49 protein-coding genes, 1 tRNA gene, 2 pseudogenes and 1 CRISPR repeat array (2 of these 53 only partly in view) are annotated in these 56664 nt (G+C 69.2%); of the genes and pseudogenes, 17 read left to right on the top strand and 35 right to left on the bottom strand.

Going from position 1 to position 56664, the window contains the following annotated elements:
- The 3 genes in view from AL346_RS14890 to dapA are tightly spaced (at most 49 nt apart) and all read right to left on the bottom strand, a layout consistent with a single transcriptional unit that may run on beyond the window.
- Positions 1-82: the beginning of a VOC family protein gene (locus AL346_RS14890; RefSeq protein WP_019401524.1), read on the bottom strand. 302 nt of this gene lie to the left of the window's left edge; the window shows 82 of its 384 coding nt (coding positions 1-82); it begins with the start codon at positions 80-82; its stop codon lies beyond the left edge, outside the window.
- 28 nt (positions 83-110) lie between these two features.
- Positions 111-599: an SsrA-binding protein SmpB gene (gene smpB, locus AL346_RS14885; RefSeq protein ID WP_019401525.1), complete on the bottom strand. Its 489-nt coding sequence runs from the start codon at positions 597-599 to the stop codon at positions 111-113.
- A 49-nt stretch (positions 600-648) separates the two neighbouring features.
- On the bottom strand, positions 649-1542 hold the full coding sequence (dapA, locus tag AL346_RS14880; protein WP_019401526.1) for a 4-hydroxy-tetrahydrodipicolinate synthase: 894 nt from the start codon (positions 1540-1542) through the stop codon (positions 649-651).
- 218 nt (positions 1543-1760) lie between these two features.
- On the opposite strand from dapA, the gene AL346_RS14875 reads away from it, so the two are divergent.
- Both AL346_RS14875 and AL346_RS14870 read left to right on the top strand, forming a co-directional pair.
- Positions 1761-3857 (top strand): lytic transglycosylase domain-containing protein, encoded by a 2097-nt coding sequence (locus AL346_RS14875; RefSeq protein ID WP_019401527.1) that lies wholly within the window; start codon positions 1761-1763, stop codon positions 3855-3857.
- Between the two features lie 66 nt (positions 3858-3923).
- Positions 3924-4814, top strand: coding sequence for an alpha/beta fold hydrolase (locus AL346_RS14870; RefSeq protein ID WP_053194070.1), 891 nt, complete (start codon positions 3924-3926; stop codon positions 4812-4814).
- A 486-nt stretch (positions 4815-5300) separates the two neighbouring features.
- Here AL346_RS14870 and AL346_RS14865 read toward each other — a convergent pair whose 3' ends face one another.
- Together AL346_RS14865 and AL346_RS14860 are read right to left on the bottom strand one after the other, a co-directional pair.
- Entirely contained in the window at positions 5301-6701 is a 1401-nt protein-coding gene (locus AL346_RS14865) for a porin (protein ID WP_019401529.1), read from the bottom strand.
- Between the two features lie 971 nt (positions 6702-7672).
- Positions 7673-8431 carry an SDR family NAD(P)-dependent oxidoreductase gene (locus tag AL346_RS14860; protein ID WP_026015021.1) on the bottom strand — a complete coding sequence of 253 codons (759 nt, stop codon included), beginning with the start codon at positions 8429-8431 and terminating at the stop codon, positions 7673-7675.
- Positions 8432-8697: 266 nt separating this feature from the next.
- Here AL346_RS14860 and AL346_RS14855 point away from each other — a divergent pair, with 266 nt between their 5' ends.
- From AL346_RS14855 to AL346_RS14830, 6 genes are all read left to right on the top strand, one after another.
- Complete coding sequence (locus tag AL346_RS14855; protein WP_026015022.1) at positions 8698-9438, top strand: ATP-binding cassette domain-containing protein; 741 nt, start codon at positions 8698-8700, stop codon at positions 9436-9438.
- Positions 9438-10493, top strand: coding sequence for an ABC transporter permease (locus tag AL346_RS14850; protein ID WP_019401532.1), 1056 nt, complete (start codon positions 9438-9440; stop codon positions 10491-10493). Before AL346_RS14855 ends, AL346_RS14850 begins: the two co-directional genes overlap by 1 nt.
- Before the next feature lie 172 nt (positions 10494-10665).
- Positions 10666-11601: a sugar-binding protein gene (locus tag AL346_RS14845; RefSeq protein ID WP_019401533.1), complete on the top strand. Its 936-nt coding sequence runs from the start codon at positions 10666-10668 to the stop codon at positions 11599-11601.
- 72 nt (positions 11602-11673) lie between these two features.
- Positions 11674-12756, top strand: coding sequence for a substrate-binding domain-containing protein (locus AL346_RS14840; protein ID WP_019404658.1), 1083 nt, complete (start codon positions 11674-11676; stop codon positions 12754-12756).
- A gap of 156 nt (positions 12757-12912) precedes the next feature.
- Positions 12913-15156, top strand: coding sequence for an ABC transporter permease (locus AL346_RS14835; RefSeq protein ID WP_245258974.1), 2244 nt, complete (start codon positions 12913-12915; stop codon positions 15154-15156).
- Complete coding sequence (locus AL346_RS14830; RefSeq protein WP_019404660.1) at positions 15153-15929, top strand: ATP-binding cassette domain-containing protein; 777 nt, start codon at positions 15153-15155, stop codon at positions 15927-15929. Before AL346_RS14835 ends, AL346_RS14830 begins: the two co-directional genes overlap by 4 nt.
- A gap of 341 nt (positions 15930-16270) precedes the next feature.
- On the opposite strand, the gene AL346_RS14825 is transcribed toward AL346_RS14830, so the two are convergent.
- Together AL346_RS14825 and AL346_RS14820 are read right to left on the bottom strand one after the other, a co-directional pair.
- Positions 16271-17308: a substrate-binding domain-containing protein gene (locus tag AL346_RS14825; protein ID WP_019404661.1), complete on the bottom strand. Its 1038-nt coding sequence runs from the start codon at positions 17306-17308 to the stop codon at positions 16271-16273.
- A gap of 79 nt (positions 17309-17387) precedes the next feature.
- Positions 17388-18278 (bottom strand): PfkB family carbohydrate kinase, encoded by an 891-nt coding sequence (locus AL346_RS14820; RefSeq protein ID WP_019404662.1) that lies wholly within the window; start codon positions 18276-18278, stop codon positions 17388-17390.
- 235 nt (positions 18279-18513) lie between these two features.
- On the opposite strand from AL346_RS14820, the gene phnF reads away from it, so the two are divergent.
- On the top strand, positions 18514-19239 hold the full coding sequence (gene phnF / locus AL346_RS14815) for a phosphonate metabolism transcriptional regulator PhnF (RefSeq protein ID WP_157672288.1): 726 nt from the start codon (positions 18514-18516) through the stop codon (positions 19237-19239).
- A gap of 4 nt (positions 19240-19243) precedes the next feature.
- On the opposite strand, the gene AL346_RS14810 is transcribed toward phnF, so the two are convergent.
- The 4 genes from AL346_RS14810 to pyc all read right to left on the bottom strand — a co-directional run bounded on the left by AL346_RS14810 (position 19244) and on the right by pyc (position 25820).
- On the bottom strand, positions 19244-19981 hold the full coding sequence (locus AL346_RS14810; protein ID WP_019404664.1) for an acetoacetate decarboxylase: 738 nt from the start codon (positions 19979-19981) through the stop codon (positions 19244-19246).
- An 80-nt stretch (positions 19982-20061) separates the two neighbouring features.
- A complete protein-coding gene (locus tag AL346_RS14805; protein WP_019404665.1) occupies positions 20062-21231 on the bottom strand; it encodes a patatin-like phospholipase family protein in 1170 nt (389 codons plus the stop codon).
- Positions 21232-21479: 248 nt separating this feature from the next.
- Positions 21480-21968, bottom strand: coding sequence for a cold shock domain-containing protein (locus AL346_RS25905; protein ID WP_019404666.1), 489 nt, complete (start codon positions 21966-21968; stop codon positions 21480-21482).
- Positions 21969-22376: 408 nt separating this feature from the next.
- On the bottom strand, positions 22377-25820 hold the full coding sequence (gene pyc, locus AL346_RS14795) for a pyruvate carboxylase (protein WP_053193820.1): 3444 nt from the start codon (positions 25818-25820) through the stop codon (positions 22377-22379).
- A gap of 250 nt (positions 25821-26070) precedes the next feature.
- Between pyc and AL346_RS14790 the strand changes: the two genes are divergently transcribed.
- Positions 26071-26159, top strand: a tRNA-Ser gene (locus tag AL346_RS14790).
- A gap of 350 nt (positions 26160-26509) precedes the next feature.
- Positions 26510-27967: direct repeats of the CRISPR family, unit length 33 nt; unit sequence GTTTCAACCCACGCCCCCCGCATGGGGAGCGAC.
- Between the two features lie 394 nt (positions 27968-28361).
- Here AL346_RS14790 and AL346_RS14785 read toward each other — a convergent pair.
- The 5 genes from AL346_RS14785 to AL346_RS14765 all read right to left on the bottom strand — a co-directional run bounded on the left by AL346_RS14785 (position 28362) and on the right by AL346_RS14765 (position 31823).
- Entirely contained in the window at positions 28362-28694 is a 333-nt protein-coding gene (locus AL346_RS14785) for a hypothetical protein (RefSeq protein ID WP_026015575.1), read from the bottom strand.
- A 163-nt stretch (positions 28695-28857) separates the two neighbouring features.
- On the bottom strand, positions 28858-29880 hold the full coding sequence (locus tag AL346_RS14780; protein ID WP_019404670.1) for an amino acid ABC transporter substrate-binding protein: 1023 nt from the start codon (positions 29878-29880) through the stop codon (positions 28858-28860).
- A 24-nt stretch (positions 29881-29904) separates the two neighbouring features.
- Positions 29905-30525, bottom strand: a complete 621-nt coding sequence (locus AL346_RS14775; protein ID WP_026015576.1) for a L,D-transpeptidase — start codon at positions 30523-30525, stop codon at positions 29905-29907.
- A gap of 50 nt (positions 30526-30575) precedes the next feature.
- Entirely contained in the window at positions 30576-31082 is a 507-nt protein-coding gene (locus tag AL346_RS14770; protein WP_019404672.1) for a hypothetical protein, read from the bottom strand.
- 108 nt (positions 31083-31190) lie between these two features.
- Entirely contained in the window at positions 31191-31823 is a 633-nt protein-coding gene (locus AL346_RS14765; protein WP_019404673.1) for an exopolysaccharide biosynthesis protein, read from the bottom strand.
- Positions 31824-32091: 268 nt separating this feature from the next.
- Here AL346_RS14765 and AL346_RS14760 point away from each other — a divergent pair, with 268 nt between their 5' ends.
- From AL346_RS14760 to AL346_RS14745, 4 genes and pseudogenes are all read left to right on the top strand, one after another.
- Positions 32092-33012, top strand: coding sequence for an ABC transporter substrate-binding protein (locus tag AL346_RS14760; RefSeq protein ID WP_019404674.1), 921 nt, complete (start codon positions 32092-32094; stop codon positions 33010-33012).
- Between the two features lie 15 nt (positions 33013-33027).
- On the top strand, positions 33028-34218 hold the full coding sequence (locus tag AL346_RS14755; protein ID WP_019404675.1) for an ABC transporter permease: 1191 nt from the start codon (positions 33028-33030) through the stop codon (positions 34216-34218).
- Positions 34215-34643: pseudogene (locus AL346_RS25610) on the top strand (ATP-binding cassette domain-containing protein); the annotation flags it as partial. The gene AL346_RS14755 and the pseudogene AL346_RS25610, both read left to right, overlap by 4 nt.
- Positions 34644-35196: 553 nt before the next feature.
- The gene (locus AL346_RS14745; protein WP_019404677.1) at positions 35197-35949 is read left to right on the top strand and encodes an ABC transporter permease; all 753 of its coding nucleotides are present in this window, start codon (positions 35197-35199) and stop codon (positions 35947-35949) included.
- Here AL346_RS14745 and glp read toward each other — a convergent pair.
- The 12 genes from glp to AL346_RS14685 form a co-directional block, all read right to left on the bottom strand.
- The gene (gene glp, locus AL346_RS14740; RefSeq protein ID WP_019404678.1) at positions 35931-37181 is read right to left on the bottom strand and encodes a gephyrin-like molybdotransferase Glp; all 1251 of its coding nucleotides are present in this window, start codon (positions 37179-37181) and stop codon (positions 35931-35933) included. The two genes, AL346_RS14745 and glp, sit on opposite strands and share 19 nt — an antisense overlap.
- Entirely contained in the window at positions 37165-37704 is a 540-nt protein-coding gene (mobB, locus tag AL346_RS14735) for a molybdopterin-guanine dinucleotide biosynthesis protein B (RefSeq protein ID WP_019404679.1), read from the bottom strand. The genes glp and mobB overlap by 17 nt, the downstream gene beginning before the upstream one ends.
- Positions 37705-38003: 299 nt before the next feature.
- Positions 38004-39035 (bottom strand): formate dehydrogenase subunit gamma, encoded by a 1032-nt coding sequence (locus AL346_RS14730; RefSeq protein ID WP_053193815.1) that lies wholly within the window; start codon positions 39033-39035, stop codon positions 38004-38006.
- 37 nt (positions 39036-39072) lie between these two features.
- Entirely contained in the window at positions 39073-39669 is a 597-nt protein-coding gene (fdh3B, locus tag AL346_RS14725; protein WP_019400967.1) for a formate dehydrogenase FDH3 subunit beta, read from the bottom strand.
- Between the two features lie 11 nt (positions 39670-39680).
- The gene (locus tag AL346_RS14720) at positions 39681-42587 is read right to left on the bottom strand and encodes a formate dehydrogenase subunit alpha (protein ID WP_053193812.1); all 2907 of its coding nucleotides are present in this window, start codon (positions 42585-42587) and stop codon (positions 39681-39683) included.
- A 13-nt stretch (positions 42588-42600) separates the two neighbouring features.
- Positions 42601-42798 (bottom strand): twin-arginine translocation signal domain-containing protein, encoded by a 198-nt coding sequence (locus AL346_RS14715; protein ID WP_019400969.1) that lies wholly within the window; start codon positions 42796-42798, stop codon positions 42601-42603.
- Positions 42799-42824: 26 nt separating this feature from the next.
- Positions 42825-43607, bottom strand: coding sequence for a molecular chaperone TorD family protein (locus AL346_RS14710; RefSeq protein ID WP_019400970.1), 783 nt, complete (start codon positions 43605-43607; stop codon positions 42825-42827).
- A gap of 179 nt (positions 43608-43786) precedes the next feature.
- A complete protein-coding gene (locus AL346_RS14705) occupies positions 43787-44470 on the bottom strand; it encodes a DUF3306 domain-containing protein (RefSeq protein ID WP_019400971.1) in 684 nt (227 codons plus the stop codon).
- Positions 44467-44976, bottom strand: a complete 510-nt coding sequence (locus AL346_RS14700) for a DUF3305 domain-containing protein (protein ID WP_019400972.1) — start codon at positions 44974-44976, stop codon at positions 44467-44469. Before AL346_RS14700 ends, AL346_RS14705 begins: the two co-directional genes overlap by 4 nt.
- A 12-nt stretch (positions 44977-44988) precedes the next feature.
- The gene (locus tag AL346_RS14695) at positions 44989-46011 is read right to left on the bottom strand and encodes a DUF6352 family protein (RefSeq protein WP_019400973.1); all 1023 of its coding nucleotides are present in this window, start codon (positions 46009-46011) and stop codon (positions 44989-44991) included.
- Positions 46008-46538 carry a DUF6505 family protein gene (locus AL346_RS14690; RefSeq protein WP_019400974.1) on the bottom strand — a complete coding sequence of 177 codons (531 nt, stop codon included), beginning with the start codon at positions 46536-46538 and terminating at the stop codon, positions 46008-46010. The genes AL346_RS14695 and AL346_RS14690 overlap by 4 nt, the downstream gene beginning before the upstream one ends.
- Positions 46535-47314: a biotin/lipoate--protein ligase family protein gene (locus AL346_RS14685; RefSeq protein ID WP_245258849.1), complete on the bottom strand. Its 780-nt coding sequence runs from the start codon at positions 47312-47314 to the stop codon at positions 46535-46537. The genes AL346_RS14690 and AL346_RS14685 overlap by 4 nt, the downstream gene beginning before the upstream one ends.
- 71 nt (positions 47315-47385) lie before the next feature.
- Here AL346_RS14685 and AL346_RS14680 point away from each other — a divergent pair, with 71 nt between their 5' ends.
- The gene (locus AL346_RS14680) at positions 47386-49464 is read left to right on the top strand and encodes a 4Fe-4S dicluster domain-containing protein (RefSeq protein WP_019400976.1); all 2079 of its coding nucleotides are present in this window, start codon (positions 47386-47388) and stop codon (positions 49462-49464) included.
- 6 nt (positions 49465-49470) lie between these two features.
- On the opposite strand, the gene AL346_RS14675 is transcribed toward AL346_RS14680, so the two are convergent.
- Both AL346_RS14675 and AL346_RS14670 read right to left on the bottom strand, forming a co-directional pair.
- Positions 49471-50460, bottom strand: coding sequence for an LLM class flavin-dependent oxidoreductase (locus AL346_RS14675; RefSeq protein ID WP_019400977.1), 990 nt, complete (start codon positions 50458-50460; stop codon positions 49471-49473).
- A 198-nt stretch (positions 50461-50658) separates the two neighbouring features.
- Complete coding sequence (locus tag AL346_RS14670) at positions 50659-51978, bottom strand: c-type cytochrome (protein ID WP_245258850.1); 1320 nt, start codon at positions 51976-51978, stop codon at positions 50659-50661.
- A gap of 17 nt (positions 51979-51995) precedes the next feature.
- Between AL346_RS14670 and AL346_RS14665 the strand changes: the two genes are divergently transcribed.
- Positions 51996-52247: a sulfurtransferase TusA family protein gene (locus AL346_RS14665; RefSeq protein ID WP_019400979.1), complete on the top strand. Its 252-nt coding sequence runs from the start codon at positions 51996-51998 to the stop codon at positions 52245-52247.
- A 14-nt stretch (positions 52248-52261) separates the two neighbouring features.
- Here the strand turns inward: AL346_RS14665 and AL346_RS25830 are convergent, their stop codons facing one another.
- The 4 genes and pseudogenes from AL346_RS25830 to AL346_RS14650 form a co-directional block, all read right to left on the bottom strand.
- The gene (locus AL346_RS25830) at positions 52262-52396 is read right to left on the bottom strand and encodes a hypothetical protein (RefSeq protein ID WP_019400980.1); all 135 of its coding nucleotides are present in this window, start codon (positions 52394-52396) and stop codon (positions 52262-52264) included.
- An 80-nt stretch (positions 52397-52476) separates the two neighbouring features.
- Positions 52477-53108, bottom strand: a pseudogene (gene mobA, locus AL346_RS14660) (molybdenum cofactor guanylyltransferase MobA).
- Positions 53101-54030: a formate dehydrogenase accessory sulfurtransferase FdhD gene (locus AL346_RS14655; RefSeq protein WP_050996485.1), complete on the bottom strand. Its 930-nt coding sequence runs from the start codon at positions 54028-54030 to the stop codon at positions 53101-53103. Before AL346_RS14655 ends, mobA begins: the two are co-directional and overlap by 8 nt.
- Positions 54031-54047: 17 nt before the next feature.
- Positions 54048-54605, bottom strand: coding sequence for a DUF2478 domain-containing protein (locus tag AL346_RS14650; RefSeq protein ID WP_019400983.1), 558 nt, complete (start codon positions 54603-54605; stop codon positions 54048-54050).
- A gap of 166 nt (positions 54606-54771) precedes the next feature.
- Between AL346_RS14650 and AL346_RS14645 the strand changes: the two genes are divergently transcribed.
- Positions 54772-55506: an SIMPL domain-containing protein gene (locus tag AL346_RS14645; protein ID WP_019400984.1), complete on the top strand. Its 735-nt coding sequence runs from the start codon at positions 54772-54774 to the stop codon at positions 55504-55506.
- 246 nt (positions 55507-55752) lie between these two features.
- On the opposite strand, the gene AL346_RS14640 is transcribed toward AL346_RS14645, so the two are convergent.
- A protein-coding gene (locus AL346_RS14640) for an MATE family efflux transporter (RefSeq protein WP_019400985.1) crosses the window boundary here: on the bottom strand, positions 55753-56664 show its 3' portion. Its footprint extends 534 nt past the window's final position; 912 of the gene's 1446 nt are visible here — the last part of the coding sequence; the start codon falls outside the window, past its right edge; it ends in the stop codon at positions 55753-55755.

The following is a 56664-nucleotide window of genomic DNA, read 5'->3' as shown; positions in this document are numbered from 1 at the left end:
GCACGTCGCAATAGAACTTGCGCGACACCGACCAGTCGGACACGTGGATCACGCAATGGTCGAACGAGATATGCTTCGTCAAAGGCTCCTCCCCAGCCGCTGACCGGACCTCAGCCGCGCTCGCGCAGCACGCGCGCCTTCTCGCGCTCCCAGGTGCGCTGCTTCTCGGTCTCGCGCTTGTCGTGCAGCTTCTTGCCACGGGCGAGGCCGAGCTCCACCTTGGCGCGGCCGCGCTCGTTGAAATAGACGCGCAGCGGAATGACCGTGAAGCCCTCGCGTTGGGTGGCACCGAGCAGCTTGTTGATCTGCCGGCGGTGCAGCAGCAGCCGGCGCGGGCGCCGCGTCTCGTGGTTGAAGCGGTTGGCCTGCAGATATTCCGGGATATAGGCGTTGAACAGGAAGAACTCGTTGCCCGACGGCCCGGCATAGGCCTCGCCGATCGTGGCCTTGCCCTCGCGCAGCGACTTCACTTCCGTGCCCGTCAGCGCGATGCCGGCCTCGATGTTCTCGAGGATCTCGTAGTTGAACCGCGCCTTGCGGTTGTCCGCCACCACGCGCGGCCCGGGCGTCTTGTTGTTCTTCGCTGACACGTCACCCATCCCCGTTCGCCGCAGCGGCTCTCGCCGCCGCGGCGGACATGGTCATTTCTCAAGCGTTGATCAAGCCCGCGTGCACCATGGCGGCACGCATCTGGCGCTTGGTCGCCTCCGTCACCGGCACGAGCGGCAGGCGCGTCTCCTCGCTCATGCGGCCGAGGATGGACAGGCCGTACTTCGCCGGCGACGGATTGGTCTCGACGAAGAGCGCCGTGTGCAGCGGCATCAGCCGATCCTGGATGGCGAGGGCGGCCTTGTAGTCGCCCCTGAGGCACGCCTCCTGGAACTCCGAGCACAGCTTCGGGGCAACGTTCGCCGTCACCGAGATGCAGCCGTGGCCGCCGTGGGCCATGAAGCCGAGCGCCGTCGCATCCTCACCCGAGAGCTGGTTGAACTCCGGCCCCATCGCCTCGCGCTGCAGGCTGACGCGCGCCACATTGGCCGTCGCGTCCTTGACGCCGGTGATGTTCTTCAGCTCCGACAGGCGCTTCATGGTGTCGACGCTCATGTCGATCACCGACCGTCCGGGGATGTTGTAGATGAGGATCGGGATGCCGACGGCATCGTTGATGGCCTTGAAGTGCTGGTAGAGCCCTTCCTGGGTCGGCTTGTTGTAGTAGGGCGTGACGACGAGCAGCCCGTCGGCGCCCGCCTTCTCGGCATGGCGCGCGAGGTCGATGGCCTCGGCCGTGTTGTTCGAGCCGGCCCCGGCGACGACCGGCACCTTGCCCCTCGCCTCCGCGATGCACCAGGCCACCACCTGCTTGTGCTCGTCGTGGGTCAGTGTCGGGCTCTCGCCCGTCGTGCCCACGGGCACGAGGCCGTGCGTGCCGTTCTCGATCTGCCACGCGACATGCCCGCGAAAGGCCGCCTCGTCCAGTTTCCCGTCCCTGAACGGCGTCACGAGCGCTGTCAGTGAACCGGTGAAGAGGCGATGCGTCGTCATTACTGTCGCTCCAAAACGCAGCTGCGTTCGTTGTCCTTGCGGGAATGGCGCATGGTCGGACGGCCATACGTCTGCCGCAGTCATACCGCTCATTGAGGTGGAGGCAAAGGGGCGCCATTCCGTTTCAGCGTCCGAACAACGTTAGCATTTCCTCAACGGAGGGCTGGGACAATCCATACCTGCGTGATCGAGGCCGTCATCTTCGCGACGAGGGCGCGATGAAGCCGTTCACACGTTTTCTCGCCGCGAGCACGGCGCTCGGGCTCGTCGGCGCCGTCGTCCTGACCGTGGCCGTGCAGCGGCCGAGCCGCGCGGCCGTGCTGCCGCCGCCGCGCCCGGAGAGCACGGCCACCCGCGTCTCGCTGCCCGATCCCCCTGCCCGGCCCGAGAACGAGGCGGCGCAAAACCCCGCCCCCTCGCCGCTCCTGACGCTCGACGAGACCATCAAGCTCTATCGCGCCGGCCGCGTCAGTGACGGCGATGCGCTGGCCCGCTCCCTCGAGACGCCGGCCGCGCGCACGCTCGCCGAATGGGTGGCGCTGCGCCACAACGCCCGTGCGCTCGCCTTCGAGCGGATCAACACCTTCCTCAACCGGCACCCCGGCTGGCCGGGCGAGGACGGCCTGCAGAAGAGGGCCGAACAGGCCCTGCTCGAAGAGGCCAAGCCGGCCCGCGTCGTGCGCGGCTTCTTCGCGACCCGCGAGCCCGTGAGCCCCGAAGGGCAGATCGCCCTCGCCGAGATGCTGGCCGCCGAGGGCCACGACAGCGACGCCGCCGAGATCGCCCGGCGGGTCTGGCGCCGCGAGGCGATGAGCGATGCCCTGGAGAAGCGGATCAATGCCCGCTTCGGCTCTGAATTGCTGCGCTCCGACCACGAGCGGCGGCTCGAGCGCCTTTTGTTCGCCGAGCGGCTCGTCGAGGCCCTGCCCGAGGCCAAGGCGCTGGGGCCCGGCCACGAGGCGCTCCTCAAGGCCTTCGGCTCCGCCATGAAGAACCCGACCGGCGCCGGCAAGCTGCTCGACGCCGTGCCCGCCGAACTGCGCAGCACGCCGGCCTACGTCTTCGCGCGCGCCCGCATGCTGCGCCGGCAGGAGAAGCTCCTCGAGGCGGCCAAGGCGCTCGAGGACGCTCCGCGCGTCGTCGCCGCGCTCGCCGACGGCGACAGTTGGGCGCTGGAGCGGCGGATCCTCGCCCGCAACCTCCTCGACGCCGGCGATGCACGCGCCGCCTATGCGGTGGCGCGGGTCAACGAAGCCCAGAGCGAGACGGCGAGAATCGAAAATGCCTTCTTCGCCGGTTTCATCGCCCTGCGCTTCCTCAACGAGCCGGAGCGCGCGGCAGCGCATTTCGCCGAGGCCGCCCCCTCTGCCACCCTGCCCATCTCCGTCTCCCGCGTCGCCTATTGGCGCGCCCGTGCCGCCGAGGCGGCCGGACGGAGCGAAGAGGCGCGGGTCTTCTACCAGGAGGCCGCACGGCACGGCACGGCCTATTACGGCCAGTTGGCGCGGCACAGGCTCGGCGAGGCCGAAGTGCCCGTGCAGGCCGCGGCCCTGCCCGACCCGGCCGCGCGTGCCGGCGCGGAGGCGGCCCCGCTCATCGGTGCACTGCGCCTCGCCTACCGCCTCGGCGATGCGAACCTGAGCGTGCCGCTCCTGGCCCAGGCGGCGCGCACGGCAAACGATGCCGAAACCTTCGCCCTTCTCGCCGAGATCGCGGCGGAAGCGAACGACGCACGCGGACGTCTCCTCATCGGCAAGCGGGCTCTCTATGCGGGTCACCTCCTCCATGCCGAGGCCTTCCCGACCGACGGGGTGCCACCCGTCGACGCCGCCGGGGCGGCCGTGGAGCGTGCCATGGTGCTCGCCATCGCCCGGCAGGAGAGCGCATTCGATCCCGGCGCCATCTCGCCCGCCGGCGCGCGCGGCCTGATGCAGCTCATGCCGGCGACGGCACGCGAGACGGCGAAGCGCGCGGGTCTTGCCTATGACCTCAACCGGCTGACGGCGGATCCGGCCTACAACGCGACGCTCGGCGCCGCCCATCTCGGCGAGCTCGTCGGTTACTGGCGCGGCTCCTACATCCTGACCTTCGCCGCCTATAACGCCGGCCCCGGCAACGTGCGCCGCTGGATCGCGGCCTATGGCGACCCGCGCAGTCCGGGCGTCGACCCGGTGGACTGGGTGGAGCGCATCCCCTTCAACGAGACGCGCAACTATGTGCAGCGGGTGATGGAGAACCTGCAGGTCTACCGCGAGCGCGTGGACGGCCGCACGGCGCTCCTGATCGACGAGGACTTGCGCCGCGGCGCCAACTAGACCAGCTTGCGGCGGCCGGCCTCCGCGCCGGCCCGATCGCCCGCCGATTTTCACGGACTGCCGCCCTTGCCCGCCGGAACCGACACCTACGAGAGCCGCTTCGTCACCGCGCGCGACGGCCTGCGCCTGCACGTTCGCGACTATGTGCCCGAGGCGCCCGCCCGATCCCTGCCGGTGGTCTGCCTTCCGGGGCTTGCCCGCACCGCGGCGGATTTCCATGCGCTTGCGCTCGATCTCGTCGCCGACGAAAAGCGCCCGCGCCGGGTGCTCGCGGTGGACTATCGCGGGCGTGGCGCCTCCGAGCGCGACCGCGACTGGCGCAACTACGACGTGCGCGTCGAGCTCGACGATCTCATGCAGGCGCTCGCCGCCCTCGGCGTGGAGCGCGCGATCTTCATCGGCACCTCGCGCGGCGGCCTCATCACCATGGCCCTGTCCGCCGCCCGCCCGGCGGCGATCGCCGCCGCCGTGCTCAACGACATCGGCCCGATCATCGAGGCGCGCGGCCTCATGCGCATCCGCGGCTATGTCGGCAAGCTGCCGAGCCCGCGCACCATCGAGGAGGCCGTCGACATCCTGCGGCGCCTGCAGGACGCGCAGTTCCCGGCCCTGAGCGATGCCGAATGGCGGGAGATGGCGGCGACGACCTGGCGCCAGGACGCAGACGGGCACCTTCTTCCGGACTACGACCCCGCGCTGCTCAAGACACTCGAGATGCTCGACCTCGAATCCAAGCTGCCGGAGCTGTGGCCCCTGTTCGGCGGCCTCGCCGACGTGCCCGTGCTCGCACTGCGCGGCGCCAATTCGGATATCCTGTCGCCCGACACGCTGGCACGCATGCGTGCTGCCCACGAGCGGCTGGAGGCCGTGGAAATCCCGGCCCAGGGCCACGCACCGCTGACGAGCCACAAGGACGTCAGGCGCCCCATCCTCTCCTTCATCCGCCATCTCGGCTGAGGCTGCCGGCGGGATCGGAAGAACGAAAGCCCTCGCGAATGTCCTGCGTGGACTTCGCCTTATCCCGGTGGTGAGGATCAGGGCCAGCGCTGCAGCCGCAGGCGCGTTTCGCGAATTCTTCCAAGCCGTTGAGAAAGACCAACGCCAGGTCGCCGTCGACGGCGCGCAGCTGGCAGACGATCAAGGCCGAGGTCGAAATTGAGACCGGCCACCACGTCTCTGCCGCCGCTACAGACCTCGAAATCCTGCTGCAGCGTCACTGCCGATTCGTCGAGCGACCTGTCGCGCCCAACAGGGATGGCTAGCGAGGGCGTCCAGTACTGGAGGGAGGCGGCGTCACGGCCCCACCTTTCGTCTTCAGTTGCCGCCGTTGACGATACCGCTTTGCCGACGACGCCCGCGCCGATGTCCGCGCCGCCCTCGGCACAAAAGAAAAACCCCGGCGCTGACGCGCCGGGGTCTCGATATCACCCTTGCGGGATGAGATCAGAAGTCGCGCTGGAAGCGAAGGCGAGCTTCCCACACGTCCACGTCGGCCTTGGACGAGCCGTTCGGGAAGATGAAGCGGCCCTTCGGGTCGAGCTTCTGGTAGAGCACCTCGACGCCGATGTCGAAGGCCTTGACCGGCGACCAGATCACGTTCGTGCCGACCGTCCAGATCTTGAAGTCGTTGATGGTCGCGAAACCACCAGGCGTCGAGTAGGCAGCGATGGCCGACCCGGAGTAGTCGACAGCCGTGTAGTTACCGAACACGGCCTGACGGATCGACGGCGTCCAGTAGTGCAGGAACGCAGCCGTCACACCCCAGCCCTTCGTGCGCTTGATGCTGCCGTTGAGCTCAACACCATCGACGGCCACACCATAAAGGGTGCCGAAGGTGGTCAGGTTGCCGAGGCCGAGGCGGCCGAGGGCGCCGTCAGCGTAAGCAGCCTGCAGCCACAGGGCGTCGCCGGCGGCGAGCATGGGCACGTTGAACTTCACGCCAGCCTGGATCGCGTAGCCGTATTCGGTGTCGATACGGCCGCCGAGCCGATCAAGCGCAGACGAGTTGAGCTGCTGCACGACACCCGACAGCTGAGCCGAACCCCAGCCCTGGTCGACGCGGAGGTTACCGACGATGCTCGGCATGCGCTGGCCGCCGAGAATGTTGTTGGTCCCACCGAGAACGTTGGCCGTGCTCGCAACGTTACGGACGACCGCGCTACGATCCTCAAGGGCGAGGGTCGCGGAGAAGCCGTTGCCGAAGGTCGCCGTGTAGGCAAGGGTGTTGACCGAGCCGTTATCCGAGCCCAGCGACGCCATGTAGCCCGAGCCGAAGTTGATGGCCGAGGCGTAGAAGTCGAAGAACGAGCTGATACGACCAGCCGTGATGCCAGCCCACTGGATGTAGGCCTTGTCGAGGGCGACGCTCGTCGTATCGGTACCCGGACCGAAGCCGTTGCGGCCGGCGCTCAGGTAGTTGCCGGTGTCGGCGGTCACGTCGACCTGAATAAAGGTGCGCAGCGTGCCCCACTCGGTGGCGGTACGGGCATCGACGTTGATACGGCCGCGAGCGCGGAAGCCGGTGGCGTCGGAACGACGGCCCGGGTTGTAGACAGGAGTGGTAACCGAAGTCACCGCACCACCGCCGACAGGCGCCACGAGCGTGCTCGTCGTGCCCCAGCTGCCGGTCGGCTCGAGGTAGCGGTACTCAGCGCGGACACGACCACCGATCTTGATGCAGGTGTCCGAGCCCGGGATGTAGAAGAAGCCGGCGCCGTGCACCGAGCAAACACGAACGTACTCGACAGGCGCAGCCTTCCGCATGGGAAGATCGGCGGCCTGAGCCCCAGCGGCCGCGGCGAGGCCGGCAACCGATCCGAGGAGAAGGCTCTTGGCGAGCTTCATAGTGACCTCCAAAGTTTCGAGACCCTTCGGGAGCGGTTCTTTTTCCTCAGCCGGCGGAGCCGCCCCTCGGAAAGTCCCCTTTTCCCCCAACCTGTCGAGCCTGCCGTCATCCTCGGCATTGCGGCTGAGCATAGCGCCAGGCTCGAATCTGCGGCCGGGTCGCCCCCGAACGCAGAGCCAACATGTCCGACAGCCTCTTTTGGATCAACCTAAACGAGGGCCGGTTGTGGCGTTTTCGAGGCGCTGTTGCAGAAACGCCACTTTCCCGGGTGTCGCCGCGCAAGTCGTTCTGTTTACACATTTTTAACGATTGTCGCGACGCGCTCCAGGGCCCGACGGAGCCCTCCGATGCGCGCCGACGGCGGCCACGCACCTCCATTGCACTCGCCAATGCGGGCCCTGCCGCGCGCCCGACGGAGAGAAATGGCATCGGGAATCACTTGATTGGGCCGATCCGGACTGGGTCGAATCCGTTCGCCTGCTGCGATGCCGGCTCGTATACGGCCCCAGCGCACTCGATCGTCCGTCGACCAGGAAAGGCTACAGCCGATCATCGGCCGGGAGAGCCCCGACAGCGCCGGCTCCAGGTTGCCCGCCTCCAGCGCCCCGACGGGCTCGCATGACACGTTGGACCCGTCCGCCTGCGAGGCTTTGAAGAGACGCACCGCGCGAGCGCGTGCATCCACGTCTTGAACGCACCGAGCCTTCAGGAGGTGGATGTCGCGACGGCCGCGGGCCTGACGGGACGGCAGGGAACAGGCGCAGGGCCGATGCGCACGCGCTCGTTCCATCCAAACGACGCCTTCGGAAGTTCTGTGCTCGAATCCCCGGAGGCGCACGCCGCTTCGCCCGGTGCGACGGGGATCGACGTTGCGCCTCAAGGCGCATGGCCGGGGTCCAATTGCCCGCAACAGCCAAGGGCGGGATTGCCGGCCGTCAGCCGGCAACCCTTGCTGTGGACGACCCTCGCCTCACACCCAGCCGCCGTCGACGACGTAATGCTGGTTGGTGCAGGCGGAAGCCTCCTCCGAGGCGAAGAAGACGGCGACGCGGGCGACGTCGTCGGGCACCAGCTTGCGCTTCAGACACTGGCGCTGCATCAGCTCCGCCTCGCCCTCGGGCGTCAGCCATTTTTCGATCTGCCGCTGCGTCATGATCCAGCCCGGAGCGATGGCGTTCGCGCGGATGTTGTCCGGTCCATAGTCGCGCGCGAGCGAGCGCGTAAGGCCGAGAACGGCGGATTTGGCCGCGGTATAGGCTGCCATGCCGCCCTGCCCGACCATCCAGGACACCGAGCCGAAGTTGATGATGGCGCCGCCGCCGGCCGCCTTCATGTCCGGCAGCACGGCCTGGGCGGCGAAGAACTGGTGCTTGAGGTTCACCGCGATTCGGTCGTCCCAGTATTCCGGCGTCACCTCCTCCGTCGGGTGACGCTCGTCGTGCGCCGCGTTGTTGACGAGCACGCCGACGGGACCGAGCGCCGAGCGGATGCGCGCGACGGCGGCACGCAATGCGGCGATGTCGGTCAGGTCCGCCTCCTCGAAATGCACGGTCGCGCCGGAGCGCGCGAGCTCGGCGGCAAGGGCGCGCGATTCATCGCCCTTGATGTCGATGAAGCCGACCTTCGATTTCTGCTCCGCGAAGCGCCGCACGATCGCCTCGCCGATGCCCGAGCCGCCGCCGGTGACCAGCACCACCTTGCCGGCAAGATCCGGATAGATCGCCCCCATGACCATGTCTCCTCAAGCTTCGCGCCTGGAAGCGGCCTCGTGCGCCTTTGGCAGCGGCCGCCACTCCTCCGATGCCCGCACACTAGCGCCCTGCGACGAATGTTCAACGATATTGACATGCGCACCTCAGCATTTTTGAGGTGCACCGCAAAAATGAGTTGCGCGCCGTCATGCGATTGGGCATCGTCACCTCCACGGGAGCCACCATGAAGAGCGGCCCCGCCGGTCGGCGCGTGTGCCGGCCGCGACCAGGGGAGGAAGAACATTTGGCGCTTCTCGAACTGAGGGGAGTGGGCAAGGAGTTCGGCGCCATCCGGGCGCTGGGCGACGTCGATCTTTCCATCGAGCCCGGCGAAGCCGTCGGCCTGATGGGGGACAACGGCGCGGGCAAGTCCACCCTCGTCAAGATCATCGCCGGCAATTTCGCGCCGACACACGGCAGCATCGCCTTCGACGGGCAGCCGGTGCACTTCACGCGGCCGGTCGATGCGCGCGACGTCGGCATCGAGGTCGTCTACCAGGACCTCGCGCTCGCCGACAACCTGACCGCCGCCGCCAACGTTTTCCTCGGCCGGGAGCTCCGGCGCCGCGTCGGCCCCTTCAGCTTCCTCGACCACGGGGCGATGAACCGGCGGGCGGGCGAGCTCTTTGCCGAACTCAAGTCCGAGACCCGCGCCAGCGACGTGGTGCGCGCCATGTCCGGCGGCCAGCGCCAGGCGGTGGCCATCGCCCGCACGCGCCTCTCCGACGCCAAGCTCGTGCTGATGGACGAGCCGACGGCTGCGATTTCCGTGCGCCAGGTGGCCGAGGTGCTGGACCTCATCCGCCGCCTCAAGGACCATGGCGTCGCCGTCATCCTCATCTCCCACCGCATGCCGGACGTCTTCAGCGTCTGCGACCGGGTCGTCGTGCTGCGCCGCGGCCGCAAGGTGGCCGACAAGGCCATCGCCCAGTCGAGCCCCGAGGAAGTCACGGCCCTGATCACCGGCGCCAAGGAGGCCGCATGATGGCGAGCGAGACCTCATCGGCGCCGGCGGGCGCCCTCGAGACGGGCGACTTCGCGAATGTGGGGCGCGCGGCCTGGTGGCAGCGCGGCTTCTTCGCGAGCCAGACCGCCTATGTGGCGGCGGCCCTCATCGCCATCGTCATCGTCATGGCCCTGATGAGCCCGGCCTTTCTCTCGGCCGGCAACGTCGCCAATGTCGCCAAGAACTTCTCCTTCATCGGCATCGTGACGCTCGGCATGACGCTCGTCATCGTCACCGGCGGCATCGACCTGTCGGTCGGCTCCGTCATGGCGCTGTCGGCGATCGCCTGCGCCATGGCGATGCAGGCCCTCGCGGGCACCGGCCTCGCCAGCGTGCCGTTCGCCACCATGACGCTCGCGATCGCCGCCGGGCTCGGCGTCGCCGTCCTCGTCGGGCTCGCCAACGGGCTCCTGGTGGCGCGCGTCGGGCTGTCGCCCTTCGTGACGACGCTCGGCATGCTGTCGATCGCGCGCGGCCTCGCCTATGCGGTGACGGAGGGGCGCGGCCAGACGCCGGCAGGGCCGGACCTCGACGCCTTCTACGCCTTCACGGACGGGACTATCCTCGGCGTGCCGATGGCCGTCATCTATCTTCTCGGCCTCGCCGCGATCCTCGGTGTCGTGCTGCACCACACGGCCTTCGGCCGGCACATCTTCGCGATCGGGGGCAACGAGAAGGCGGCGGCGCTCACCGGCATCTCGGTCGAGCGGGTCAAGGTCTCGGTCTACGTGCTGTGCTCGCTGTCGGCCGGCTTCGCCGGCATCCTGATGACGGGCTGGCTCGGTTCGGCCCCCGCCAATCTCGCGACGGGCTACGAGCTCACCATCATCGCGGCGGCGGTCATCGGCGGGGCGAACCTCGCCGGCGGCATCGGCGGGCCGGCGGGCGCCGTCATCGGCGCGCTGCTCATCGAGGTCATCCGCAACGGCCTCGTGCTCGCGGGCATCAATGCCTACTGGCAGATCGTGCTCGTCGGCATGATCATCATCCTCGCCGTGCTGGTGGACCGCCTGCGCAGCGGCCGCACGGCCTGAGGACCGCCCCGGAGAACATCCGGGGCGATCTGTCATTCGGCGCGGGGGCTTTTCCCCCGCTCCCCGTACTGCCCGGCTGCCGGGCCAAGAAGCACAAGCTGAAGCTCGAACAGACACGACAGGCATCACCCTTCGTGAACGAGGGGCGCCCATCACCGAGGAGGAGGAACCCATGCGAAAGATGCTTCTGGCGGCTGTGGCACTCGCCGCGCTCACCCTGCCCGCCATGGCCGAGAACTACCGCTTCGCGGTCGTGCCGAAGGCCATGAACAACCCGTTCTTCGACCTCGCCCGCGACGGCTGCGTCAAGCGCGCCAAGGAGCTCGGCAACGTCGAGTGCATCTACAAGGGCCCGGTGGAGCACGAGCCGGCGAGCCAGGCGCAGATCATCCAGGATCTCATCGCCCAGAAGGTCGACGGCCTCGCCATCTCGGTGTCGGACGTCGCCGCCGCCACGCGCTCCATCAAGGCCGCGGTCGATGCGGGCATCCCCGTCATCACCTTCGACGCCGACGCGCCGGGCTCGGCCCGCACGGCCTATATCGGCACCAACAACAAGGAGTTCGGCCTGGCCCTCGGCACCAAGCTGAAGGAGCTGCGCCCCGAAGGCGGCAAGTTCGCCATGGTTTCCGGCGGCCCGGCGGCCAAGAACCTGCAGGAGCGCGTGGAGGGCGTGCGCGAGGCGCTGAAGGGCTCGAAGTGGGAGGAGATCTCCGGCTCGCCGACCTTCTGCAACGACGACATCGCGCTCGCCGTGCAGCAGATGCAGGATCTCAAGACCGGCAATCCCGACCTTGCCGCCATCGTGCCGGTCGGCGGCTGGCCGATGTTCGCGCGCGAGGGCTTCCGGAGCTTCGCCTCGAAATTCAAGAAGGACATCGACGCCGGCCAGTTCTCGCTGGTGGTCGCCGACACGCTTCCGGTGCAGCTCGAGCTCCTGAAGGAGGGCTATGCCAACGCGCTGATCGGCCAGCGGCCCTTCGAGATGGGCGAGAAGTCGATGGACGCGCTGCTGGCGCTCAAGAAGGGCGAGAAGGTCGAGGAGATCATCTACACCGGGCTCGACACCGTCACGCCGGACAACGTCGACGCGATGCTGAAGAAGTGAACCGATCGGGCGGCGCCGGCGGGTGAATGCCGCCGGCGCCGACACCGTCAAGAACCGAGCTGGGAGGTTTCCATGAAGCGTTATCTCACCGTCGCCGCCCTTGCCGCGGGCGTATCGCTGCTGTCGGTCGCCGCGCATGCCCAGTCGGGCGCGCTCGAACGGGCGGTGGGCGGCTATTCCTTCGACGATGCCGCCAAGGAGGCGCCGGAAACGAAGGACTTCAACTCCAAGGACGGCAAGCTCACCTTCGCCATCGTCACCCACACGGCGGGCAACGGCTTCTTCGACCCGACCTATGTCGGCGCCAAGGTGGCGGCCAATGCCTTCGGCATCAACCTGCTGATGCTCGGCTCGGAAGCGCCGGTCGACGACATCCCGCGCGAGATCCAGATCCTCAACCAGATCATCAACGACCCGACCATCGACGGCGTCATCATGACGACGCCGCAGTCGGGCGCCTATGACGACATCGTCAAGAAGCTCATGGAGCGCGGCATCCCCGTCGCGACGACCAACTCGCACGACCCCAACCTCCTCAACCGCTCGCAGATCTCGCACACGGGGCAGGACGCCTCGGCGGCCGCCATCGGCGGCGAGGCCCTCGTCAAGTGCCTCGTCGACAAGGGCGTGACGGGCGGCTCCATCATCTTCCCCTCCACCACGACGCTCGGCAACGTGGAGGTGAACAACCGCATCAAGTCCGCCTTCGAGGCCACCGTCAAAGCCCTCAACGATGCCGGCAAGCTGAAGGACTTCAAGGTCGACGCCGGGCCCGAGAACATCGGCATCGACGTCGACGCCAACAACATCGTCGGCTCGGTGGTGACGCTCATCGAGAGCCGCAAGGACGTGGTGGGCGCCTTCGCCGCCAACGGCTTCGTGACCCCGGCGCTGGGCGACGCCATCAGCCAGCTGAAGCTCAACGACAAGGTCTGCGCCTTCGGCTTCGACCTCGGCCCCAAGCAGCAGGAGCAGATCCGCACCGGCGCGCTCACCGGCTCGCTCGGCCAGCAGCCGTTCCTGCAGGGCTTCTGGCCCGTGGCGCAGCTCTATCTGCAGATCGACCGCGGCATCGCGGGGGCCAACCTCGACACGCGCGCCCAGCTCGTGACGAAGGACAGCATCGACACGGTCGGCAAGCGCTTCGAGAACTGAACCGTTTGCCCGCCGGCGCCGCCAAGGGGCGCCGGCGGGCAGGCCAAAGCGACGCGGCGCGAAGCCGCGCAGAGGGACGACATAAGGAACATCGGGATGGCAATTGCGGCGACAGCCGGCCGGCCGGACACCCCTCGCTCGCCCCAGCACCTTCCGATGCAGCTCGTCGGCGGCTGGGAAGCGGGCCTCCTTGCCTTCATGGCCCTGCTCTATCTCGTCGGGGTCCTTCTCAACCCGACCTTCTTCGGCTCGACCGACGCCATTTCAGCCGTGCTGCGGGATACGGCCCGCTATGGCGTGATGGCGGTCGGCATGACCTTCGTCATCGTCAACCGCGATCTCGACCTGTCCGTGGGCTCGACGCTCGGGCTGACCGCCGTCGCCTTCTCGATCTTCTTCTCGCCGACGCATTACGGCATGGACGCGGTGCCCGCCGCCCTCCTCTGCCTCGGGCTCGGCCTCGCCATCGGCCTCGTCAACGGCGTGCTCGTCGCCATCCTGCGCGTGCCGCCGTTCATCGCCACGCTGACGATGCTCTTCATCGGCCGCGGCCTCGTGCTCGGCCTCACCGGCGGCAAGACCATCGGCTTCGACCTCAAGGCGCAGGGCTACTGGCTCTTCGCCATGGGCGAGACCAATGCGCTCGGCTTCAACAACCAGATCCTCATCTTCCTGGTCTTCGCCGTCGTCGGCGCCTTCGTCCTCGCCAAGACGCGCATCGGCTACGAGACCTATGCGGTGGGCGGCAACGAGCAGGCGGCGCAATATGCCGGCATCGCGACGAAGGCCGTGCGCATCCGCGGCTTCATGATCTCGTCCTTCTGCGCCGCGGTCGCCGGGCTGATGAACGCCACGCAGGACAAGGGCGTCACCTCGCAATACGGCCAGGGGGCGGAACTCATCGTCATCGCCGCCGTCATCGTCGGCGGGGCCGCGATCGCCGGCGGGCGCGGGCGCGTCATCGGCGCATGCCTCGGCGCGGCTCTCGTCGTGCTCATCGACAAGGTGCTGCGCGAGGGCATTCCCGTCACCCGCACCATCACGGTGGGCGGCGTCGAGATGGAGGTGCAGGCGCTGGCCCAGCTGCCGCCCGGCGCCGTGCCGGCCTTCCTCGGCTTCATCCTGCTCGCGGCCGTGCTGATCGAGCCCTGGGTGGTGCGCGGCAATGTCTTCGGCCGCCTCAAGGCCTGGCTTACCGGCTCCGAGCCGCCGCCGAGCCTCGATCCCGGCGGTGCGGCCATCGTCGGCGTCAAGACCTTCGGCACGGCGAGCGATGCGCGCGGCGTCGGCGCCCGCGGGCTCAGGGCCTTCCTCTACCGGCGCGACGCGGCGGCCATCATCCTCGTCGTCGTGCTGTGGCTCGTCGGCATGTGGCTGCGGCCGGACTTCTGGGGCTCGCTCAACAATTCCTTCAACCTGCTGCTCGCCTTCTCCGAGGTGGCGCTCCTGTCGCTCGGCCTCACCTACGTCATCGCCAACGGCGACATCGACCTGTCGGTCGGCTCGGTGCTGGCCCTGTCGGGGGCCGTGGCCGCCTATGTGATGAAGGAGATGGGCGGCGATCCGCTCCTCGCCATCTCGCTCGCGCTCGCCGCCGGGGCCCTGTGCGGCGCCGTCAACGGCTGGCTGACGACGCGCTTCAACCTGCCCTCCTTCGTCGCCACGCTCGGCATGTTCTACATCGCCCGCGGCCTGGCGGCCTGGATCGTCTCCGGCCGCCAGCTCTCGGGCTTCCCCGAGCGCTTCAACCTCATCGGCCGCAATCTCTACGAGGTGCTGTCCTATTTCGGCATGCCCCCGCAGGCGGGATTGTGGCTGGAGGTGACGCGCGCCGTCAGCGTGCAGACGCTGTTCCTCCTCCTCGTCGCGATTGTCGCCGGCATCGTCCTCGGGGCGACGCCCTTCGGGCAGAAGGTCTATGCCACCGGCGGCAACGAGCGGGCGGCGAGCTATGCGGGCATCGACACGAAGCGCGTGCGCTTCCTGTCGCTCGTCTTCTCGGGGCTGTGCGCGGCAGCGGCGGGCGTCATCTACGTCGCCTTCTACCGCAGCTTCAACCCGTCCGCCGGCCTCCTGCGCGAGCTCGACGCCATCGCCTCGGTGATCATCGGCGGCGGCTCGATCTTCGGCGGCTACGGCACCATCATCGGGTCGCTCGCGGGGGCGGCCGTCATCACGCTCATCCGCTCGCTGCTGTCGCTGCAGGTGATCCTCGCCAACGGCGCCTCCTTCGTGCTGCCGCAGCACTGGATGAACGTGTTCATCGGTCTCATCCTGCTCATCGCCGTGATCGGCGACATCTGGTTCCGCCAGAACAACATCTTCGGCGAATGGCGTCGCCGCCGGCAGCTCGCGGCCGCCGAAAAGCTGAGACTGCAAGCAGGGAGTAAAGGCGCATGACGACGCCGATCATCGAGATGCGCGGCATCATGAAGCGCTTCGGCGCGGTGCAGGCGCTCAACAACGTCAACTTCCACCTCATGCCGGGCGAGATCCTCGGCCTCGTCGGCGACAATTCCGCCGGCAAGTCGACGCTGATGAAGGTGATGACCGGCGCCTACCAGCGCGATGCGGGCGAGGTGCTCGTCAACGGCGAGGAAACCCACTTCAGGAGCCCGCACGAGAGCCGCGACCGCGGCATCGAGATGATCTACCAGGACTTCGCCCTGTGCGGGAACATGGACGTCGGCCAGAACATCTTCCTCGGCCGCTGGCCGCGGCGCTTCGGCCTCTTCGTCGACCGGCCGAAGATGTACGAGGAGGCGCGGCAGGTGCTGGGCCGCCTCAAGGTGGACGTCAATTCGGTGTTCCAGAAGGTGGAGAGCCTGTCGGGCGGACGCCAGCAGTCCGTCGCCATCGCCCGCGCCATCTCCTTCGAGCCCAAGGTCATCATCTTCGACGAGCCGACCGCCAATCTCTCGGTGATGGCGACCGAGCGGCTGCTGGAGACGATGGCGGAACTGAAGCGCCAGGGCGTGGCGCAGGTCATCATCTCGCATCGCCTCACCGACATCTTCGAGGTCGGCGACCGCATCATGGTGCTGAAGCGCGGCGAGAATGTCGGCGACCGCTATATCGCCCACACCAGCGAGAAGGAGGTGCTGGAGCTCATCGTCTCCGGCACGCCGGACACGGCGCTGACGGCCGACGAGGCACTGAAACAGGCGGCCTGAGGGATCGGAAGTCGGCAAGCGCCGCCCTCTCAGCCGAAAGCAGCTCGTTTCCCGGACGCGTGCAGCGAAGCGGAACGCGATCCGGGATCCAGCGCCATGGCTCGCCGAAGGTGCCGTGGTCGCGTGGCATGCCTTTCATGCCCCGCGCGCCACACCGGGACGCGTAGCGCGATGCGGATCGGCGCTGGATCATAGGGCGCCTTCGGCAGATTCTTGCGCTGGACCCCGGCTCGCATTCCGCTTCGCTGCATGCGTCCGGGGAAGATCGTAGTGCGAGGTTGGCAGGCGCGCGGACCAAGCGACTGCCGACTGCCGACTGCCGACCGCCGACTGCCGAGCCGCTACGGAATATTGTCCCGCAGGAAGATGTCGATGCGGATGCGCTCCTGCTCGGGCAGGATGGGCTCGCCGGTGCAATGGGCGAGGAGCACGCGCGCGGCCGAGCGGGCCTCGTGGCCGGCGTCCTGGTTGATGACCGCGTCCATGATGCCGCGCACGAGGAAGCGCCGCGTGTAGGCAGTGAGGTCGTGGCCGATGAAGACGACGTCCCGCTCCCGCCCCGCGGCCTCGAGGGCCGCGGCGATGCCGCGGTTGCCGGCCCCGACGTTGTAGATGCCGACGAGATCGGGATGGGCGGCGAGGATCTCCTCCGTCACCTTGCGGGTCAGCTCGGAATCGTCGCGCCCCTCGCGCAGCGGCAGGGTCCTCAGGTTGGCGAACTCGCCGTTCACCACCTGCATGAAGCCGAACTGCCGCTCGGCGTGGTCGCGCAGGGCGAGCGATCCGGCGATGAGCGCGACGGGCCCTTCGCGCCCGCCGGAGAAGCGCCCCATCAGCGTGCCGGCCGTGCGCCCGGCGGCCGTGTTGTCGATGCCGACATAGCGCAGCCTGCGCGAGGTCGGCGCGTCCGACACCAGGGTCACCACGGCCGAGCCGCGCGCGACGAGATCGTCGATGGCGGCCCTGACGCGCGGATGATCGAGCGCGATGACCGCAACGCCGTGATAGCGGCCTTCGAGCCGCTCGAGCGCCGTGGCGAGGACGTCGGGATCGAAGACATCGACATGCACCATGTCGACGAAGGCCCGCTGGGTGACGAGCCACTCGGCCGTCGCGCCCACCTGCTCCTCGAGGTTGCTCATGAAGGTGTTGGTGCCCGTCGGCAGGATGAAGCAGAAGCGGAAGGTCTCCTTGCGCGCCAGCCGCGCGGCGACGGGATCGGGCCGGTAGCCAAGCTTGGCGATGGCCGCCTGCACCTTGGCGGCGGTCTTCTCGCGCACGCCGGGGCGCCGGTTGAGCACACGGTCCACGGTCGCGAGCGATACGCCCGCCTCCCGCGCGACATCCTCCAGCGTTATCCGTTCGGCGATCATGCTCATGACAGAGGCATGTTGCCCTCATTTTCTGAGGTGCGCAACGCAAGATCACCCGGCCAGGGCAAAAAACGCGAAAGCCGGCCTAGCTCTGCAACAGGCGCTCCACCTCGGCGCGGCTCGGGGCGCCGCGACCGCCGCCGAAGCGGGTGCATTTGATGGCCGCGGTCGCATTTGCGAAGCGCACGGCAGGGCGCGGCGCCATGCCCTCCGCCAGCGCCAGGGCGAGCGCGCCGTGCCAGACATCGCCGGCTCCGAGGGTGTCGACCACGTCGACCGTGAAAGCCGGCTCGTGCGCGACCTTGCCGTCCTCGATGAAGAAGACGCCCCCCTCTCCCGTCGTCACGGCCAGCCAGCTGTCGCGAAGCCCGGCGGCGAGACGGCCGAGCCCTTCCCGCGGATCGTCGAGCCCCGTGCGCTCCCGCAGCGCCTGCGCGCTGAAGGCAATGTGGCTCGCGGCTTCGAGGACGCCGGGATGGTCTGGGGCGCGGTCGACGTCGAACACAGCGGGCACGCCGGCCGCGCGGGCCAGCGTGAAGATCCGCGCCGCCCCCTCCTGCCAGCGCGTGTCGCCGAGCACGGCGCCGGTTCCCGGCGGCAGCGCCGCGGGAAGGCTCTCCACGGCGGCGGGATAGCGCGGATCGGAATAGCTGATCACGGTGCGCTCGCCGGCCGCATCGACCAGGATCGCCGACACCGGCGAACGCTGGCCGCCGATGCGCACGACACCGCTGCAGTCGACGCCCTCGTCGGTAAGCGAGCCCACGATGTCGTCGCCGACGCGATCGTCCCCGAGGCGGGCGACGAGCCGGGCCCTGCCGCCGAGGCGTGCGATGGCGACGGCTGCATTGCCGGCACAGCCGCCCGTCGTCACCGCCACATCGCGGGCGCGATATTTCTCCGCCCGCGTCGGCAGGGCGTCGAGCTTGTAGACATAATCGAGGGTGGCGATGCCGATGCAGAGGACGGATTGCATTCAGGGCTCGATATGCGGCCGCACGCGTGCGAGACTGGACAAGCGGCGATGCCAGCCCGACGGGCGCACGTCAAGATGCTGCCGCGGATCCGGCGCAATTTCAGCCCCTAGGACACATGGGTGGTTTTTTACATCAACGGGATGCATTAATTTGAACCGTTAGAATTTTACTTTATTTTTCCGTACAGAGGCGAACAGGCTCGCTATGAATGATTGCTTCTCCTTCCCGGATGGCTTGCCTCTTGATCGATCGGCGTCCGTACCCGTCTGGCGGCAGATCCTGAGCGACATCGAGTTCGAGATTCGCGGGGGGCTCGTCGCCTCGGGGCAAAAGCTTCCGTCCGAGCTGGAATTGTCGCGGCGCTACGGGGTCAATCGCCACACGGTCCGCATGGCGCTGCTCAAGCTGGCGGACAAGGGCCTCGTCGTCTCGCGGCAGGGGGCGGGCGTCTTCGTCACCGACGAGCAGCCGGAATACCGGATCGCCCGCCAGCCGAGCTCGACCGAGCTCGAGCAGGCCATGAACGATGCGGCGACCGGCGAGCTCATCGCCTCTTACCGTCGCCCCACGTCGCACTATCTCGCCGGCCTGCTGCAGATCGACAGGGGCGGCGAGCTGCTGGTGCTGGAGACGCTGCGCCAGGCCGGTTCGCGGTTGCTGTCCTACGGCTATCACTATTTCGACGCTGCGCGTTTCGCCGGCATCGATGCCACCTTCGCCCGCCTGCGCAGCCTGTCGGCCACCCTCGCGGAGTTCGACTGCCGCAGGCTCCTGCGCCGCGCCACCTGGATCGACACGCGCATGCCCCGCAAGGTCGAGGCGGCGGCACTCGGCATCGACCTCGACGAGCCGGTGATCGTGTTGAGCTATGTGGACACGGACGGGGAAGGCCGTCCGATCCTGTTCGGCAACACGGTGCTGCGCGGCGGCGCCGTGCGTGTGCGGGTGGAAACGGCCTGAGCCCTCACGCCAGATAGTCGTGGGCGACGCGCCCGAGCCCGAGCGTCAGATCGGCGACGAGGTGCAGGGCGGAGACGACCTCGAGCACCGGCAGCTCCGCCACGGGCGCCAGGGCATGCGGGTTGAGCGACAGGGCGGCCGGCCCGGTCCATGCCCCTTTGACGGTGACGTCCTCGAGATAATATTCGACCAGCTCGCAGATGCGCGGCGTGCCGTCGACATGCGGGATGATCTTGAGCAGGAAGTTCGGCTGCATCAGCGCGGTCCGCACGGCATCGAGATCCGCGCTGCGATGCTTGTAGCCCATCGTGCCGGTCGCCACGCGCACGGGACCGTAATCGAGCGTGCCGACGAGCGTGTCGATCTCGGCCTTGAGGCTCGGGCTCGCAAGCTTCTTGGGGAAGCCCCACAACTCGCGCCCGCCGGCGATCGGCGGATGGTCGTTGAGGAACATGCAGTGGGTGTAGCCGCCCTTGCGGCCCTCGAAGCGCACCGGGATCACCTGGCCGGTTTCCGTATAGTCGCCGAAGCCGGTCGAATCCGGCATGCGGATGAACTCGTACTTGACGAGCGGCTCGTCGATCTCGAGCGGCTCCGGCACCAGGGCGCGCAGCTTCTCCGGGTCCGTACGGTAGGTGATGATCAGGAACTCGCGGTCGATGAAGCGATAGGGCCCGGGCGGATAGGCCGGGCTGGTCAGGGGCATGGCGAAGGCATTTCTCACGACGTCTTCAAGCTTCATGATGTGCGCTCCTCGTCCCTCGGTCGGCCTGCAAGCCGTGATGATCCCTCCGGCCGGCGGTTGCCCGCGCGACCAAGCCGTCACTCTTCGTCGGCGAAATCGAAGACCTGCAGTCCGGCGTGGTTCTGCGGCCGCGTGAAGATCTGCGGGTGCGCCAGGGCGCGCGCCGCATCCTCGTAGCCCGACTGCCAGTGGTCCCGCATGCTGCGCCGGGAGAATTCGTAGTCCTTCGAATCCCCCTCATAGGCGCGCGAGCGATAGATGAGATGGACGAGGTTGTAGACCTTGAAATCCGCCGCGCGCCCGAGGAGGCGGGCCTCCTCGCTGCGGCTGAGGTCCGGCGGCAGTTTGTCGAGGAGATGCGCGAGGGCGTGGCGCAGCTCCTGCATCTGCTTGAACTGGTCCGTATTGGCGCGCGTGCGGCTGGAGAACTGGATCTCCTTCTGCCGTGTCGACACATCCGTCAGCGTGGCGGGAAAGCGTCCGCCGGCGCTCCACAGGTCGACCTGAAAGGCCAGGGTGTCGGCACGCGTCCCGCTCTGCATCACCACCCATTGCAGCGGCGTGTTGGAGATGAGACCGCCGTCCCAATAGAACTCGCCGTCGATCTCGACCGCGGGAAAGCCCGGCGGCAGGGCGCCGCTCGCCATCACGTGCTCGGGCGCGAGGCGATGCTTCGTCGTGTCGAAATAGGTGAAGTTGCCGCTCGTGACATTGACCGCCCCGACGCTCAGGCGCGTTTCGCCGGCGTTGATGCGGTCGAAGTCGACCAGTTCCTCCAGGGTGCTGCGCAGCGCCCGGGTGTCGTAGAAGCTGGTGGCGGCGAGGCTGCCGGCCGCCTGGAAGAAGGGCGGCGGAAAACGCGGCGAGAAGAAGTCGCTCGCCCCCTCGAAAAGCGCGATCTCGGCACTGATCTGGTTGATGACGCTGCGGGCGAAGTCCCCGTGCGGTATGGTGTCGAACCAGGCGCCGGCCAGCTCCCACGTCGGGCGCGCGGTGATGCGCTCCCAGAAGGCCCTGAGCTTGTCGACGCGCTCGGTGGGCGCGTTGCCGGCGATGATGGCCGAATTGATGGCGCCGATGGAGATCCCCGCCACCCAGTCGGGATGGATGCCGGCCTCGGCCAGCGCCTCGTAGACGCCGGCCTGATAGGCGCCGAGCGCCCCGCCCCCCTGGAGGACAAGGGCGATGCACTCGAAGGGAAGACGCTCGCCGTCACGCGACGCGCCGGATCCTGCTGCCTTCGCCATCCGCCCTCCCCTCATGATCGCCCTTGTCGCACAGCCATATGACAGGACGGCATACGGCACGGCGGATCCTGCCAGAGCAGATCTTGCCAGAGCAGATCTTGCCAGGGCAGATCTTGCCAGGACAGATCTTGCAACGACCTTGCAGCGAACGCAAAAAGTTGCCGCAACGCAGCAAAAAGCCGCGGGCGCAGCCGCCCGCGGCTTCTTCATCTCGGACGTCCGAAGATCGGCGAGGCTTGCGCCGCCGGTCAGTCGGCGTAGGAAATCATCGAGGCTTCACGGCCCTTGGCGCCGGCGACGACGCTCATGTTGACCCGCTGGCCCTCGGCGAGGTCGGCGATGCCACCGCGCTGCAGCGTCGAAGCGTGGACGAACACGTCGCGGCCACCGTCGTCGGGCTGCACGAAGCCGAAGCCCTTGTCACGATTGTACCACTTGACGGTGCCCGCCATCTCCTCGGCCGGTCCTTCCGGAACCCGCGGAGCGAAGCCGCCGCCGCCGCCACCGGCGCGCGGACCACGCGGAGCGCGCGGCTGCGGCGGCAGGTCCTCGAGCTCGAGCACCTCGGCGACCTGGTTGCCCTTCGGTCCCTCGCGCAGGCGCACGACGATGCGCGCACCCGGCTCGGCCCCGTTGAAGCCGGCAGCCTCGAGCGAGCGCATGGACAGGAAGGCATCGCCCGACCCATCCTCGCAGGCAACGAAGCCGAAGCCCTTCTCGGGGTTGAACCACTTCACCGTCGCGTCGGTCGGCGGGCCGGCCGGCGCCGCAAACGCATCGCGCGACGGACGACCGCCGAAACCACCCTCGCGGCCACCGAAACCGCCGTCACGGCCCCCGAAGCCGCCATCACGGCCGCCGAAGCCTCCGTCACGACCGCCGAAGCCACCATCGCGCCCCCCGAAACCGCCGTCACGGGAGTCAAAGCTGTCGCGACGGCCACCACCCCTGCGGCGGGCGTCACGGTTATCATCGTATCGGTTCATACAGGATATCCAACTGGGAGAGTTTTCATCATACCCGAAAATACATGGCCACGCCATGCGGCAGGCCGAGCGGTCTCGTCCGTAAGCGTGCTTGCGGCGACAGACTAATCATAGCCTCGATTCCGGCTTTGCGCGACTGCCTTTTCGCAGGATGGCCGTCTATTCGAAAATGACAAGCAAATCCTTGGCTTCGACAGGCGTGGCAGGCGCCACGACGACCTCGGCGACGCGCCCGTCGCGCCCGGCGTGGATGGCGGTCTCCATCTTCATGGCCTCGATGGTGAGGAGGATGTCGCCGGCCCGGACCTCCTGCCCCGCCTTGACGGCGACGGTGGCGACGGCGCCGGGCATGGGGGCGGCGACGTGCTTCTCGTTCGCCTCGTCGGCCCTGCGCCGCACCGGCCGGCTCGCCGCGGCGGCGCGGTTCGGCACCTTGATGATGCGCGGCTGGCCGTTGAGCTCGAAGAAGACGCGCACCTGCCCCTCCTCGTCGGTGTCGCCCACGGCCTGCAGGCGGATGACGAGGGTCTTGCCCTTCTCGATGGTGACGGCGATGTCGTCGCCCACCTGCATGCCGTAGAAGAAGACCGGCGTCGGCAGGGACGACACGGGCCCATACTTGCGGCTCGCGCCGCAGAACTCGGCGAAGACCTTCGGATACATCAGGAAGGAGGACAGCTCCCGCTCGCTGACCGCGCGGCCGCAACGCTTCTCGGCTTCCGCGCGCGCCGCGGCGAGATCGGCCGGCGGCAGCAAGGACCCCGGCCGGGCGGTGGACGGCGCCTCGCCCTTCAAGACCTTCCGCTGCAGGGCCTCGGGCCAGCCGCCCGGCGGCTGGCCGAGGTCGCCGCGCAGCATCTCGACGACCGAGCCCGGGAAGGCGATGTCGCGCTTCTCGTCGAGCACGTCCGCCGGGGTGAGCCCCTGCGCCACCATCATCAGCGCCATGTCGCCGACGACCTTGGACGAGGGCGTGACCTTGACGATGTCGCCGAAGAGGTCGTTGGCCGCCCGGTAGGCTTTCGCCACTTCGTGCCAGCGCGTCTCGAGGCCGAGCGAACGCGCCTGCTCCTTGAGATTGGTGAACTGGCCGCCCGGCATCTCGTGGAGATAGACCTCGGAGGCGCCGGACTTCAGGTCGCTCTCGAAGGCCGCGTATTGGGTGCGCACCGCCTCCCAGTAGAAGCTGAGCTGGCGAATGGCCTCCGGATCGAGCCCGGTGTCCTCGTCCGTATGGCGCAGGGCCTCGACCAGCGAACCGAGGCAGGGCTGCGACGTCGCTCCGGACATGGCGTCCATCGCCGCATCGAAGGCGTCGACCCCGGCGGCGACCGCCGCCAGCACGCTCGCTGCCGCGATGCCGGAGGTGTCGTGCGTGTGGAGATGGATCGGCAGGCCCACCTCCTCGCGCAGCGCCTTGACCAGCACCCTGGCCGCCGCGGGCTTCAGCAGCCCCGCCATGTCCTTGATGCCGAGGATGTGGCAGCCGGCCTTCTCCAGGTCCTTCGCAAGACCGACGTAATAGCCGAGCGAGTACTTGGCGCGGGCGGGGTCGAGGATGTCGCCGGTGTAGCAGATGGCCCCTTCCGCCAGCTTGCCCGCCTCACCGACGGCGTCGATGGCGACGCGCATGTTCTCGACCCAGTTGAGGCAGTCGAACACGCGGAAGAGGTCCATGCCCGCATCCGCCGCCTGGCGGACGAAATGGCGCACGACATTGTCGGGATAATTGGTGTAGCCGACGCCGTTCGCCCCGCGCAGCAGCATCTGCAGGAGCACGTTCGGCACCTTCTCGCGCAGCAGCGCCAGCCGCTCCCACGGGTCCTCGGTGAGGAAGCGCATGGCGACGTCGAAGGTGGCGCCGCCCCAGCATTCGAGCGAGAAGAGCTGCGGCAGGCCGTTGGCATAGGCCTCCGCCGCGCCGGCGATGTCGAAGGTGCGCATGCGCGTGGCAAGGAGCGACTGGTGCGCGTCGCGCATCGTGGTGTCCGTGACGAGCGCCCGGCGCTCGGCGCGCATCCACTCGGCAAAGCCCTTCGGTCCCAGGCGGTCGAGCACCCGGCGCGTGCCTTCCACGCCGGACGGCGCCGGAAAGACGGGCGCATGCGGCGGGCGGGCCTCGGCGGGCGGGCGGGCGCGGCCCTTCACCTCCGGATGGCCGTTCACCGTCACGTCGGCGATATAGGTGAGCAGCTTGGTCGCCCGGTCGCGCCGCCGCGGCGCGCTGAACAGCTCCGGCGTCTCGTCGATGAAACGGGTGGTGTAGTCGTTGCCGCGGAACTTCGGATGCGACAGCACCGCCTCGAGGAAGAAGAGGTTGGTCGCGACGCCGCGGATGCGGTATTCGCGCAGCGCCCGGTCCATGCGGGCGATGGCCTCGCCCGGCGTCGGCGCCCAGGCCGTCACCTTCTCCAGCATCGGGTCGTAGAAGCGGGTGACGACGGCCCCTGAATAGGCCGTGCCGCCGTCGACGCGGATGCCGAAGCCGAAGGCGCCGCGATAGGCGGTGATGCGGCCGTAGTCCGGGATGAAGTTGTTCTCCGGGTTCTCCGTGGTGATGCGGCACTGCAGGGCGTGGCCGTCGAGCACGATCTCGGACTGCGGCGGAATGCCTGTCTCGGCCGCGATGCCGAGCCGCCCGCCCTCGGCGACCCGGATCTGCGCCTTGACGATGTCGAGCCCGGTGACGACCTCGGTCACCGTGTGCTCCACCTGGATGCGGGGGTTGACCTCGATGAAGTAGAAGGCCCCCGTATCGGCATCCATGAGGAACTCGACCGTGCCGGCGCCGACATAATCCGTCGCCCGGCCGATCTTGAGGCCCGCCTCGCACAGGGCCGCGCGGGTCGCCGCATCGAGATAGGGCGCCGGCGCGCGCTCGATCACCTTCTGGTTGCGGCGCTGGATGGAGCAGTCGCGCTCGAAGAGGTGGACGAGGTTGCCGTGCCTGTCGCCGAGGAGCTGCACCTCGACATGGCGGGCGCGGCGCACGAGCTTTTCGAGATAGACCTCGTCCTTGCCGAAGGCGGCCTTCGCCTCGCGCCTCGCGCTCATGACGGCGTCGATGAGCTTGTCCTCGCTCTCGATGGGGCGCATGCCGCGCCCGCCACCGCCCCAGGAGGCCTTGAGCATGACCGGATAGCCGACCTCGGCGGCAAGGCGCCTGATCTCGGCGGGATCCTCCGGCAGCGGATCGGTCGCCGGCATCACCGGCACGCCGACGGAGATGGCGAGGTTGCGCGCCGCCACCTTGTTGCCGAGCGTGCGCATCGTTTCAGGCTTCGGCCCGATGAAGATGATGCCGGCGGCGGCGCAGGCTTCCGCAAATTCCGGGCTCTCGGACAGGAAGCCGTAGCCGGGATGGATGGCGTCGACCCGCGCCTCCCTGGCGACACGGATGACCTCGTCGATGGAGAGATAGGCCTCGAGCGGCCCCCTGCCCTTGCCGACCTGATAGGCCTCGTCCGCCTTGAAGCGGTGCAGCGAGAGTTTGTCCTCCTCCGCATAGATCGCCACCGTCTGGATGCCGAGTTCCGTCGCCGCCCGAAATACGCGAATGGCGATCTCGGAGCGGTTGGCAACCAACAGGCGCTTGATCTTCATGCAGAGCCCCCTCTCAAATAGCGCAAAGCTCTTTTGCCATACACGCAATGCAGCAAGGCGCAAACAACGGAATCATCATGTCATTTGGCTCCGTGTCCATGCATGCCGCTGCGCTGCAGCATCCCTTCGACAACGCGCACTCCCCGCCCCTCGCCGAAAAAGCAGGCCGGCCGCGGCCCAAAGTGGCGGTGCATGACCCAACTGGCATGTTGACCGGAATCCGCGAAAAGGTTAGGGCTTGGCCGCCGCAGGAGACGTGGCCGAGTGGCTGAAGGCGGCGGTTTGCTAAACCGTTATACGTGGTAACACGTATCAGGGGTTCGAATCCCCTCGTCTCCGCGGAAATCCAAGAAAATCAACGCTTTGATGTCCGCCTGCGGAGCCCGTTCGCTCGCGCAGGTCGCGAACGAACAGGGAAGACGAGGCACCACTCGTCGGCACGGATGCCGGCACAGCGGCGCTCCCTTCCCGCTCCGGGCGCCCGATCCTCGCTATGAAAGCCGGCTTGCATAGCGGCGCGCCACATCAAAGCAGGCTTTGAAGCGACGTTCCGGCATCGAAGCCCGTTTTTCATGAAGCTGGCAAGTTCGGGACGACCCCGAGCCGCCTGTCCAAGCTCCTCGTCTGGATGACGGCATACGCCCACGCGGGAGTGCAGCCGGCCTGCGGATGCTCCGCAGACCGGCCCAAATTTCGATCCGCGCTCCCGCAATGGGGAGAGACGGGCACGGTCGACCTTCACGTATTCGTCCATCAGGTTTCAATCCACGCCCCCGCATGGGGAGCGACCGGCACAGCCGGACATGCTCGTCTTCGAGGCGCTGTTTCAACCCACGCCCCCGCATGGGGAGCGACCGGACGCCAGCGACCGCCGCTGCGGCCACGACAGGGTTTCAACCCACGCCCCCCGCATGGGGAGCGACCACGTCTGCCAAGTGCCATGTGTCAGCCCCTATTCGTTTCAACCCACGCCCCCCGCATGGGGAGCGACTGAACATGATCTTCAATCAGGACGCCATGCAGGCATTCGTTTCAACCCACGCCCCCCGCATGGGGAGCGACCCGGTGTGGGCCGCCCTCAACGCCACGATGCTGGCGTTTCAACCCACGCCCCCCGCATGGGGAGCGACGTGATCCGGCACCCTTCTTCGCCGCCTCGATGCGGTTTCAACCCACGCCCCCCGCATGGGGAGCGACCAGATCGTCGATGACGTTGCAGGCGACGTTGCAGTTTCAACCCACGCCCCCCGCATGGGGAGCGACCAGGGGGTGCCGGGCGCCTCGGCCTCGTCGGGAAGGTTTCAACCCACGCCCCCCGCATGGGGAGCGACCGAACCTGGATCGGATCTCGCGATAGCGGGCGAGGTTTCAACCCACGCCCCCCGCATGGGGAGCGACGCGACCGGATCATGAATTTATGCGGGGATAATAGTTTCAACCCACGCCCCCCGCATGGGGAGCGACCTCATGTGCTCGTCGGGGTTCAGCCCGTCGGGCCAGTTTCAACCCACGCCCCCCGCATGGGGAGCGACACGACCTCAAGCGAGGCTTCCGTGACTTCATCCTGTTTCAACCCACGCCCCCCGCATGGGGAGCGACCTCAGGAAGCCGCCGACGAGGGTGCCCTGCTTGAGTTTCAACCCACGCCCCCCGCATGGGGAGCGACCCCCGATGCGCGTGGGCACAGTAAGATTGGCTGTCGTTTCAACCCACGCCCCCCGCATGGGGAGCGACCATCACACCCTCGACACCCTCAGGCGTCGTGTAGGCGTTTCAACCCACGCCCCCGCATGGGGAGCGACCCGCTCTCCGCGAACAGGCCCGGTGCAGAGGACGTGGGGTTTCAACCCACGCCCCCCGCATGGGGAGCGACCTCGCGGTCGGCCTGATCATCGGGGCCAGTGCCGAGTTTCAACCCACGCCCCCCGCATGGGGAGCGACTGCAGTTCCTCGACGGCCGCAATAACGTCAGCCTGTTTCAACCCACGCCCCCCGCATGGGGAGCGACGCGGTGCTTGCTGGTGGCTTCGACGATCTGCCGGATGTTTCAACCCACGCCCCCCGCATGGGGAGCGACCTGCGCGACGCGTGGCGTTCTCGCCCGTCCACTCCATGTTTCAACCCACGCCCCCCGCATGGGGAGCGACGCCCTTGCTCTTACCTGATTGCGGCAACGAGCAAAACGGGGTTCGGATCGCGAAGCGGGCTCTTCCGCCGGCGCGCCGGCGGAGGATCGTCGCGGGCGGCGGCGATTAGCCAAACGATATCAAGGAGCTGGGCCGTGTGCGAACAGGGCGGGCTTTTCCGGCACGCTTGCGGTTCGCGCCTCGGTGGGTTGACTGTGCCTTGGGCCCCGAGCGCAGGTCCCGGGCTGGAGGGCCGGAGCCTTCGCTGACCTCGCTCTGGTCGCTCTCCGCGGCCGGCAGGCTGCGATGATGCTGGCGCAGATAGCCATGCTCCGGAGGCGCTTGCGTCGTCGGGGCGCTTTTCAACGGCCGGCCGAGTCGGAGCCGCATCGCATCTCGCCGATGGACATCGAGCCTATTGCTGTGCGCCGCCACCGTCGCACAGGCTCGGCACGGTCCTCGCCCCGTGCTCCTGTAAACGATCCGCAGCGGCGCCCTGCCGTCCTGTCCGTTGCGTTCTCCTCTCCCTCGCGCGCCGCGCGAGGGAGAGGCAGAGGGCGCTTGACAGTCCCGCACAGAAGGCAAGGTACAGCGTCAGGGCTTCGCCCGCCGGGACAGCGGAGGCGAGCCAGGCCGCGAGGGCGGCAAGGCCGAGAAGGCCGCTCGTGATGATCCAGGCGGGGGCACGGGTCAGAATACCGGTCAGCAGGCCGCCACCTGCTGCCAGGGCGGTGAGAAGAACGGACATGAGCAATCCAACTTGAGCAATCCAACATGAGCAATCCGACTTGGGGCTATCCAACCTGGGGCAATCCAAACGGTGCAACGGCAATGAACTGGTCGAAACAATCGAAATGAAAAACCCTCCCCCAAACGGGGGAGGTGCATCGCGGGTGAACTTGCCGCCTCGCCTATCGCAACGGCGGCGCGTACTGGATGCCGCCCAGGCTCCAGAGCTGGTTGATGCCGCGCGGGATGCCGAGCTTCGAGCCGACGCCGACGTTGCGCTCGTAGACCTCGCCGTAGTTGCCCACGGCGCGGACGATGCGCACCACCCAGTCGTTGGTGAGGCCCAGCTTCTCGCCGAAGCCGCCTTCCGTGCCGACGAGGCGGCGCACGTCGGGCTTGTTCGAACCGAGCGCCTCGTCGATGCGCGTCGACGACACGCCGAGCTCCTCGGCGTTGAGCATGGCGAAGCTCACCCATTTCACGATGGTGAACCACGCCATGTCGTCGCTGCGCACGGCGGGCGCGAGCGGCTCCTTGGAGATGATGTCCGGCAGGACGGAATGGTCGGAGGGGTTCTCGAGCGCCAGGCGCTCGGCGTGGAGCTGCGACACGTCGCTCGAGATGGCCGTGCAGCCCCCCTCGCCGTAGGTCTTCACGGCCTCCTCGGGCGAGGAGACGACCACGGTCTCCAGCGTCATGCCGTTGGCGTCGAAGAAATCGCGCAGGTTGGCCTCGCTCGTGGTGCCGGCCTGCACGCAGACCTTCGTGCCGTCCATTTCCAGCGCCGAGCCGATGGCGCGCGCCTTGGGCACGAGGAAACCCTGGCCGTCATAATAGTTCACGGCGGTGAAGACGATGCCGTGGTCCACCTCGCGCCCCAGCGTCCAGGTGGAATTGCGCGAGAGAACGTCGACCTTGCCGCTCTTCAGCGCCTCGAAGCGCTCCGCCGCCGACAGGGGGACGAACTCCACCTTGGCCGGATCGTCGAGGATGGCGGCTGCGATGGCGCGGCAGAAATCGACGTCGAAGCCGCTCCACTGCCCGCTCGCATCCGCCGCCGAGAAGCCCGCGAGCCCCTGGCTGACACCGCAGACGAGCTTGTCACGCTGCTTGACGGTGTCGAGCGTGCCGGCTGCCGCCGGTGCCGCGAGCGCTGCTGCCGCCACAAAACCGGCGGCCGCGGCCGCATTTCCGATGACGCCCATTCCCTTCCCCCCTGCCCTGCCCCGTCACAGCTTCGCGGCGTGGCGGACGATGACCTTGGTGCCCACCGGCACCCGTTCGTAAAGATCGACGACGTCGTGGTTGACGAGCCGGAAGCAGCCGGAGGACACGGCGTGGCCGATGGTCTGCGGCTGGTTGGTGCCGTGGATGCGATAGATCGTCGTGCCCAGATAAAGCGCCCGGGCACCCATGGGATTGCCGGGCCCGCCGGCCATGAAGCGCGGCAGATAGGGCTGGCGCTGGATCATCTCGGGCGGCGGGCGCCAGTCCGGCCATTCCTGCTTGCGCGAGACCTGCAGCAGGCCCGACCACTGGAAGCCCTCGCGGCCGACGCCGATGCCGTAGCGCATGGCCCGGTTGTTGCCCTCAACGAGATAGAGGAAGCGCTCCGACGTGTGGATGATGATGGTGCCGGGCGCCTCCGTCGTGCGGAAGAAGACCAGCTGGCGCTCGAAGGGCCCGGCGAGGACCTCGTCGGCCTCGTCGGGCACGAAGCCGGGCTGGTCCTCGATCTCCATGACGCCCCGCTGCACCTGCGCCACCGCCGGCACCGCGACCACCACTGCCAGAACCAGCCCCGCGAGCACCCCAAACAGCCGCTGGAGGAGAACGCCCTTTTCCGGCATCGCCATCACCTCGCTCGTTCGTGGCGCGCGCTGCCGCGGCGCCGTTGCTCTCACCCCGCCGCCGTTCTTGCGCTCCGTGGCGCGCAATTGACATAGACCATCGTGCCGTAGCGGGACGAGACGTCCGGATCGACCCACTGCACGGTGAAGCTCGTGTCGTCGACGGCGATGATCTCCATGTCCGTCAGGTCGCCGGCCGGCCGCTCGCCCGGGCCGATGAAGGTGCGGCCCTCGCGCGTTGGCTTGACGAGGAGCTCGCGCGGCTCCTTCTCGTCGGCGAGGTTCATGATCACGCCGCCGTCGGCCCCCGCCTTGATGACGTAGGGATTGCGGCACTGGGCACGCGCTTCCTTCACCGTGCGGTCGCGGTCGGTATCGCGGTGATAGGAGCCGAGGCCCCAGCGGCCCACCAGCTGCTCCGCCGTCACCGGCGGCAGGGCCGGCGTGGTCACGGCGGGCGAGACGACGTCATCGCCCGCGCAGCCGGCAAGCAGCGCCGCGCCGGCGAGCCAGAATGCAGTTGGCAGATACGCCCGACGCACGATCGCAAAACCCATGGCATTCCCCCCTTTGCCAGGTTGCGCAGCCGCGGGCCCAGCCGGCGGCGGCAAGAGCATCACGACGAAAGGGCGGTGGGTCAAGCCGCTTTGCGTGCAAGGGGCGGATCAGAACGGCCAGAGATGCGTGAAGAAGGCGACGGCGGCGGCAACGAGCGCCGTCGAGATGGCGGCCAGCACGGCAAGGCTCGCGAGCTTGCCCAGCCAGCCGACGGCAACCGCGATGCCGTCGCGCTCCATGAGCCCGATGGCGAAGGCCGAGATGGCGAAGGCCGGCAGCATGTTGCCGAAGGGGATCGGCAGGAACAGGATGATCGCGAGGACGAGGCAGGCGGCGCCGATGATGCGGTCGTGCATCGGGTTGAACAGGCCGGTCAGGCGCGGCTGCAGCATGCGCTCGAACCGCGTCAGATGCGGCAGCAGCTTGTCGGCCATGGCGGCGAAATCGCCGCGCGCCAGCGAGCGCTCCGTGATGAGCTGCGGCAACCACAGCACCGGCCGGCCGAGCATGAGCTGCGCCGCGATGAACAGGAGCGGCGCGCCGAGCACGGACGAGGTGCCGGGCGGGAGCGGCAGCACGTTCGGCACCGCGAAGATGAGCATCAGCGCCCCGAACGCCCGGTCGCCGAAGGCATCGAGAATGTCGGCGACGCGCACCCGCTCGGACGGGAAAGCGGCGAGTTCCCGCAGCACCTCCGAGAAACGGCGGCGCGGGCGCGCCGCCCCGAACACAACCGGCATACGATTCGTATCGTCCAGCATGCAAATTCCGGCAACGAGGCCCGGCATGCGGGCGCTACGAGGGAAAGATGGGGTCCGTGTCGTCAATGACAACGGCACGCCACATCTGGACGAACATCAAGGACGAATCATGACAGGGTGCGTATCCTGCGGCCCGCGGCTGCTGCGCCGCGCACGCGCCGGGACGTTGATGCATCGGCACGGCTCGCCCTATGCTGTCGATCATGAGGCGCGTCACGGCTCGCGCATTGGGAAGGGGGACGCTTCCATGAAGAAGACGGTCCTGGCCGCTGTCGCGGCCATCGCCATGACAATGGGCGTGGTGGCAACGGGCGCGGCTCGCGCCGACGTCGTCGTCGCATCGAAGATCGATACCGAGGGCAGCCTGCTCGGCGCCATGATCCGCCTCGTGCTGCAGGACAACGGCATCCCGGTCGTCGACCGGGTCTCGCTCGGGGCGACGCCCGTGGTGCGCGCCGCGATCAGGGCAGGCGAGATCGACATCTATCCGGAATACACCGGCAACGCCGGCTTCTTCTACAACATGGCCGACAGCGACGTCTGGAAGGACGCCGCCAAGGGCTATGCCGAGGCGAAGCAGCGCGACTACGACGCCGAGAAGATCGTCTGGCTGACGCCGGCCCCGGCCAACAACACCTGGGCGATCGCCGTGCGCGGCGACCTCGCGGCGGCGGAGAAGCTCGCGACGATGTCGGACTTCGGCGCCTATGTGGCGAAGGGGGGCAAGGTGAAGCTCGCCGCCTCGGCCGAGTTCGTCAATTCGGCCGCGGCCCTGCCCGCCTTCCAGAAGGCCTACGGCTTTACCCTGAAGTCCGACCAGCTGCTGACGCTCGCCGGCGGCGACACCGCGGCCACGATCAAGGCGGCGGCGGAGGAGACGGACGGCACCAATGCTGCCATGGTCTACGGCACGGACGGCGCCATCGCCGAGGTCGGCCTCGTCGTCATGGCGGACGACAAGGGCGTGCAGCCGGTCTACCAGCCGGCGCCGATCATCCGCGAGGCGGTGCTGAAGCAGTACCCGCAGATCGAGGAGCTGCTCGAACCGGTGTTCTCCTCGCTCGACCTCGAGACGCTGCAGAAGCTCAACGGGCGCATCGCCGTCGGCGGCGAGAACGCCGGTGCGGTCGCGAAGGACTACCTGACGAGCAAGGGCCTCCTGAAGTAGCCGGGCGGCCCTCGCGTGACGGAAGAGCCGACAGCGCGCCCCGTGCCGGAGGGAGCCGCCGCGGAGGGACGCGGCCTCGCGCGGCTGTGCGCCGTCGCGGCGCTCCTCGCCGTCGGCTTCGCGCCCTTCCTCGCGCTGCAGCCCAACCGCATCGTCTCGGGCGAGGGCTTCGCCCTGCCCGGGCTGCCGGCCGCCTGGCTCGGACTGCCGCTAGCCGCCGTCCTCGCGGCCTGCGCCGTCGTCGCGGCGCTCGCGCACCATGCCGCCGTGCAGGCCCTGGCCGGGGCGGCCGGCGCGCTCGCCGCCCTCCTCGGCGCCGGCCTTGCGGCGACGGCCCTGCTGCCGGCCGGCGCGACGCTGGCGCGCGTTTCCCTGGGCTCCGGCTTCTGGCTCACCATCGGCGCCTTCGGGCTCATCCTCGCCGATGCGCTCGTCAAGCTGCGCGGCGGGCCGCTGGCACGCATCGCGCTCGCCTTCGCCGGCGTCGGGGCGGTGCTCGCGGTGCTGGCGGCGGGGCTGTGGAACGACCTGTCGATCATGCGCGAATATGCCGCCAACCGCGACAGCTTCTGGCAGCAGGGGGCGCGCCATCTCGTCCTCGTCGGCGGCAGCCTCGCGCCGGCGCTGCTGCTCGGCGTCCCGCTCGGCTATCTCTGCCACCGCCATGCCGCGGCGCGGGGAGCGGTGCTCGCGGTGCTGTCGGTCATCCAGACCGTGCCGAGCATCGCCATGTTCGGCCTGATGATGGCCCCGCTCGCCGCGCTGGCAGCCGCCTATCCCGCGCTCGGCGCCGCCGGCATCCGCGGCATCGGCCTGACGCCCGCCCTCGTTGCGCTGTTCCTCTACTCGCTGCTGCCGGTCGTCGCCAATACGGTGGCGGGCTTTGCGGCCGTTCCGCCGGCGGTGGTGGAGGCCGCACGCGGCATGGGCATGGGGCCGCTGCGGCGCCTTGCCGGCGTCGAATGGCCGCTCGCCTTCCCCGTCATCGTCACGGGCGTGCGCATCGTGCTGGTGCAGAACATCGGCCTTGCAGCCGTCGCGGCGCTGATCGGCGCAGGCGGCTTCGGCACCTTCGTCTTCCGCGGCATGGGGCAGACCGCCATGGACCTCGTGCTGCTCGGCGCCGTGCCCATCGTCATCCTCGCCTTCCTCGCCGCCGTCGTGCTCGATGCGGTCGCGGGCCGCGCGAGGGGGAGGCCGGCATGATCACGGTCGAGGCACTGACGAAGGCCTTCGGCCCGGTCCGGGCGGTCGACGGCATCTCCTTCGAACTCGCCGAGGGCGAGGCGCTGGCGCTCATCGGCCCCTCGGGCTGCGGCAAGTCGACGACGCTGCGCATGATCAATCGCCTCATCGAGCCGAGCGCCGGGCGCGTCCTGATCGATGGCGTCGACACGACCAGCATCCCGCCGGCGACGCTCAGGCTGCGCATGGGCTATGCCATCCAGGGCATCGGCCTCTTCCCCCACCGCACCGTCGCCCAGAACATCGCCACCGTGCCGCGCCTGCTCGGCTGGCCGCGCGCGCGCATCGCGGCCCGCGTCGAGGAGTTGCTCGACCTCTTCGGCCTGCCGCCCGCCGTCTTCGCGCGCAAATATCCGCACGAACTGTCCGGCGGCCAGCAGCAGCGCGTGGGCGTGGCGCGCGCCATGGCAGGCAAGCCCGCCGTGCTGCTGATGGACGAGCCCTTCGGCGCGCTCGACCCCATCACCCGCACGCGCCTGCAGGACGAGTTCCTCGCCATCCGCCGGCGCATGGGCACGACCGTGCTCATCGTCACGCACGACATGGACGAGGCCTTCAAGCTGGCCGACAGGCTGGCGGTGATGGAGAAGGGCCGCATCGTGCAGCTCGATACGCCCGAGGCCCTCCTGCGCCACCCGGCGAGCGCCTTCGTCGAATCCCTGATCGGCAGCGAGGACCGCGGGCTGAAGCTGCTCTCCCTCGCCGGCGTCACCGCATTGATGCAGCCGGCGACGGGCTGGACGGCAGAAGCCGACGGCACCTTCCGCAAGGCCGGCGCAGACGCGTCCCTCGCCCCCTCTCTGCTTCCGCGAGCCTGCGCGAGGCGGCGTCGCGCCTCGTCTTCGCCGGCGTCGACGAGCTGCCCGTCGTCGACGAGGCCGGAGCGATGGTCGGCGCGATCGCCATGGAGCGGATCATCGCCTTCGGCGGGGGCGGCCGGTGACAGCGCAGCGCCGCCGCCTCCTGCGGATCGGGGCAGCCGGGATCGCCGTCGCGCTCTTTGCCGTGATGGTGCTCGCCCCGCAGGCCTTCGAGCGGCCGCTCGCGGCGCTGACGAAATTCGGCCAGCCGGCGATCTACGACCGCGACAGCATCCTGGCGCTGACCCTCTCCCACATGGGCATCGTCGCCGTCGCGAGCCTTGCGGCGCTCGTCATCGCGCTCGCCATCGGCATCTTCGTGACCCGCCCGGCCGGCGCGCAATATCTGCCGCTCGCCCGCGCCGTCGCCAATCTCGGCCAAACCTTCCCGCCCATCGCCATGCTCGCCGTCGCCGTGCCGCTCACCGGCTTCGGCGCGCGACCGACGCTCGTCGCGCTCTTCGCCTACGGGCTCCTGCCGATCTTCGAGAACACCATCGCCGGGCTGAAGGGCGTCTCGCCGCAGGTGGTCGAGGCGGCGCGCGGCATGGGCATGACGGGCCGGCGCATCCTCAGGGAGATCGAGCTGCCGCTGGCGCTGCCGGTGATCATCGCGGGCTTCCGCGTCTCGATCATCGTCAGCATCGGCACGGCAACGATCGGCTCCACGGTCGGCGCGAGGGGCCTCGGCGAGATCATCATCGCCGGGCTGCAGGCGGACAACCTCGCCTATGTGCTGCAGGGCGGCGTGCTCGTCGCCATGCTCGCCATCCTCGTCGACCTCGGCCTCGGCTTCCTCGAGCGGCGGGCGCGTCAGCCGAGGAGCGCGTAGGGATAGACGTCGACCCTGTCGCCCTCGGCGAGGCCCGTCATGTCCTCGGGCAGTACCGCGAGGCCGTCCGTCTCGGTGAGCGAGGTCAGCACGCCGGCACCGTCGCGCGGGTATTTCACCGCCTCGTACGCGCCGTCCGCGCCGCGCCGCAGGCTGACGCGCACGAATTCGCGCCGCCCGGCCTTCTTGCGATAGGCGAAGGCGGCCCGTGCCGGGATGGCGAGCGGGCGCGGTAGCTCCGCGCCCATCAGCCGGGCGAGAAGCGGGCGCACCACGAAGGTGAAGGTGACATAGACCGCGACGGGATTGCCCGGCAGGCCGACGAAGGGCGTGCCGGCGATGACGCCCATGGCGACCGGCCGGCCCGGCTTGATGGCGAGGCGCCAGAAGACGAGACGGCCCGCCGCCTCCACCGCCGCGCGGACATGGTCCTCCTCCCCCGTCGAGACGCCGCCCGAGGTGAGGATGAGGTCATGCTCCCCGCTCGCGGCCATGAGCGCTTCGCGCAGGCGCTCCGGCTCGTCGCGCAGCACGCCGAGGTCCGACACCGCGACGCCCAGCCGGCCGAGCAAGGCGATGAGGGCGAAGCGGTTGGAATCGTAGATGCCGGCCGCGGGCAGCGGCTCGCCGGGCTCGACGAGCTCGTTGCCCGTGGAGAAGACAGCGACCCGCAGCGGCCGGCGCACCGGCAGGCTCGCATGGCCGACGGCGGCCGCGAGCGCGAGGTCCTGCGGCCTGAGGAGCCGGCCGGCCGGCAGCGCCACCGCCCCGCGCGCAATGTCCTCGCCCGCCTTGCGGCAATTGGCGCCGCGCTTCAGCCCCGGCGGCAGGACGACCGTCCCGCCATCGAGCGTCACGTCCTCCTGCATGAAGACGGTGTCGGCCCCGGCGGGCATCGGCGCGCCGGTGAAGATGCGCACGGCATGGCCGGGGCGCATGGCGGCCGCAGCGCTGCCGGCGATCACCCGCCCGGCGGCCGGCAGGCGCGTCTCGCCCTCGCGCGCAAGGTCGCCGTGGCGCACCGCCCAGCCGTCGACGGCGGAATTGTCGAAGGGCGGCAGATCGACGAGCGCCGGCGCGTCGCGTCCCAGCACGCGGCCCTCGGCGCTGCGCACCAGCACGTCCTCGACGCCGTCGATGGGCGCGATGCGCTCGCCGATCAGCGCCAGCGCCTCCTCGACGGACATCAGCGGCCCGCCGAAGGCGAAGCAGTCGTCACTCAGCTGGGCCATGCGCGGAAAGTCTCTCCATCAGCCGCTCCACGGGCTCGGCATGGGCCATGACGACATCGGCGATCGTTTCGATGTCGTCGATGTCGATGACCGGGCGCCCGGCAGCGGGCAGGGCGACGTCGCTCGCCACGGCGACGATGCGGCCGTCGTCCGGATGGAGCGGCGGCTTGCCGTTGGCCTTGCGGTAGACCTCCACCTTGACGTGCTCCTCGCGCTTGAAGCCCTCGACGAGGAGGATATCGCAATCGTCGATCAGCGCCACGAGCTCGGCGAGCCGCGGCTCGCGCTCGTCCCTCAATTCGCGCATCAGCGCCCAGCGCCGGCGCGAGGCCACCAGCACCTCGCGCGCGCCGGCCTGCCGGTGCTGGAAGGAATCCTTGCCCGGCCTGTCGACATCGAAGGCGTGATGCGCGTGCTTGATGGTCGAGACGCTGAGCCCGCGGGCGACGAGGACCGGGATGAGGCGGGTGAGAAGGGTCGTCTTGCCGGAGCCGCTCCAGCCGGCGAGGCCAATGACACGCATTGAAAAGTCGATCCGGACACGAGAAAGCCGGATGCCTCTCGCGAAGCACCCGGCCCGACTGTGCACAAGGCGACGGGACGCGTCGAGCCCTTCTTCCAAACCGAGCCCGGACCGGCGCCGACCGGTGAAGCACTCCCCTCCCCCCGCTTGCGGCGGGGAGGGGCTAGGGGTGGGGGGCGGCGCCGTCAGGCACCACATACCAACCTCTTGCCCAGAACACGAACCGCCTGCCTGCTGAACCACCCCCACCCTCCCCACCACTTCGTGGGGGGAAGGGAGAGAGACCTCCGTCGGTAGCCCTACTCCGCCGGCACGGCCGTCGGCGGCACGCTGCGCTTGCCTTCGACCGTCGCCTTGCGCTCCTCCTCGGCGACCCAGAGGCTGTGGTGCTGGCGCGCCCAGTTGAGGTCGACCTCGCCGTTGCCCATGGCGTCGAAGGCGCCCTCCATGCCGAGCGTGCCGATATAGATGTGGCCGAGGATCACGGCGGTGAGGAGCACGCCCAGAAGGCCGTGCACCACCTGCGCCGTCTGCATGCCGGCGATCGTCGTGCCGTAGAACGGGAACAGCAGGATATAGCCGCTGACCGCGATGGCGGCGCCGACGAGGATGACGAGCCAGAACAGCATCTTCTGGCCGGCGTTGAACTTGCCGGCCGGCGGATGCGCCTTGCCGACGATGCCGCCGCCCTGCGCGAACCACGTCACGTCGACGCGGCTCGGGATGTTGCGCAGCGCCCAGATGAAGAACATCAGCACCAGCCCCAGCGTGAAGGGGAAGCTGAGATAGTTGTGGGCGTATTTCGCGGCCATCGAGAAGGTGGAGAAGGCCTCCGGCCCGATGAGCGGCAGCAGCAGCGACTTGCCGAAGGCGACGTTGAGGCCGGACAGCGCGAGGATGACGAAGCAGCTCGCCGTCAGCCAGTGCACGAAGCGCTCGAACCACCTGAAGCGCACGATGGTGCGGCCCGACGGCCCGGCCTCCGTGCGGATGCGCCCGCGCACCAGAAAGAAGACCGCGAGCACCGCGAGCATGCCGAGGATGGCGATGCCGCCGATCCAGGCCAGCGTGCGCTCGTGATAGGCCCGCCATTCCTGCCCCTCGACCTGGATCAGCGTCGCCGCCTTCCGGTCGGGGATCGACACGCGGCCGGTGACCCGGTCGAGTGCCTGCATGAGCTGCTCTTCCCTCACCGCCTCGGTCGTCGGATTGACCTGGGCGAAAGCGGAGCCCGTCGCCGCGGGCAGCGCGAGGAGCAGCGCCAGCAGCATCGTCAGTGCGGCGGCGATGCCGCGGGCCGACCAGCGCCGATCGTGTCCTGTGCGGGTCATGGCTCGTTCCTCCCCTCCCGTCGGCCGCTCGGCCCGATCAAACGTCGATCGTCTCGCGATAGGCCGTCTTCCAGCCCCACGCACCGGAGCCGTAGCCGCGCTTGAGCACGCGTTCCTTGTAGATGGCGGCGATGATCTCGCCGTCGCCGGCGAGCAGCGACTTCGTCGAGCACATCTCGGCGCAGAGCGGCAGCTTGCCCTCGGCGATGCGGTTCGCGCCGTATTTCTGGTACTCGGCGGCGGTCAGATCCGGCTCGGGCCCGCCGGCGCAGTAGGTGCACTTGTCCATCTTGCCGCGCGAGCCGAAATTGCCGACGCGCGGATATTGCGGCGCCCCGAACGGGCAGGCGTAGAAGCAGTAGCCGCAGCCGATGCACAGGTCCTTCGAATGCAGCACGATGCCGTCGGCCGTGTTGTAGAAGCAGTCGACCGGACAGACGGCCTTGCAGGGCGCGTCCGTGCAATGCATGCAGGCCATGGAGATCGACCTCTCGCCCGGCTTGCCGTCGTTGATGGTGACGACGCGCCGGCGGTTGATGCCCCAGGGCACCTCGTTCTCGTTCTTGCAGGCGGTGACGCAGGCATTGCACTCGATGCAACGGTCGGCGTCGCAGAGGAATTTCAAACGGGCCATGTCATCCTCCCTCAGGCCGCCCTGATCTGGCACAGCGTCACCTTGCCCTCGTGCATGCCCGTCACCGGGTCATAGCCGTAGGTGGTGATGGTGTTGACGCTTTCGCCGAGGACGATGGGATCCGCGCCCGGCGGGTAGTTCTTGCGCTGGTCCTCGCCCATGAACCAGCCGGAGAAGTGGAAGGGCATGAAGGCGACGCCCTTGCCGACACGCTCCGTGACGAGCGCCTTGACGCGGGCCTTGGACTGGTTCTCCGGCCCCGTCACCCACACCCAGCCGCCGTCACTGATGCCGCGCTCGGCCGCGTCCGCCGGGTTGATCTCGACGAACATGTCCTGCTGCAGCTCGGCGAGCCACTTGTTGGAGCGCGTCTCCTCGCCGCCGCCCTCGTATTCGACGAGGCGCCCGGATGTCAGGATGATCGGGAAGTCCCTCGCGATGCCCTTGTCGACCGCCGCCTTCTGGACGGTGAAGCCGATGTTGGGCACGCGGAAGCTCTTGAAGTCCTCCCGCGTCGGGTATTTCGCCACGAGGTCGGCGCGCGGTGAATAGATCGGCTCGCGGTGCACCGGCACCGGGTCGGGCAGGTTCCACGCCACCGCGCGGGCCTTGCCGTTGCCGTAGGGGATGCAGCCGTGCTCCAGCGCCACGCGCTGGATGCCGCCGGACAGGTCGATCGACCAGGAGACGGCGTCGGGATTGTTGCCGCCGATGCCTTCGATGGTGGCGCGTTCCGCCTCCGTGAGGTCGGCATCCCAGCCGAGCTTCTTCAGGACGCCGTAGGTGAACTCGGGATAGCCGTCCGTGATCTCGGAGCCCTGCGAGTAGGAGCCTTCCGACAGCAGCGTCACGCCCTCGCGCTCCACGCCGAAACGGGCGCGGAAGGTGCCGCCGCCGTCCTTCACGTGGATGTTGGTGTTGTAGAGCGTGTGCGTGCCGGGATGCCGGAATTCCGGCGTGCCCCAGCACGGCCACGGCAGGCCGTAGTAGTCGCCGCCGACCTCCGGCACGTCCTTGGCCGCGCGCAGGGTCACGATGTCGAACTTGTCCTGGTTCGCCATATGCGCCTTGAGGCGCTCGGGCGACTGGCCGCAATAGCCGGTGGACCAGCCGCCGCGGTTGATCTCGCGCAGGATGTCCTCCGCTTCCGGCCGGCTGTTCTCGACCTTGATGTTCTTGAACATCTCGTTGGCGAAGCCGAGCTTCGTCGCGAGGAGATACATGACCTCGTAATCGTCCTTCGATTCGAAGATCGGCTTGACGATCTGCTCGCCCCACTGGAGCGAGCGGTTGGAGGCCGTGCGCGAGCCCGAGGTCTCGAGCTGCGTGCAGATGGGCAGGAGGTAGGTGCCGTCCTTGCGCTGCGAGATCGCGGCGAAGGTCGTCGGATGCGGGTCGCCGACGACGAGGAGGTCGAGCTTCTCGAGGCCCTTCACCATCTCCGGCATGCGCGGGATGGTGTTGCCGCCGTGGCCGAAGACCATCATGGCGCGGACATTGTCCGGCTGGTCCACCTGGTCCTTGGGCAGGAGCACGGCGTCGAACCACCGCGTCGAGGGGATGCCGGGCGCCTCCATCATCTTCTTGTCTTCGAAGCGCGAGAGCATCCAGTCGTAATCGACCTCCCACACCCGGCACCAGTGCTTCCAGGCGCCCTCGGTGAGGCCGTAATAGAGCGGCAGGGACGTGATATCGAGGCCGAGGTCGGTCGCCCCCTGCACGTTGCAGTGGCCGCGGAAGATGTTGGCGCCGTTGCCGAAGCCGCCGACGTTGCCGGTGGCGAGCAGCAGGTTGCAATAGGCGCGCACGTTGGCCGTGCCCACCGAGTGCTGCGTGCCGCCCATGCACCAGATGAAGGTGGACGGCCGCTCCTTGGCGAAGGTCTCGGCGACGCGCTTCAGCTGCTCGCCGGGCACGCCCGTCACGTCCTCGACGGTGGCGGGATCCCACTTCCGCACCTCGGCGCGGATCTCATCCATGCCATAGACGCGCTGAGCGATGAACTGCTTGTCCTCCCAGCCGTTCTCGAAGATGTGCCACAGCATGCCCCAGATCACGGCGATGTCGGTGCCGGAGCGGATGCGCACGTATTCCGTCGAATGCGCCGCCGTGCGGGTGAAGCGCGGATCGACGACGAAGACGTTGGCGCGGTTGATCTCCTTGCCGGTGAGGATGTGCTGCAGCGACACCGGGTGGGCTTCGGCCGCGTTGGAGCCCATGAAGACGATGGTCTTCGAGTTGCGGATGTCGTTGTAGCTGTTGGTCATGGCGCCATAGCCCCACGTGTTCGCGACGCCCGCGACCGTGGTGGAATGGCAGATGCGCGCCTGGTGGTCGACCGAGTTGGTGCCCCAGAAGGCGGCGAACTTGCGCAGGAGATAGGCGCCTTCGTTGGAATACTTGGCCGAGCCGAGCCAGTAGACGGATTCAGGACCCGACGCGTTGCGGATCTCCATGAGCTTGTCGCCGATCTCGTTGATCGCGTCGTCCCAGGAGATGCGCTGCCAGGCGCCGTTCACCAGCTTCATCGGATATTTCAGGCGCCGGTCGCCGTGGACCAGCTCGCGGATGGCCGCGCCCTTGGCGCAGTGGGAGCCCCGGTTGATCGGGCTGAACCACGACGGCTCCTGGCCCACCCACACGCCGTTCTGCACCTCGGCGGTCACCGTGCAGCCGACGGAGCAGTGGGTGCAGATGTTCTTCTTGCGCTCGATGGGCTGCTGGAAGTCGGTGGGCCCCGCTTCCGCGCGGCGCACGGCTCCCACCTGGATCGTCCCGACCGCGGCGAGCGCACCGGCCGTGAAGCCGGCACGCTTCAGGAAGGCGCGCCGGTCGACCAGGGATGCGCCCCCGAAGCCGGCGGCGACGGCCTGCAGCCGTCCCTGCGCGGCCGCAGTGGACTTGCGCTTGATGAGCATGGCGGCCTCCCCCTCAGTACCGGTTGACCCGGTAGAAGTCCTGGACGTGTTCGGTCTCGCGATAGCGCGTCTGGTCGTTGCCGGGAGGCTCGGCCATGGCTTCGGCCTTGTCGGCGACGACCGGTGCGAGCGCCGTCATGGCAGCGCCCGCACCGGCAGCGCCGAGGAAGCTGCGTCGATCGAGGACCTTTTTCTTCTTCTCGTCCTGCATGGCTTCCTCCCCTCGTTCCTTCATTGTCAGGCGGGCAGCGCGAAGGCTTCCGCCTCGATCTCCATCATGATGCGCCCGAGCGTGCCGATGGCCCGGTAGAACCGGCCGGCGCGCGAGGTCTCGAGATCCGCAAAGAACCGCCCCGCCCACGGCTCCACATGGCGGGCGAAGAACTCCCGCTCGCCGAGGCCGGCGACCCCGAAGTCGCAGCGGATGAGCCCGGCCATCGTCTCGCAGAGGATGGCGATGTGGTCCTCCGGCTCGGCCACCCGCTCGGCACGCTCGATGCCGAGCCGCGCGAGGTCGCCGCGCAACACGGCGAGCGGACGCTCGTGCAGGAAGCCGGTGAGGTAATAGGAGGCATAGGGCAGGAGCTCGCCGCGGCCGAGGCCGATGAAGAGGTCGAAGAACTCGCGGCTCACGGCTTCGGCGTCCGTGCCGACGGCGGCATCGGCGAGCGCCAGATGCGCCATGCCGATCTCGCTCGCGTCGCCCCGCAGCTGCGCCAGCCGGTCGAGCAGGTCCTGCCCCGGCGCACGCCAGAGCAGCACCGCGAGCAGCGCGTATTCCTCGGCACGGGCAAGATCGATGGGGTCGACATCGGCTGCGGCGGCGGCATCCTGCGGCGGATAGATGTCCGGACGGAGCACGGCACGGTCGACGCCGGTGAGCGATTCGACGGTCAGGACACGGTCGGCCGGCACGCGGCGCCAGCCGGAAATCGTCGGCTGCGACACCCCGAGTTGCCGGGCGAGCGCACGCACGCCGCCCGCTGCTTCAATGGCCTGCCTGAGCCCCACTTCGCGCATTCCCGACCCGTTGCCTCCCGTGTCTGAAACGGCAATAGGGCGAGCCTATCACCCCTTTTTCACATTGCAACTATTCCAATGAAATGCTGCACTGCACCCGCTATGGCTGTACCGGCAGGCATGCGGCAGCCCCTGCCGCCATCCGCCCCCGAGCCCGTGAAACCCTTGTGCGGCCTCGCTCAGACCGGCGTCGCCGAGCCCGAACGGCGGCGGGGAGAGGGTGGCGAGTTCCCTAAATCTCTATTCAAATCTGCGTGATCTTCGCTCGCCTGCGCAACTGCTGGCCGTGCCGCCGAAGGTTCGGCGGGCAACCGGACGGCATCCGGCGCCTCTTCCGGCTCCGGCGACGGGCCGGGCGCCTGCTCGTCGGCCGGAGGATCGGCCGAGGCGCGGTCCTGCTGCACCCTCTCTTCGCCGGCGGGCGGCGGAGCCCCCTCGACGGCGGCGAGGAGGCGCTTGCGCACGGCCTCGCCGATCTCGAGCGGCCCGTAGCCCGGCATGCCGCCGGGAGTGTTCCAGTCCCAGTCGTAGTCGGCGAGACCGACGAAATCGCGGATGCCGGGGTCGCTCACCCACAGGCGGCGCAGCGCCGCCTGGCGCCAGGCCGGCGGCACGTTGCGCTTCAGCCACGGCGTCAGGTCCGTCTCCGGGCCGATGCTCTCGATCGGCGGCAGTTCCTCGAGCGGGACAGGCGCATCGTCTTCAGGGGAAGCCGCGACCTGCGCCTCTGCCTCGGCCACCGGTGCGGCAATCTCTTCCGGCGCCTCGGCGGGCACATTCACGGCCACCGGCGCGTCTTCGCTCCGCCGCGCGGCCTCCTTGCGGCGCGACCAGCGGGTGAGGAAGCCTTCGTCGCCGCTCACGGCTCGCCTCCCTCCTTGTCCCGCCCCGGCCGCAGCGCCAGGGCGTCGGGATCGGCCCGGTCGCGGCGACGCTTGATGAAGGCGCGCTCCACGTGGTGCTCGGCGACGAAGCGGGCGACGACGCCGGCGACCTCGTCCGGCATCGGCACCGCCTCGACGATATTGTCGCCCGCTTCCGTATAGGCGGCGCCCTCGTTGGGGTCGGCCGTGACGACGAGAATGTCGAGCGGCGGCGTGACGCCCGTGGCATGGGCGGCGATCCACAGTTTCGGCGCCCCGCTTTCGAGATTGTCGCGGTAGCCGGCCGTCTCGGCCCGGTAGAGGTCGACGTCGAAGGCGCCGGCGTAGAAGCGCTGCACGCCGGCCTCCTCGCCGAGCAAGGTCCACGGGGCCGCCTCCGGCACGCCGGCGATGACGGCGACCGGCAGCCAGGCATGGTCCACCCAGCGGCTCTTCAACGGGCGGCGTTCGACGACGACGCCGACGTTGAACCTCTCATGCGCCATGGTCCAGCCTCCTCAATGCACCGGCTGGTCCGCCGCGAGCGGCAGGCCGGCAATGAGGTTCTGCGGCTTGAAGCGTAGCAGATTGCTCCGGTCCATCGCCATGATGAGATAGACGGGATGGCCGCGCACCTCCGGCCGCACCGGCACGGACGGGTCGAGCGTCAGGCGGAAGAGGGAAAGGACGCGCGAAGAAGCCTCCCCATCCACCTCCTCGTCCCGCCACAGGGCGTTACCGATGGCGGTGGCCTCGGCATCGAGCCCGATGAACCAGCGCCAGTCGCTGTCCTCGATGCGCGGCACAGGCTCGACCGCCACCGCGTGCCCCAGCGTCTCGCGCAGGAAGGCCTCGACGCAGCGGGCGATGGCCGCGCGGCCGCCGGCCTCGCCGCCGAGGTCGAGCACCATGTCGAAGGCATCGCTGCGCTCCTGGTAGCCCGTCTCGCCCGGCTGCAGCACGTCGAGCTCGCTCACCGCCGGACCGCCGAGCATGGCGAGCAGCGGCGAAGCCTGCCGGTTCTCCTCGTGCATCGCGATGGTCTCGGCATCGGCGAGGAGGAGGTGGCCCTCGTGCACGGTCACCTTCTGCGGGCGGAAGAAGATCTCCCCCGCGCGCAGGACCTCGGCATCCTCGCAGCCGTCGAGCGCGGCGCGCATCAGCACATGGACGAGCTGGTTGAGGAAGAGCGGCGGAATGCCGCCGACGCCGTCCCTGATCATGCGCACATAGGCCGCCTGCAGCGTCGGCGCGGCCAGAAGCCGGTCGCGGAAGGAGAGAAACGCCCGCCAGTTGTCGCGCGCATCGGCATCGGCAAGCTGCGCCAGCGTCACCGGTGAGACCGCGGCGAAGGGATCGTCCATCAGCCGGGCGTGGAGGGCCCGCTCGGCGGGGCAGGCCTCCTCGGGCGGCATGAGCTCCGGCCGGGCGAGATAGGCCTTCAGGAAGGCGTCGGTCGCGACGAGGCCGCCGTCCTCGCGCCGGTCGAGCAGCACATGGCCGCTCGACAGCCAGAAGTCGCGGTTGGCGGCATCGGTCATGGCTTGTCCTTCATCAGGGCGAGGAGATCGACCTCCTCGGCGGGCTCGTCGTCGGTCTCGAAGAAATCGAAGGCGCGGAAGCCGTCGCGCGGCCGGTCGCCACGCGGGGTGAGCGTGCGGTAGCGCTCGCGGATCTCGCCGTTCTCCATCACGCGCTGCAGGGCGAGGAGCGTGCCGACGGGATGGTCGCAGAGCGAGGCGGCGAAGGCGATTTCCTCCCGCGCCGCCGGCAGGGCGGTGGCGACGTCGGGGGCGCCGAGCCGCTCGACGAAGCGCCGCGCCAGGAGCTCCGTGGCCGCCTCGACCTCGTCGCCCGCCTCGCTGACCACGGCGAGGGTGGAGAAGCCGAAACTGTCGATGCCGAGGAAGCCGGAGCGGAAGGCGACGCGTTCCTTGGTCGGCAGCGAGGCGACGTCGGCATCGACGAAGAGGAAGGCACCGGTCACCGCCCATTCGCCCGGCGCGGCGGCATGGGCGAAGACGAAGCTGTCCGAGGCGTCGAGCCGGATAGTGCGCGGCAGCTTCATGCAGGAAGCCTCCCCTCGGCGTCGCGCTCACCATGGCGCGCGAGCGCCTCGACGAAGAGACGCCGGCGGCGGCCACGGCCCGTCGTGACGAGCAGATCGCCGTTCACGTCGATGGCAAAAGACGAGTCGCCGGAATCGCTTGGCGCCAGACGCTCAACATAATGTGAAACCTGAGAAGCGCCGCGGTCCTCCGAGAAGCCGTGCAGGTTCGCCATGAGATGGCGCGCGAAGCTCTCGACGAGGCTTTCGGCATCCCCCTCGAGCCCGCCGACCGCATCGATGCCGAGTTCCCCGCCGGCCGCTTCGGGCCCGTCGAGCGTCGCGATGCGTAGGCGCGCGCCGAAGACGAGCCAGTCCGGCACCGCCGCATCGCGCGCGTCCTCCGGCCAGGCGAGATGCCCGTCGCCGACGAGGACGCCGTCGAGGCGGATGCCGCCCGGCCAGTCGAAGGTCAGCGGATGCTCCGGCGCGCAATGGGCCGCGACGGCATCGGCGAGCGCGTTCATGGCCGGATAGAAGGCAAGGCGCGCGAGGGCGAGCGGCTCGGCCGGCTCGAGCACCACGGCGCAGTCGACGAGATCGAACCGGCGCGCCCAGACGAGCGTGCCCGCCCCCGCCTCGCCCGCGATCGCCCGGGCGTGGGCAAAGGCATCCCCCGCCTCGCGCAGGGTGACGAGCGTGAACGGGGGCGGCAGCACGAGCTCGCGCCGGCCGATTGACGTGATCTTGACCGGAATGGCCTCCTCCCCTTCGCCATTCGATTGGAATTCATCCAATTCGATATAAGCTGACGCGAAATGGCGCGAATGCAAGCGCTGTCGGTATCGGTATCGCGGAGGTGAACGCAATGGCTGAAGGCCCCGGTCGCGGCAAGCGCCCCATCGCCAACGGCCCGATTGTCAAGGCAAGGCCCGTCGCCTTCGTCTGCTCCTGCGAAGGCACGATGCCGCTCGACGAGAAGCTGCTGACGCGGGCCTGCCCGGGCCACGACGTGCGCCTCGCCGACCAGCTGTGCCGGCGCGAGCTGGAGCGCCTCAAGGCCGCGCTCGGCCCGGAGGCGGACATCCTCGTCGGCTGCACGCAGGAGGCGCCGCTTTTCGAGGAGGTGGCGGGCGAGAACGCCCCGGAGGCGAATCTCACCTTCGTCAACCTGCGCGAGAACGCCGGCTGGTCGGCCGAGGCGGAGGCGGCAGGCCCCAAGATGGCGGCGCTGATCGCCGCGGCGCGGATCGCGCCGTCCGAGGCGCCGCTCGTGCCGCTGAAGAGCGAGGGCGTCGCCCTTGTCTACGGCCGCGACGAGACGGCGATCGCCCTCGCCGAGCGGCTCAAGGACGTGCTCGACCTCACCGTGCTGCTGACGCGCCCCGGTGATGTGCCGGCGCCGCGCCGGAGCGACTTTCCCGTGCTCAAGGGCACCATCGCCCAGGCCACCGGCTGGCTCGGCGCCTTTTCGCTCACGGTCAACGACTTCGCGCATCCGGCCCCGTCGTCGCGCGCCAGGCTCGCCTTCGGCGCGCCGCGTGACAGCGCCCTGTCGCGCTGCGACATCGTTCTCGACGTCAGCGGCGGCGTGCCGCTCTTCCCGGCGGGGGAGCTGCGCGCCGGCTACCTGCGAGCGGACCCCGGCGACCCGGCGGCCGTGGCGCGCCTTGCCTTCGAGGCATCGCAGCTCGTCGGCGAATTCGACAAGCCGCGCTACGTCACCTTCGATGCGGCGCTGTGCGCCCATTCGCGCTCGAAGAAGACCGGCTGCACGCGCTGCCTCGACCTGTGCCCCACCGGCGCCATCACGCCGGACGGCGACCACGTCGCCATCTCGGCCGAGATCTGCGCCGGCTGCGGCGCCTGCGCCGCCGTCTGCCCGACCGGCGCGGCAACCTATGCCCTGCCGGCGAGCGACACCCTGATGGCGCGGCTGCGCGCCCTCCTCCACACCTATGTCGAGGCCGGTGGCGAGCGGGCGGTGGTGCTCTTCCACGATGAAGACCATGGCGCGGAGCTGATCGATGCTCTCGCCCGCCATGGCGAAGGCCTGCCGGCCCATGTCCTGCCGGTCGCGGTCAACGAGGCGACGCAGCTCGGGCTCGATGCCTTCGCCGCGGCCCTCGCCTACGGCGCGGCGGCGATCCGCGTTCTGATGCGGGCCAGGCCGAAGCACGACACCGGCGGCCTCGTGCGCAACCTCGCCTATATGGACGCCATCGCGGCGCCGCTCGGCTTCGGCGAAGGCAGCGTGGCGACGATCGAGACGGACGACCCCGACCAGCTCGCGGCGGCGCTCGCCGGTGTGCCGGTGGCGGGCGTGCCGGAGCGGCAAGCGGCGAAGTTCCTGCCGCTCGGCCAGGGGCGTGAGCTCACAGTGATGGCGCTCAAGGAACTGCGCAATGTCGCGCCGCTTGCCGTCGACGTCCTGCCCCTGCCCGAGCGCGCCCCCTTCGGCACCGCCCACGTCGACGCGGAGGGCTGCACGCTGTGCCATGCCTGCGTCGCCGCCTGCCCGACGGGCGCGCTCGGCGACAATCCCGACAAGCCGATGCTGACCTTTGCCGAGGACCGCTGCGTGCAGTGCGGGTTGTGCGCCGCCACCTGCCCGGAGAAGGTCATCACGCTCGAGCCGCGCATCGACTTCGCCGCCTGGGCCGCCCCGCCGGTGACGAAGAAGGAGGAGGAGCCCTTCCACTGCATCGCCTGCGGCAAGCCCTTCGGCACCGGCTCCACCATCGAGCGGATCGTCTCGCGGCTCGAGGGGCAGCACTGGATGTTCTCGGGCGAGCATGCCCGGCGCATCGCCGTCATCAAGATGTGCGAGGACTGCCGCGTCGAGGCCGTGGTCAACGAGAGCTTCGACCCGCACGACGCCCCCGCCCGCCCGGCGCCGCGCACGAGCGAGGACTACCTGCGCGAGCGGGAGAAGAAGCAGCTCTGACCGGCGTCAGCGCGCGTCCTGCGCCGCGGCGGCGATGAGCTCGAAGGACCTGAGCCGCGCCGCATGGTCGTAGACGTCGGAGACGACGATCAGTTCGTCGGCGGCGGTCTCGGCGACGAGCGCCGCAATGCCCTCGCGGACGGCCTGCGGCGAGCCGACGATCGAGCGGGCCAGCATGCGCATGGCCTGCGCCTTCTCCATCGGCGTCCAGTAGGTCTCGATGTCGTCGATCGGCGGGCGGCTCAGCCCGCGCGCGCCGCGGAAGATGTTGGCGAAGGACATCTGCTGGGTGGTGGCGAGGCGGCGGGCCTCCGCATCGCTCGGCGCGGCGATGATGTTGACGCCCACCATGGCATGGGGCCGCGCGAGCTGGGCGGAGGGCCTGAAGCGGGAGCGATAGGCCTCGAGCGCCGGCAGCAGCATCTCGGGCGCGAAATGCGAGGCGAAGGCATAGGGCAGGCCGAGCTCGGCAGCGAGCATCGCGCCGAACATGCTGGAGCCGAGGATCCAGATCGGCACGTTCGATCCCGCCCCCGGCACGGCGCGAATCATCTGGTCCGGCGCGGGCGGACCGAGAAGCGCCTGCAGCTCGACGACGTCCTGCGGAAAGGTGTCGGCGCTCGCGGGGGAACGGCGCAAGGCGCGCAGGGTGCGCTGGTCGGTGCCGGGGGCGCGGCCGACGCCGAGATCGATGCGGCCGGGGAACAGGGCCTCCAGCGTGCCGAACTGCTCGGCGATGACGAGCGGCGAATGGTTGGGCAGCATGATGCCGCCCGCACCGACGCGAATGGTGCTGGTGCCGGCGGCGATATGGGCGATGACGACCGAGGTCGCCGCGCTCGCGATGCCCGGCATGTTGTGATGCTCGGCCACCCAGATGCGGCGGTAGCCCAGGCCCTGCGCATGGCGCGCAAGGTCGCGGGCGTTGTCGAGCGCGCCGCGCGCATCCGTCTCCTCCGTGATGCGGACGAGATCGAGAATCGAAAGTGCAACCATGTCGTCATCCCCGTCGAGCCGTTGTGCGGCGACGCTGTCCACCCGATGCGCAAGGCACCGACGCAGCCGACCCCAGTTCGAGCTAAATGGGGAGCCCGCGCAGGACGCGGAACCGCCAGAGGCGCCTGCCCGGCCGCCGAGCCATGCGCCCGGTGCACCTTTCCGGGCAGGAGCGCCACAGCGCGGATCGATACGCGCTCACCGCGGCGCCGTGGCCTTCCTCAAAAACTCCACCAGCGCCTGCCGGTCGGCCTCGCTCGTCACCCGCTGCTCGGGCATCTTGGTGCCGGGCAGGTAGGCGTTGGGGCCGATCTCGAAGAGGCGGGCGATGGTCTGGCCCGACCAGACGATGCTCATGGCCTTGAGTGCCGGCGAATAGTCGTAGCCGGGTGCGGAGGCGATGCGGCGGCCGAAGATGCCGTAGAGCGTCGGGCCGGCGCGGTTGCCGCCGTCCGGGGTCAGCGTGTGGCAGGCGGCGCAGGCGCGGAAGACCTCGGCGCCGCGCTCGCCGGAAAAGGCCGCGAGGGGATCCTCACCCGCCTGCGGAATGACGGCACCGATATGCTCGCCCGTGCGCGCGTCCCAGCGGCGGACCATCCGGTCGCCGCCGCCCGAAAAGATCTCGTCGCCGTCGGGCGAGAAGGCGAGCGACCACACCGGCAGCCCCGGCCCGACGAGCGTCGCGACCACCGCGCGCGTCCTGCGCTCGACGATGGCGACGTCGCCACGGATGCCGCCGGCGGCGACGCGCGTACCGTCCGGCGACAAGGCGAGGGCGATGAGGGGCGTCGGGCCCACCTCGCGCTCGCCGAGCACCTCCCCCGTCGCCGAGACGAAATGCAGCTTGCCGTCGGCCCCCGCGACGACGATCTCGCCATCGGGGGCGACGACGACGCCGTTGAGCGGCGTCGGCAAGGTCACGACGACGGGCGGCCGCGCGGGATCCTGCGGCCATAGGCGCAGCGTCGCGTCATAGCCGGAGGTGACGAGCCCGCCCGCGGGCATGAAGGCGACGCCGTTGACGTTGCCCTGATGGCCATGGAGGCGACGCCGCTCCTCGCCGTGCGGCGACCACAGCGCCGCCGTGCCGTCCCAGGCCGCCGACGCGAAGGTGCCGTCCGGGCCGGCCGTGAGCGCGACGATCGGCGCCTCGTGTGCCACGATCACGCGCTCGGGCGTGCGGCCTGCAGCCGGCCAGATCGCGATGCGCCCGTCCTCGCCGCCCGTGGCGAAGCGTCCCTCTCCAAGCGCCACGGCCGCGTTGACCGAGCCGTCATGGGCGCGCAGCACCGCTTCCGCCACGCCTGTGGCGAGCCGCCAGCGGATGGCCGAGGTATCGAAGCTGCCGGTCAGCGCCACCTCGCCGCCGGGGTCGACGGCGACGGCACGCACGGGGCCGCCGTGGCCGCGCAGTTCCTGCGCCTCGGGGGCACCGGTCAGGGTGAGCGTGAAGAACAGCGCGGCGAGGCCCCGCATTGCCCGGGCGAAGCGGCGCGGTGCATGATCCGGGCGAATCATCGAAGGGACGCCTCCCCATGAGCGACGAGACCAGCAACGACGCGACCGCCGGGCGAAGGCTCGACCTGCGCGGCCTCAAATGCCCCCTGCCCGCCCTTCACACCCGCAAGGCCCTGCGCGGCCTCAAGGCGGGCATGCTCCTCGTCGTCGAATGCACGGACCCGATGGCCGCCATCGACATCCCGAACCTGGTGCGCGAGACGGGAGACGTGCTCGAGGCGCAGGAAAAGCGCGACGACAGCCTCCTCTTCTCCATCCGCAAGGCCTGAAGGAGCGCTCCCGCTCAGTTGATGTCGCCGAGGCGCACGCCGCTCGTCGTGAAGGCCACGTCCACCGGCTCCTGCAGGTCGGACAGGACGAAATCGGCACCCACTGCGACGACGATGGCGACGACGACGGCAATGATGAATGCGCGCATTGCTCCCTCCCCCAATATCTCCGCCGGGTCTTCTTGCCCCCTGCATCGCCTGAGGAGGGTGCGTGCGAAATCGCGCCCCGTCAACTCAGGCGTGCGTGAACGAGGATCGCCTCGGCCGCTTCGAGGTCCGCCGGCGCGTTGGCGTTGAAGAAGACGTCGAACGGCTCCGTCGGCCATTCGGCGACGGCGAGCGGAAAGCGGGCCGTGAAGCGGTCGATCTTGCGCTCGCCCTCGCCGACGAGCGCCCGGCGCAGGTCCTCGCGGATGCCCACCGGCCACAGCCCGATGACCGGATGGGTACGCCCGCCCGAGGCGGCGCAGGCGAGCATCGCCCCTCCTCCCGGCGCGCGGCGTGGAGGCGCGCGACGAGATCCGGCGGCAGGAACGGCGTGTCCGCGGCGACGCTGACGATCCATTCCACGTCGCGCCGGCGCACCGCCACGTGGTCGAGCACGGCCAGGATGCCGGCGAGCGGGCCGGCGAAGCCGGGCACGTCGTCGGGAACCACCGGCAGGCCATAGGGCGCAAAGCGCGCCGGATCGCCATTGGCGTTGATGACGAGGCCGGCGCATTGCGGCGCCATGCGCTCGACGACATGGTCGAGGATGGGCCGGCCGCCGACGCGGCGCAGCGGCTTGTCGCCGCCGCCCATGCGCCGAGCGAGCCCGCCGGCGAGCAGCGCGCCGATGGTCGGCGGGCAGGTTTCAATCATCTCCGCCTCCCTTGTCGCTCGCCCCTTTGCGCCGGTGCTTCGCCGATTCCTCCGCCACATAGGCGAGATCCTGGTCGAAGACGATACGCTCGGCGCCCGACAGAGCGATGAAACGCTTGCCGCGGGCGCGGCCGACGAGCGTCAGCCCCGCCTTGCGGGCCAGCTCGACGCCCCAGGCGGTGAAGCCGGAGCGCGAGACGAGGACCGGAATGCCCATGCGCACCGTCTTGATGACCATCTCGGAGGTGAGGCGCCCCGTCGTGTAGAAGATCTTGTCGGCCGGATCGATGCCGTGCCGGTGCATGTAGCCGGCGACCTTGTCCACCGCATTGTGGCGGCCGACGTCCTCCATATAGACGAGCGGCCGGTCGCGCGCGCACAGGACGCAGCCGTGGATGGCACCCGCTTCGAGATAGAGCGAGGGCGTGCGGTTGATCTTGTGGGTGAGCGCGTAGAGCCAGGACGTGCGCAGCTCCGCATGCGGCAGGCGGGCCTCGTCGATCACGTCCATCAAGTCGCCGAAGGCGGTGCCCTGGGCGCAGCCGGAGGTCAGGGTGCGCTTGCGCAGCTTGTCCTCGTAGTTGGTCTTGCGCTCGGTGCGCACCACGACGACATCGAGCTCGGCGTCGTAATCGACATCGGTGACGACATCGTCCGGCTTCAGCATGTTCTGGTTGAGCAGGTAGCCGACGGCGAGATGCTCCGGATGGTCGCCGATCGTCATCATGGTGACGATCTCCTGCGCGTTGAGATAGAGCGTCAGTGCCCGCTCGGTGACGACGCGGGTCTCGACCGGGGCGCCGCCCTGGTCGACGCCGGTGACCGTGATGCCGAGGCGCGGGTCGAGCGGATCGGGCCGCACGAGGTAGTCGGCGAGGAAGGCGAGGTCCTCGCTCGCGTCGACGCCTGCCGGCGGCGCCAGGCTGCCCAAATGTCCGTTCACGACGTGATCCCCTCGGCGACCCTCTCGCCGGCGCGGGCGTCACCCGCCACCTGCGCGAGGCACCACGCTTCGAGCGCCTCGAGCGACGGCTCGAGCACCTGCCAGTCCTCCCCGGCGAAGGAGCGCCAGGCCGGCAGCAGCGCCTCGCCGACCGCAGTAAGCGTCGGCAGGCCGCGGCCGACCGCGAGCGCGAACTCGTCGCGCAGGCCCCTGCCCTCGGCTTCCGCCTTGCCGAACTTGTTGAGGATGACGAGGTCGACGCCGTCCGCCCCGATGGCCGCCGCGGCGAGACCGGCCGAGGTCGCAAGGCCCTGCGCGTCGAGCCGGCAGCCGCTTGCGCCCGGTCCGCGCTGCTCGCTGATGGGGACGAGGCGGCCGGTGGCGAGGTCCTCGAGCGCCATGTCCCCGCAGGCGGTGCAGGCATCGTCCTCGTTGTGCTGCACGAGGCCGGCGAGGCGCAGGTCGCGTTCCCTGAGGCGCCGGCTCAGTGCGACGAGCAGCCCGTCGACGAGATGCTGCGATTGATAGACGACGACGCCGATGGCCGATTGCATGGCACTCTCCCCGGCACCATTCTATTGTGCCGCCTGCCCCCGACAATCTATGCAGTCGGGCGGGGGGAGAAAAGGCTGCCCGCGCCGGCCCGCCGGCGCGGTCTCATCTCGGTCACAGTTGCATGGTGAAGCAGCTGCGCCGATTGATTGCAGGAACCAACTGAAAATGATCGATCTTCGTCGTACCGTCCTCGTCGCCGCCCTTGTCGCGACCGCCGCCACCTCGGCCCTCGCGGCCGAGACGGCCGCCGAGCGCGCGCCTGGACGCATCACCATCGTCGGCGAAGGAACCGTCAACGCGGTCCCCAACATGGCGACGCTCACGTCGGGCGTCGTCACGTCGGCGTCGACCGCGCGTGAGGCGCTCGACGCCAATACCGAGGCCATGGCCCGCGTCATCGAGGCCTTCAAGAAGGCCGGCATCGCCGCCAAGGACATCATGACCGACGGCTTCTCGGTGCAGCCGCGCTACGTCTATCCCGAGCCGAAGGACGGCTCGAGCCAGCCGCCGCGCATCGACGGCTACGAGGTGCGCAACCAGGTGATCGTGCGCGTGCGCGAGCTCGCCAAGCTCGGCACCGTCCTCGATGCGGCCGTCACCACCGGCGCCAACCAGATGGGCGGCCTGTCCTTCGACGTCGCCGAACCGGCGACCCTGCTCGACAAGGCGCGCTCCGCCGCCGTGGAGGACGCCAAGCGCAAGGCCGAGCTCTACGTGCAGGCCGCCGGCGCCAAGCTCGGCCGCCTCGTCGAGATCAACGAGACGAGCATGCAGATGCCGCCCCGGCCGATGATGATGGCAAGGTCCATGGACTTTGCCGAGGCCAAGGCCGTGCCAGTGGAAACCGGCGAGCAGACGCTGCGCGCGCAGGTGCAGCTCATCTGGGAACTGGCGCAGTAAACGGCCCGCTTTCCAGCCGTCATGTCCGCGCCTGTCACGGGTATCCACGCCTTGGAAACGCCGCCAAAGACCTGGATGGCACCAGCAACGCGCATGCGCGTTGCGTCTTTTCGAAGCGTCGCAAATCGGGCGAGCCCGAGTTGCGTTTGCCGAGCCGGGCCATGACGATGGCAAGGACGTTCCCAAAGGCCAAGAGGCCCAAAGCCCATGCATGAAAAAAGCGGCCGGTCCGTCCGGCCGCTTTTTTCATACGCTGCCGGGTACGCAATCGGCTGGCGGCGCTGCAGGCCGGCCGGCGTCGAAGGCGAGGAGCCCCAGCCTCTCCCGCCGCAGCCAGCGCACCAGCATGAGCACGGCGACGACGGCGAGGCCGGCGGCGAGGCCGATCCAGATGCCGACGCCGTCGAGGCCGCCACGGAAGGCGAGCGCGGCGCCGAGCGGCAGGCCGATGCCCCAGTAGCCGAGCGCCGCATAGACCATGGGCACGCGGGTGTCCTGCAGGCCGCGCAGCATGCCCGCGCCGACGGCCTGCGCCCCGTCGAAGATCTGGAACAGGCCGGCGAAGGCCAGGAACGAGACGGCGAGCGCGACGACCTCGGCGTTCTCCGGCGCCCGGACATCGAGGAAGGCGCTGACGAGCAGGCGCGGCGTCACCAGCATGAAGAAGGCCATGGTCGCCATGAAGGCGATGGCCATGACGAAGCCCGTCCAGCCGGCGACGCGCACGCCCTCTCTGTCCTCGGCGCCGAAGGCGCGGCCGACCCGGACCGTCACCGCCTGCCCGATGCCGAGCGGCACCATGAAGGTGAGCGAGGCGATCTGGATGGCGATGGAATGGGCGGCGAGCGAGGCCGTGCCGATGAGCCCCATGAGGAACACGGCGGCGTTGAAGATGGTGACCTCGAAGGCGAAGGTGGCGCCGATGGGCAGGCCGATGCGCCAGATCTCCATGAAGCGGGACCAGTCCGGCCGCCAGAAGCGGCCGAAGAGGGCATAGCGCTTCAGCCGGCGGTCGAGCACGATGGCGACGACGAGCCCGGCAAAGAGAAAAATGCTCGACGTCGTCGTCGCCACGCCGGCGCCCGTCAGCCCCAGAGCCGGGAAGCCGAGATTGCCGAAGATGAGGCACCAGTTGGCGAGGATGTTGAAGAGATTGGC

Source organism: Chelatococcus sp. CO-6, assembly GCF_001271345.1.
Lineage (GTDB): Bacteria > Pseudomonadota > Alphaproteobacteria > Rhizobiales > Beijerinckiaceae > Chelatococcus_A > Chelatococcus_A caeni.
Note: the sequence above shows the minus strand (reverse complement) of the source record. Positions and strands in the feature narration are given on the sequence as shown.

What these genes read in the sequence shown, in the direction of transcription:
- AL346_RS14830 (WP_019404660.1), top strand. Translation starts at nt 15,153, where the DNA reads ATGACGACGCCGATCATCGAGATGCGCGGCATCATGAAGCGCTTCGGC.
- AL346_RS14700 (WP_019400972.1), bottom strand. Translation starts at nt 44,976, where the DNA reads ATGGCGCATGAGAGGTTCAACGTCGGCGTCGTCGTCGAACGCCGCCCG.
- AL346_RS14665 (WP_019400979.1), top strand. Translation starts at nt 51,996, where the DNA reads ATGAGCGACGAGACCAGCAACGACGCGACCGCCGGGCGAAGGCTCGAC.
- smpB (WP_019401525.1), bottom strand. Translation starts at nt 599, where the DNA reads ATGGGTGACGTGTCAGCGAAGAACAACAAGACGCCCGGGCCGCGCGTG.
- AL346_RS14810 (WP_019404664.1), bottom strand. Translation starts at nt 19,981, where the DNA reads ATGAAGCTTGAAGACGTCGTGAGAAATGCCTTCGCCATGCCCCTGACC.
- AL346_RS14805 (WP_019404665.1), bottom strand. Translation starts at nt 21,231, where the DNA reads ATGGCGAAGGCAGCAGGATCCGGCGCGTCGCGTGACGGCGAGCGTCTT.
- AL346_RS14720 (WP_053193812.1), bottom strand. Translation starts at nt 42,587, where the DNA reads ATGCTCATCAAGCGCAAGTCCACTGCGGCCGCGCAGGGACGGCTGCAG.
- dapA (WP_019401526.1), bottom strand. Translation starts at nt 1,542, where the DNA reads ATGACGACGCATCGCCTCTTCACCGGTTCACTGACAGCGCTCGTGACG.
- AL346_RS14775 (WP_026015576.1), bottom strand. Translation starts at nt 30,525, where the DNA reads ATGCCGGAAAAGGGCGTTCTCCTCCAGCGGCTGTTTGGGGTGCTCGCG.
- AL346_RS14770 (WP_019404672.1), bottom strand. Translation starts at nt 31,082, where the DNA reads ATGGGTTTTGCGATCGTGCGTCGGGCGTATCTGCCAACTGCATTCTGG.
- glp (WP_019404678.1), bottom strand. Translation starts at nt 37,181, where the DNA reads ATGGCCCAGCTGAGTGACGACTGCTTCGCCTTCGGCGGGCCGCTGATG.
- AL346_RS14780 (WP_019404670.1), bottom strand. Translation starts at nt 29,880, where the DNA reads ATGGGCGTCATCGGAAATGCGGCCGCGGCCGCCGGTTTTGTGGCGGCA.
- AL346_RS14730 (WP_053193815.1), bottom strand. Translation starts at nt 39,035, where the DNA reads ATGACCCGCACAGGACACGATCGGCGCTGGTCGGCCCGCGGCATCGCC.
- fdh3B (WP_019400967.1), bottom strand. Translation starts at nt 39,669, where the DNA reads ATGGCCCGTTTGAAATTCCTCTGCGACGCCGACCGTTGCATCGAGTGC.
- AL346_RS14820 (WP_019404662.1), bottom strand. Translation starts at nt 18,278, where the DNA reads ATGCAATCCGTCCTCTGCATCGGCATCGCCACCCTCGATTATGTCTAC.
- AL346_RS14835 (WP_245258974.1), top strand. Translation starts at nt 12,913, where the DNA reads ATGCAGCTCGTCGGCGGCTGGGAAGCGGGCCTCCTTGCCTTCATGGCC.
- AL346_RS14785 (WP_026015575.1), bottom strand. Translation starts at nt 28,694, where the DNA reads ATGTCCGTTCTTCTCACCGCCCTGGCAGCAGGTGGCGGCCTGCTGACC.
- mobB (WP_019404679.1), bottom strand. Translation starts at nt 37,704, where the DNA reads ATGCGTGTCATTGGCCTCGCCGGCTGGAGCGGCTCCGGCAAGACGACC.
- AL346_RS14690 (WP_019400974.1), bottom strand. Translation starts at nt 46,538, where the DNA reads ATGAAGCTGCCGCGCACTATCCGGCTCGACGCCTCGGACAGCTTCGTC.
- AL346_RS14860 (WP_026015021.1), bottom strand. Translation starts at nt 8,431, where the DNA reads ATGGGGGCGATCTATCCGGATCTTGCCGGCAAGGTGGTGCTGGTCACC.
- AL346_RS25830 (WP_019400980.1), bottom strand. Translation starts at nt 52,396, where the DNA reads ATGCGCGCATTCATCATTGCCGTCGTCGTCGCCATCGTCGTCGCAGTG.
- AL346_RS14825 (WP_019404661.1), bottom strand. Translation starts at nt 17,308, where the DNA reads ATGAGCATGATCGCCGAACGGATAACGCTGGAGGATGTCGCGCGGGAG.
- AL346_RS14875 (WP_019401527.1), top strand. Translation starts at nt 1,761, where the DNA reads ATGAAGCCGTTCACACGTTTTCTCGCCGCGAGCACGGCGCTCGGGCTC.
- AL346_RS14680 (WP_019400976.1), top strand. Translation starts at nt 47,386, where the DNA reads ATGGCTGAAGGCCCCGGTCGCGGCAAGCGCCCCATCGCCAACGGCCCG.
- AL346_RS14715 (WP_019400969.1), bottom strand. Translation starts at nt 42,798, where the DNA reads ATGCAGGACGAGAAGAAGAAAAAGGTCCTCGATCGACGCAGCTTCCTC.
- AL346_RS14650 (WP_019400983.1), bottom strand. Translation starts at nt 54,605, where the DNA reads ATGCAATCGGCCATCGGCGTCGTCGTCTATCAATCGCAGCATCTCGTC.
- AL346_RS14840 (WP_019404658.1), top strand. Translation starts at nt 11,674, where the DNA reads ATGAAGCGTTATCTCACCGTCGCCGCCCTTGCCGCGGGCGTATCGCTG.
- AL346_RS14845 (WP_019401533.1), top strand. Translation starts at nt 10,666, where the DNA reads ATGCGAAAGATGCTTCTGGCGGCTGTGGCACTCGCCGCGCTCACCCTG.
- AL346_RS14760 (WP_019404674.1), top strand. Translation starts at nt 32,092, where the DNA reads ATGAAGAAGACGGTCCTGGCCGCTGTCGCGGCCATCGCCATGACAATG.
- AL346_RS14765 (WP_019404673.1), bottom strand. Translation starts at nt 31,823, where the DNA reads ATGCCGGTTGTGTTCGGGGCGGCGCGCCCGCGCCGCCGTTTCTCGGAG.
- AL346_RS14710 (WP_019400970.1), bottom strand. Translation starts at nt 43,607, where the DNA reads ATGCGCGAAGTGGGGCTCAGGCAGGCCATTGAAGCAGCGGGCGGCGTG.
- AL346_RS14850 (WP_019401532.1), top strand. Translation starts at nt 9,438, where the DNA reads ATGGCGAGCGAGACCTCATCGGCGCCGGCGGGCGCCCTCGAGACGGGC.
- AL346_RS14675 (WP_019400977.1), bottom strand. Translation starts at nt 50,460, where the DNA reads ATGGTTGCACTTTCGATTCTCGATCTCGTCCGCATCACGGAGGAGACG.
- AL346_RS14865 (WP_019401529.1), bottom strand. Translation starts at nt 6,701, where the DNA reads ATGAAGCTCGCCAAGAGCCTTCTCCTCGGATCGGTTGCCGGCCTCGCC.
- AL346_RS14670 (WP_245258850.1), bottom strand. Translation starts at nt 51,978, where the DNA reads ATGATTCGCCCGGATCATGCACCGCGCCGCTTCGCCCGGGCAATGCGG.
- AL346_RS14695 (WP_019400973.1), bottom strand. Translation starts at nt 46,011, where the DNA reads ATGACCGATGCCGCCAACCGCGACTTCTGGCTGTCGAGCGGCCATGTG.
- AL346_RS14645 (WP_019400984.1), top strand. Translation starts at nt 54,772, where the DNA reads ATGATCGATCTTCGTCGTACCGTCCTCGTCGCCGCCCTTGTCGCGACC.
- pyc (WP_053193820.1), bottom strand. Translation starts at nt 25,820, where the DNA reads ATGAAGATCAAGCGCCTGTTGGTTGCCAACCGCTCCGAGATCGCCATT.